A 57,671-nucleotide genomic window follows, 5' to 3' on the forward strand; every position below is an offset into this window, starting at 1 on the left:
GGTGGGCGATACTGCAACATTGGGTAAACGTCAGGGTGCGGACCAGCAGCTTGGCAAAAGTACCTACCCCGCCCTGCTGGGTCTTGAGCAAGCCCAACGTAAAGCCCGGGATCTGATTGACGATGCCCGCCAGTCGCTGAATCAGCTGGCCGCGCAATCGCTGGATACCTCGGCACTGGAAGCGCTAGCGGACTATATCATCCAGCGTAATAAATAAACTATATATCTCGATGAGCCTTTGATGAGTTTTGATATTGCCAAATACCCGACACTGGCGTTAGTTGACTCCACCCAGGAGTTACGTCTGTTGCCGAAAGAGAGCCTGCCGAAGCTGTGCGACGAGCTGCGTCGCTACCTGCTCGACAGCGTAAGCCGCTCCAGCGGCCATTTCGCCTCCGGGCTTGGCACGGTAGAGCTGACCGTGGCGCTGCACTACGTCTATAACACGCCGTTCGATCAGCTCATCTGGGACGTGGGCCACCAGGCTTATCCGCACAAAATTCTGACCGGACGTCGCGATAAAATTGGCACCATTCGTCAGAAAGGCGGCCTGCACCCGTTCCCGTGGCGCGGCGAGAGCGAGTACGACGTGCTGAGCGTCGGCCACTCCTCTACCTCCATTTCTGCGGGCATCGGTATCGCCGTTGCCGCCGAAAAAGAGAACAAGCAGCGCCGCACCGTCTGCGTGATTGGCGACGGTGCCATTACTGCCGGCATGGCCTTCGAAGCCATGAACCATGCGGGCGACATCAAGCCGGACATGCTGGTTATCCTTAACGATAACGAAATGTCGATCTCCGAGAACGTCGGCGCGCTGAACAACCATCTGGCGCAGCTGCTCTCCGGCAAGCTTTACTCCTCGCTGCGTGAAGGCGGCAAGAAAGTCTTCTCCGGCGTCCCGCCGATTAAAGAGCTGCTCAAGCGTACCGAAGAACACATCAAAGGCATGGTCGTGCCGGGTACCCTGTTCGAAGAGCTGGGCTTTAACTATATTGGCCCGGTTGACGGCCATGACGTGCTGGGCCTGGTGACCACGCTCAAGAACATGCGCGACCTGAAGGGCCCGCAGTTCCTGCACATCATGACCAAAAAAGGACGTGGCTACGAACCGGCGGAAAAAGATCCGATCACCTTCCACGCGGTGCCGAAATTTGACCCGTCCAGCGGCTGTCTGCCAAAAAGCAGCGGCGGCATGCCGAGCTATTCTAAAATCTTCGGCGACTGGCTGTGCGAAACCGCCGCCAAAGACAACAAGCTGATGGCGATCACCCCGGCCATGCGTGAAGGCTCCGGCATGGTGGAGTTCTCCAGAAAATATCCTGACCAGTATTTCGACGTGGCGATTGCCGAGCAGCACGCGGTAACGTTTGCAGCGGGCCTGGCCATTGGCGGCTACAAGCCGGTTGTCGCGATCTATTCCACCTTCCTGCAGCGCGCCTACGATCAGGTGATCCACGACGTGGCGATCCAGAAGCTGCCGGTACTGTTTGCTATCGATCGTGCGGGCATCGTCGGTGCCGACGGCCAGACGCACCAGGGCGCATTTGACCTGTCGTTCCTGCGCTGCATTCCGGATATGGTTGTCATGACGCCAAGCGACGAGAACGAATGTCGTCAGATGCTGTTTACCGGCTACCACTATCAGGACGGCCCAAGCGCGGTTCGCTACCCGCGCGGCAATGCGGTTGGCGTTGAGCTGAAGCCGCTGGAAAAGCTGGCGATCGGTAAAGGTCTGGTGAAGCGTCGCGGCGAAAAAGTGGCGATTCTGAACTTCGGCACCCTGATGCCAGAGGCGGCCAAAGTGGCTGAAACGCTGAACGCCACCCTGGTGGATATGCGCTTTGTGAAGCCGCTCGACGATGCTCTGATCCTGAGCATGGCTGAGACGCATGACGTGCTGGTCACGCTGGAAGAAAACGCCATCATGGGCGGCGCGGGCAGCGGCGTGAACGAAGTGCTGATGGCAAATCGTAAAGCCGTGCCGGTGCTAAACCTCGGCCTGCCGGACCATTTCATTCCGCAAGGTACTCAGGACGAAGCCCGCGCGGCGATTGGCCTGGACGCCGTCGGGATCGAAGCCAAAATTCGCAGCTGGCTGGACTGACCCCCTCCCCCTGTTCTGCTCCTGCTATGCTTAAACGTATTGTTTAAACTGCAGGAGCGGAACCGTGCAATACACAACATTAGGAAAAACGGACCTTAAGGTTTCCCGACTTTGTCTGGGATGCATGACCTTTGGCGAACCCGATCGCGGAAACCACGCCTGGACGCTGCCGGAAGAGAGCAGCCGTCCGATTATTAAACGCGCCATTGAGGGCGGCATTAACTTCTTTGACACCGCCAATAGCTACTCCGACGGCAGCAGCGAGGAGATTGTTGGCCGCGCCCTGCGCGATTTTGCCCGTCGCGATGACATCGTCGTCGCCACCAAGGTCTACTATCCGTCAGGTGACCTGGCTCAGGGCCTTTCTCGCGCGCAGATCCTGCGATCCATTGATGACAGCCTCAGACGCCTGAACATGGATTACGTCGATCTGCTGCAAATTCACCGCTGGGATTACAACACCCCGATCGAGGAGACGCTCGAAGCGCTGAACGACGTGGTCAAAGCCGGGAAAGCACGCTACATCGGCGCGTCGTCTATGCACGCGTCGCAGTTTGCCCAGGCGCTTGATCTCCAGGCGCAACACGGCTGGGCGCGCTTTGTCACCATGCAGGATCACTACAACTTGATCTACCGTGAAGAAGAACGCGAGATGTTGCCCCTGTGCCATCAGGAGGGCATCGCGGTCATCCCGTGGAGCCCGCTGGCGCGCGGTCGCCTGACCCGTCCGTGGGGAGAAACCACGGCTCGCCTGGTATCGGATGAAGTGGGGAAAAATCTCTACGAAGGAACCGAAGGCAGCGATGCACTGATTGCCGAACGCTTAGCCGGGATCGCCGACGATACCGGCGCAACCCGCGCCCAGGTGGCGCTGGCGTGGCTGCTGGGCAAGCGCGGCGTCGCGGCACCGATTATCGGCACATCCCGGGCGGAGCAGCTTGACGAACTGCTGAATGCGGTGGATATCACGCTGACGCCGGAGCAGGTTGCCGAGCTGGAAACACCATATCAGCCGCATCCGGTGGTAGGGTTTAAATAAGCCCATCTTTTGTAGGCCGGGTAAGGCGAAGCCGCCACCCGGCAGTACAGTGCGCACAAACTCACGCGAAGTGATCGTACCCTTTCCAGTCGAGCGTCACCGGCGCACCGTCCTTCACAAACTTCAGCCCTTCGCTCTCCGGCATGATCTGACCGATGCAGGTAAACTTCGCGCCAAGATGCGCTAATGCCACGTCCAGCGTTCCACGGTTGAGTTCAGGCACCGTGAAGCACAGTTCGTAGTCTTCACCACCGGAAAGCGCCCAGTGCAGCGCCTGGTCAGGTTCCACATGGCGAAGCAGCTGTTCTGACAGCGGGAACAGATCCAGGTCAACGCGCGCGCCCACGCCGCTGGCCTTCAGGATATGCCCGAGATCCGAGATCAGCCCGTCAGAGAGATCGATAGCCGAGCTTGCCCGTTCGCGCAGCGCCTGACCGTGCAGAATGCGCGGCGTCGGGCGCAGATGGCGTTTCACCAGATACGCCGCATCGTCAGCGTTTTCAACCGCTAAACGGTGCTGAAGGATAGCCAGCCCTGCCGCGCTGTCGCCCGGCGTACCGGTGACGTATATCCAGTCGCCCGGTTTTGCGCCCGATCGCTTCAGCGCGCGGCCAAGCGGCACGTAGCCGTGGATCGCCAGCGTCATCGACAGCGGCCCGGCAGTGGTATCACCGCCAATCAGCTGCATATCGTAATAATTCAGCTGTTCAAACAGCGCGTCGCTAAAGGCTTCCAGCCAGGCTTCATCCACCTCTGGCAGCGTCAGGGCCAGCGTCAGCCAGGCGGGATCGGCGCCCATTGCGGCCAGATCGCTGACGTTAACCGCGAGAGCTTTATACGCCAGATCGGCAGGATCGATATCCGGTAAGAAATGACGCCCGCACACTAAGGTGTCGGTGCTGATTGCCAGCGTCTGTTTTTCGGGAATATTGAGAAGTGCACAGTCATCGCCAATGCCGGTTTCAACATCAAGACGAGAGGTTCTGACACGGTCGAAATAACGGGCAATCAGGGAGAATTCGCCGCATGCCATACGTTATGCCTCAGCAAATAAAAGAAAAAACCGGAGCCGCACTGCCCGTCGGGCAATGCAGGACTCCGGTTTGCGGATCACTTTTTGTGGGGACGGATCGCAGGTGCTGCTTTATCAAGTACGCCGTTTACGAACTTGTGGCTGTCTTCAGCGCCGAAGGTTTTTGCCAGCTCGATCGCTTCGTTGATGGCCACTTTGTACGGCACATCATCACGTTTAGACAGCTCAAACAGCGCGATACGCAACACTGCTTTTTCCACCTGGCCCAGCTCTTCGAGCAGGCGGGACAGGTAAGGTTTCATCAGACCATCGAGATACGCGCTATTAGTCGCCACTCCCGACAGCAGTTCACGGAAGTACAGAACGTCAACGTCTTTCACGTCCTGTTCTGACAGGAACTGGTATTCAACATCAGCGATGTCGTTCTGGGACAACTGCCAGGAGTAAAGTGCCTGGACGGCACATTCACGGGCGCGGCGACGAGCAGCAGGTTTCACGGAATTCCCCTTACAAAAAAATCAGGCCTTGATGGCTTTCAATACATTGATCATTTCAAGCGCGGTCAGTGCAGCTTCTGCACCTTTGTTACCGGCTTTGGTGCCAGCACGTTCGATGGCTTGTTCAATACTTTCGGTAGTCAGCACGCCGAACGCGACAGGAATTTCAGCATCCTGCGCAACGTGTGCCAGACCGTTGCTTGCACCGCCCGCAACGTATTCGAAGTGCGCAGTGCCGCCACGAATAACGGTACCCAGTGCAATCACCGCGTCGTATTTACCGGTTTTCGCCAGCGCGCCCGCCGCCAGTGGCAGTTCGTAAGCGCCTGGAACCCAAACAACGGTAATGTTGTCATCTTTAACCTGGCCGATGCGTTTCAGGGCGTCAATCGCGCCTTCCAGCAGGCTGTCGTTGATGAAGTTGTTGAAACGCGCAATGGTGATGGCGACGCGAGCGTCCGGGGTAGCTACAGCAGCTTCAATAATGTTCATACTCTTCCTTTACGGGTTCATGTGGCCCCGCAGGGGGGCGGATTTTATCATAATACTTTGCGTACTGCTTCCCTATTTCGGGAGCAATTACGCTGTCGTTAAGTGGAGGCAGACATCCGGACCCACCGGACGAATCTCGCTGAATGTGAGTTGCGGTGCGTCGGCCAGCTTTTCAAGTCCGGGCAGCACAAACAGCCCGCGCGCGTCGTGACCTAACAGTTTAGGCGCAACGTATACCAGCAGTTCATCCACCAGCCCGGCCTGCAACAGCGCACCGGCGAGCGTTGGACCCGCTTCCACCCAGATACTGTTTACCTGCTGCTTTCCGAGCAGCATCATCAGCACCACGAGATCCAGATGCCCGTTATGCTCCGGCACCATGATGCTGCGCACGCCTTCCGGCCATTCGCGGGAATCTTCTCGGGTGCGGGCAATCCAGGTTTCCCCCGGCTGCTGGACGATGCGGTGCGCTGGCGTCACGCGGTTCTGGCTGTCAATGACAATACGCAGCGGCTGACGCAGGTTCTCCTGCGGGTAAAGCGCCTGGGTCTCGGCATTCAGCTCGTCCCAGCGCACGGTCATGGCCGGATCGTCAGCCAAAACAGTTTCACTGCTGGTGAGAATAGCATGGCTTTGCGCGCGCAGACGTTGCACATCGCGCCTTGCCTGCGGCGAAGTGATCCACTGGCTTTCGCCGTTTGCCATCGCCGTGCGGCCGTCCAGCGAGGCGCCCAGCTTGAGCTGGATATACGGGAACCCAGTGCGCATGCGCTTCAGGAAGCCTTTGTTGATTGCTTCGGCATCCTGCATCATCAGCCCGTGGCTGACGTCAATGCCTTCCTGCTGCAGGCGATACAGGCCGCGTCCGGCCACCTGCGGATTCGGATCCTGCATGGATGCGACCACGCGTGAAACTCCTGCCGCGATCAGCGCCTCACAGCACGGCGGCGTACGCCCGTGGTGGCTGCAGGGCTCCAGCGTGACGTAGGCGGTGGCGCCGCGCGCCTTCTCACCGGCCATGCGCAAGGCATGAACCTCAGCATGCGGCTCGCCAGCACGGTAGTGGAAACCCTCGCCCACGATCTCGCCATCTTTGACGATAACGCACCCCACGTTCGGGTTGGGATGGGTGGTAAAACGCCCGCGCTGCGCCAGCTTCATGGCTCGCGCCATGTAAATCTCATCCTGCATGAGCTTAATCCTGTAAGCGGGCGATCTCTTCGCCAAACTCTTTGATGTCTTCGAAGCTGCGGTAGACGGAGGCGAAGCGGATATAGGCAACCTTATCGAGCTTTTTCAGCTGCTCCATCACCAGGTTGCCGATCATTTTGCTTGGCACTTCACGTTCCCCCAAACCACGAAGGTAAGATTTTATGTGGTTTAACGCCATTTCAACGTCATCCGCGCTAACGGGACGTTTTTCGAGAGCCTTCAGCATCCCGCTGCGCAGTTTCTCTTCGTTAAACGGCTCGCGCACATCGTTACTTTTTACCACGCGCGGCATTACCAGCTCTGCAACCTCAAAGGTCGTGAAACGCTCGTTGCACACCAGACACTGTCGACGACGGCGTACGGAAGACCCTTCGCCCACGAGACGAGAGTCGATGACTTTGGTATCCACAGCGGAGCAGAATGGGCAATGCATACGGTATCCCTGTTATCCGGTTAACTGATTTTCATTTTACCCTGATCTGGCCTGACAACAAAGGAAGAGCTTTTTGAGACAAAGGATCTATGTCTGACGCGCTGATACTGGCTACCCTAAATGCGATCCGTTATTTCAAGGAATTAAACGCAATGACAAGACGTTACCTTAATATTTTGCTGGTGGGGAGCCTCTTCACCCTTAGCGCCTGTGCACAGCAAACCGAAGTCCGCCAGATGAAACAGAGCGTCAATACGCTCAATACGGCGCTGGACAAGCTGAACAAAGAAACGGTGAAGATCACCCAGCAAAACGCGCTAAACGCCAAATCCAGCAGCGGGGTTTACCTGCTGCCGGGCGCGAATACGCCTGCGCGCCTCAACAGCCAGATTGGCACGCTAAAAATGTCTCTGGTGAATGTGGCGGCGAATGCAGATGGTACTCGCGCAACATTACGCATTCAGGGTGAATCCAACGATCCGCTCCCGGCCTTTAGCGGCACCGTCGAATGGGGCCAGATCCAGGGCACCACGGAGAATTATCAGGAGGTGAATGTTAACAGCCAGCTGTTCACCGCACCGGCCAGCGTGCTGGCTCCAGGCGATGTCGACATTCCGCTGCAGCTTAACGGCCTCACTCCGGATCGGTTAGGTTTTATCCGCATTCACGATATCCAGCCCGCCGCGCAGTAACCCCTCTTTAAGCGGAGTGAAATGTCACTCCGCTAACATTTACATTTCGTATGGATTGGCAACATAAATGATTGCCGCTACAATCCCGGCCGTTTAAAGTACGCAAACGTGAACGCAATCGATTACGCGTATGAGAGATATGTGAAACAACACATATTTTTGTGAGCAGGGATTCCTATAATAGGCACCGCAGAAACACGAAATATTTAGAAACGCAATTTGCGCATTTTTCACTCCCGGAAGGGAATTTCAATCAGTGGCATGATTATGAAAAAAACATTACTCGCAGCTGGCGCCGTGCTGGCACTGTCTTCCTCATTCACTGTTAACGCAGCGGAAAACGACAAACCACAATACCTCTCCGACTGGTGGCACCAGAGCGTTAACGTGGTCGGCAGCTACCACACGCGCTTCGGACCGCAGATCCGCAACGATACCTACCTGGAATACGAAGCGTTCGCCAAGAAAGACTGGTTTGATTTCTACGGCTATATGGATGCGCCGGTCTTCTTCGGCGGTAACACCGATGCGAAAGGTATCTGGAACCACGGTTCCCCGCTGTTCATGGAAATTGAGCCGCGCTTCTCTATTGATAAACTGACCGGTACCAGCCTGGCGTTTGGTCCGTTCAAAGAGTGGTACTTCGCGAACAACTACATCTACGACATGGGCCGCAACAAGTCCGGTCGCCAGAGCACCTGGTATATGGGTCTGGGTACGGACATCGACACTGGCCTGCCAATGAGCCTGTCTATGAACGTCTACGCGAAATATCAGTGGCAGAACTACGGTGCCGCGAACGAAAACGAGTGGGATGGCTACCGTTTCAAGGTGAAATACTTTGTGCCAATTACCCAGCTGTGGGGCGGTAACCTGAGCTATATCGGCTTCACCAACTTTGACTGGGGTTCAGACCTGGGCGACAACGACTTCCGTGACCTGAACGGTAGAAAAGCGCGTACCAATAACTCCATCGCCTCCAGCCATATTCTGGCGCTGAACTACGATCACTGGCACTACTCTGTTGTGGCGCGTTACTGGCACAACGGCGGCCAGTGGAACGACGACGCCAGCCTGAACTTCGGCAACGGCGATTTTAGCGTTCGTTCTACCGGCTGGGGTGGTTACCTGGTCGTGGGTTATAACTTCTAACCTTGTGGTTGGTGCCGGGTGGCGGCTACGCCTTACCCGGCCTACAAAATACGATCCGAATGTAGGCCGGGTAAGGCGTAGCCGCCACCCGGCTTTTTACTGCCTCACCTTGCGCAAAAAATCGGCCAGTGACCTGTCCGCACTCTCGCTGAACCTTCTCTCCGTCTGCGCAATATTGAGGCACCGGTCGAGCCGGAAACAGCGATAGTCATCGCGCCGCTCACACCACGCCGCCAGCAGCCAGCGCTCTCCCCAGAAGAACAGCCCCAGCGGCTGAACCTCTCGTTTAGAAAGCTGTCCGGCTTCGTCACGGTAATGTAGCGCCAGCACGCGCTGGGCAGAGATCGCCTGATGGATCCTGTCAAAATCGCAGCGGGAGTGGCTTTGCATGCCAAAATCCGGGGCGTAGATCCGCGTCTGCTCCGCCTTTCGACGACTCTCGTCGGGGAGAATAGCCAGCACCTTCTCCTGGGCCGATTCAAGCTCGCGCGACAGCGATTCCCCACCCCAGGTTTTAAGCAGGCGGATCGCGACGATCAGCGCCTCTGACTCCTTATTTGTCAGCATCAGCGGCGGCAGGTCAAAGCCCGACATCAGCCGGTATCCGCTTCCCGCCTCACCTTCCACCGGCACGCCGGAAAGCGACAGGTCGCGGATATCGCGGTAGACCGTGCGCTCGGACACGCCAAGCCGCTCCGCCAGATGCGCTGCCGTTGTCAGACGCCTGCCCCGCAGGATCTGCACAATCTGAAACAAACGGTCAGCGCGTCGGGTCATCTCTTATTCCGCTCTCAGGCAGGTTGATGGAGGCCGACGCGGTTGCCCTCGCTGTCGGTAAACAATGCGATAGTGCCAATGCCATGCGGCAGTTCCAGCGGGCCAAACACGCACTCGCCGCCCGCAGAGGCAATGCGATCGAGCGTGGCCGCCAGATTGTCAGTATGCAGGTAAATAATAGCGCCCTGCAAAGACGGTGTAACGCCGTCAAATTTTGCCAGTGCGCCGCCGGTGGCGGGATCCTCATGCGGGAAAACCGCCAGCTCCGCGCAGTCCATTTTCTCGCGACGCAGCGCGAGCTGCATCACCGGTTCATAAAATTTAACGGCGCGATCCATATCCGATACCGGGATTTCAAACCAGTTAATGACGCTTTTCATACATCCTCCTGCCTGTTGTTTGGGTTCAGAAGGAGTCTACGCCAGGGCTCCTGACAGCATACTGTCAGGAGTGTTTGTCAGGAGCAGATAAAAAAAATCCCGGTCAACCGACCGGGATTTCGATAACGCTAAACATCGCCTTACGGCAGAATGGACGGCTGATCCGCCCCTTCTTTCTCGACTTTCTGCTGGAGCAGGTGCTCGCGCTTCATGCCGAGTTTCAGCGCCAGCGCGGACGCAACGTAGATAGACGACGCCGTACCGATGGTGACACCAATCAACATGGTCAGCGAGAAGCCTTCCAGTACCGGACCACCGAAGAGGAACAGCATCAGGATCACCATCAGGGTAGTCCCGGATGTGATCAAGGTACGGTGCAGCGTCTGGGTCAACGACACGTTAAAGATTTCGTACGGCGTACCGCGACGGATCTTACGGAAGTTTTCACGAATACGGTCAGATACCACGATGCTGTCGTTCAGTGAGTAACCGATAACGGACATCAGGGATGCCACAATCGTCAGGTCAATCTCAATGTGGAACAGCGACAGTATGCCCATGGTGATGACCACGTCGTGCGCCAGGGCGATAACCACACCGGCCGCCAGTCGCCACTCAAAGCGGAAACCGACGTACACCAGGATGGAGATCAGCGCCACCAGCAGCGCCATCGCGCCGGTCTGCGCCAGGTCAGCACCCACGCTCGGGCCGACGAACTCGATACGCTTAACCGCCGCGTTCTGGCTGGTTGTTTCGTTAATCACGCTCACAACCTTGCTGCCTAGCTCCTGGCTGCCGTTGGCATCGTGCACCGGCGGCATACGCACCATGATGTCGCGGCTGCTGCCGAAGTTCTGCAGCAGCGGCTCTTCAAAGCCCGCTTTCTGCAGAGACAGACGCATCTGGTCCATATCGACCGGTTTTTCCAGGGAGATCTCGATGACCGTACCACCGGTGAAATCGAGACCCCAGTTAAAGCCCTTCACGCCCATAATGACGATGGACAGAATCAGCAGAAAACCTGAAATGCCGAAGGCCCAGTAGTCCCAGCGCATAAAGTCCCAGACTTTACGGCCGTGGTTCAATTGTTCAACAGTATATTCCTGTGCCACAACGCACTCCTCAGATAGACAGCTTTTTGACGCGCTTGCCGCCGTACAGCAGGTTCACGATGGCACGGGTGCCGACAATAGCGGTAAACATTGACGTTGCGACACCGATACCGGTTGTAATCGCAAAGCCTTTGATCGCGCCAGTACCCACTGCATACAGGATAAGAACCTTAATCAGTGTTGTTACGTTCGCATCGAAGATAGAGCTGAACGCGCCTTTATAGCCTTCGTCAATCGCCTGCTGAACAGAGCGACCGTTGCTCAACTCTTCTTTAATACGTTCGTTAATCAGTACGTTGGCGTCGACCGCCACCGCAAGGGTCAGAACGATACCCGCAATACCCGGCATGGTCAGCGTCGCCCCCGGCAGCAGGGACATGATGCCGATAATCAGCACCAGGTTGGCGATCAGCGCGGAGGTCGCAATCAGACCAAACTTCTTATAGAAGAAGATCATGAAGAGGATAGAGACCACCAGACCGGCCAGACACGCTTCCAGACCCTGCTGGATGTTCTGCATACCCAGCGTTGGACCAATGGTGCGTTCTTCAACAATCTGAATCGGCGCAATCAGCGCACCGGCACGCAGCAGCAGAGAGAGCTGGCGCGCTTCGTTCGGGTTGCTAATACCGGTAATACGGAAGCTGTTACCCAGACGAGACTGGATGTTGGCGATGTTAATCACCTCTTCCTCTTTCACCAGCACCGCACGACCGTTTGCATCTTTCTTACCGCTGTCTTTGTACTCCACGAACAGGGTCGCCATCGGCTTGCCGATGTTGTCCTTGGTGAAGTTAGACATGATGTTACCACCCGCGCTATCGAGCGAGATGTTAACCTGCGGCTGGTTGTATTCGTCCTGGCTCGACGTGGAGTCGGTGATGTGGTCACCGGTCAGAATCACGCGTTTGTACAGCACCACTGGCTGACCTTCGCGGGTCTGTTTCACTTCGGAGTCACCCGGAATACGGCCTGCTGCGGCAGCGGACTGATCGACGTTGGAATTGACCAGACGGAATTCCAGCGTGGCGGTGGCGCCCAGAATCTCTTTCGCACGCGCGGTATCCTGGATACCCGGCAGTTCAACCACGATACGGTCAGCACCCTGACGCTGTACCAGCGGCTCAGCCACACCCAGCTGGTTTACACGGTTACGCAGAATGTTGATGTTCTGCTGAACGGCATATTCACGCGCTTCTTTCAGGCGCGCATCGGTCATCACCGCGCGCAGCTGGTTGCTGCCCTGCGAAGTGATCACCAGGTCACGGTGACGTTGGGTCAGGTAATCTACAGCCTGATCGCGCGCCGCGCTGTCGCGGAACGTGATGCTCATGCCGTAGTTATCTTCTTTACGCACGGTGGTGTAAGCGATGCCTTTTTCACGCAGATCGCTGCGCAGGCTGTCGATATTCTGTTCCTGCAGCTTGCCGAGCGCGGTATCCATATCCACTTCCATCAGGAAGTGAACGCCACCACGCAGGTCAAGACCGAGCTTCATTGGCTCTGCGTTCATCGCAGCCAGCCAGCGCGGGGTTGCAGGGGCAAGGTTAAGCGCCACGACGTATTTATCACCCAGCACGCCCATCAGCGCTTCACGTGCGCGAAGCTGCGTGTCGGTGGTGTCGAAGCGAGCAAGAATTGCACCCTCTTCCAGAGCCACAGACTTAGCGGTAATTTTTTCTTCTTGTAACGTTTTCTGGACCTGGATCAGCGTTTGCTCACTGGCGGCGACACCGCGCGCGCCAGTGATTTGAACGGCCGGATCCTCACCATACAGGTTGGGAAGTGCGTACAGCAGGCCGACGAGAATCACGACGACCAGCATGATGTACTTCCACAAAGGATAACGGTTTAACACGGCAGTTCCCTTTGGGAAAAGTTGGGATTACAGCGCCTTCATGGTGCCTTTCGGCAGAACGGCAGCTACGAAGTCACGTTTGATAACCACTTCAGTGGTGTCGTTCAGGGCGATCGCAATGTAGCCGTTTTCAGCCACTTTGGTTACGCGACCCACCAGACCACCGTTAGTCAGCACTTCATCGCCTTTCGCAATGGAGTTCATCAGGTTTTTGTGCTCTTTGGTGCGCTTCTGCTGTGGACGCAGGATCATGAAGTAGAAGATCAGACCGAACACAACCAGCATCAGAATCAGAGACATCGGGCTGCCCTGCGCTGGAGCACCTGTTGCCGCTACCGCATCAGAAATAAAAAAGCTCATTCAAATTCCCTCATTATTAAAATTAATCAACGTTCAACGGTGGGACTTCCCGCCCCTGACGTTGGTAGAAATCGGTCACGAAGCTCTCTAATTTACCCTCTTCGATAGCCTTACGTAAACCAGCCATTAAGCGCTGATAATAACGAAGATTATGAATGGTATTGAGACGCGCGCCCAAAATCTCGTTGCAACGATCGAGATGATGCAGATACGCGCGAGAATAATTGCGACAGGTATAGCAATCGCACTCGGAATCGAGCGGGCTGGTGTCACTCTTATGCTTCGCGTTACGGATTTTCACCACGCCATCGGTAACGAACAAATGGCCGTTACGCGCGTTGCGGGTTGGCATGACGCAGTCGAACATATCAATGCCGCGGCGTACGCCTTCAACCAGATCTTCTGGTTTACCCACGCCCATCAGGTATCGTGGTTTATCCGCCGGGATTTGCGGGCAGACGTGCTCCAGAATGCGGTGCATGTCTTCCTTCGGCTCACCCACAGCCAAACCGCCGACAGCGTAGCCATCAAAACCTATCTCTACCAGACCTTTAACGGAGATATCGCGTAAATCTTCGTAAACGCTGCCCTGGATAATGCCGAAGAGCGCATTTTTGTTCTGCAGAGAGTCAAAACGGTCGCGGCTACGCTTCGCCCAGCGCAGAGACATCTCCATGGAGCGTTTTGCGTAATCCCAGTCGGCCGGATACGGCGTACATTCGTCGAAGATCATCACGATGTCAGAGCCGAGATCGTACTGAATCTCCATCGATTTTTCAGGATCGAGGAAAATCGGATCGCCGTTGATCGGGTTACGGAAGTGTACGCCCTGCTCGGTGATCTTACGGATATCGCCCAGGCTGAAGACCTGGAAGCCGCCGGAGTCGGTCAGGATCGGGCCTTTCCATTGCATGAAGTCATGCAGGTCGCCGTGGAGCTTCATGATCTCCTGGCCCGGACGCAGCCACAGGTGGAAGGTGTTGCCGAGGATAATCTGTGCGCCCGTGGCTTCCACTTCTTCCGGCGTCATCCCTTTTACGGTGCCGTAGGTGCCCACAGGCATAAACGCGGGGGTTTCCACCACGCCGCGATCAAACACCAGGCGACCGCGACGCGCGCGACCGTCGGTGGTATCGAGTTCAAATTTCATTTTTTCTCCGACGTCAGAAAAACAGTCCAACGTTGTAACACGGTGCCGCGGACTTATTCCCCGACACGCTCATTCAAAGCCAGCGGATTGTACGTGATAAACATCGCGTCCCCGTAGCTAAAAAAGCGATATTTTTGTTCTACCGCAGACTTGTAGGCCGCCATGGTGTGCTGATAACCGGCAAATGCCGAGACCAGCATAATCAGCGTCGATTCAGGCAGATGGAAGTTGGTCACCAGCGCGTCAATGACTTTGTACTGATAGCCTGGGTAGATAAAGATCTGCGTATCGCCAAAGAACGGCTCGATAAGCCCGTTCTTCGCCGCCTGCGCGGCGCTCTCGAGTGAACGCACCGAGGTCGTACCGACCGCCACCACGCGGCTTCCGCGCGCTTTCGCCGCCAGCACCGCGTCCACGACGTCCTGAGGCACTTCGGCATACTCGGAGTGCATGATGTGATCTTCAATGCTGTCGACGCGCACAGGCTGGAAGGTGCCCGCGCCGACGTGCAGCGTCACGAACGCCATCTCCACGCCCTTCGCGCGCAGTTTTTCCAGCAGCGGCTCATCAAAGTGCAGGCCCGCCGTTGGGGCCGCGACCGCGCCAGGCTTCTGGCTGTAGACGGTCTGGTACAGCTCGCGGTCGGCCTCTTCGTCCGGACGCTCAATATACGGCGGCAGCGGCATGTGGCCGATGGCGTTCAGGATATCGAGCACCGTGCGTTCGTCGTTGAATTCCACCTCGAACAGCGCGTCGTGGCGCGCGGTCATGGTCGCCTTGATGCTCTCATCATCGCCCAGCAGCAGCTCCGCGCCCGGCTTCGGCGCCTTGGAGGCGCGAATATGTGCCAGAATACGTTTATCATCGAGCATACGTTCGACCAGCACTTCAATCTTGCCGCCGCTGGCCTTGCGGCCAAACAGGCGCGCCGGGATCACGCGGGTATTGTTAAAGACCAGCAGATCGCCGGGGTTGAGCTTGTCGAGCAAATCGGTGAAAGTACCGTGCGTCAGCTCGCCCGTCGGCCCATCCAGTGACAGTAAACGACAGCTGCTGCGCTCAGGCATGGGATAGTGAGCAATCAGGGATTCAGGTAGTTCAAAGGAGAAATCGGCGACGCGCATGACGTATACTCGTGACTTAAAAACAGGCGGCATAGTCTAGTGCTCACACCCTTTTGCTGCAACAACTAGCCACCCCCGGACAAATAAAACGCATGAATTTTCTCGCTCACCTGCATCTCGCGCACCTCGCTGACAGCTCCCTCTCGGGCAATTTGCTGGCCGATTTCGTACGTGGCAACCCCGCTGAAGAGTACGCCCCTGAGGTCGTTGAAGGCATTTTTATGCATCGCCGCATCGACGTGCTGACGGATAAGCTGCCGGAAGTGACGGAAGCCAAAGCGTGGTTCCGCCCTGAGACGCGCCGCGTTGCGCCGATCACGCTGGATGTGATGTGGGACCACTTTCTGTCGCGCCATTGGGAACAGCTCTCGCCGTCGCTACCGTTGCCAGAGTTTGTGCGCTACGCCCATGCGCAGGTGTCGATCATTCTGCCCGACTCGCCGCCGCGCTTTGTGAATCTGAACAACTATCTGTGGTCGGAACGCTGGCTGGAGCGCTATCGCGAGATGGACTTCATCCAGAACGTGCTGAACGGGATGGCAAGCCGTCGACCACGGCTTGAGGCGCTGCGCGACTCCTGGTATGACCTGGACGAACATTACGATGCGCTGGAAACCCGCTTCTGGCAGTTCTATCCCCGCATGATGGCGCAGGCGAAAAACAAACAGCTCTGACTGAATGCACCTTGATAGGCGAAAGCTTGTTGAACGATTGTCAGCGCCTCTTTGTCTTCTCAACGAACACTCTCTATACTGGGCGGCGTTGCGTTCCAAATAACCTTAGTATCTACAGGAGAATCATATGGTTCTGGTAACTCGTCCGGCTCCGGATTTTACGGCTGCAGCAGTTCTGGGCAACGGTGAAATCGTTGAAAACTTCAACTTCAAACAGCACACCAACGGTAAAGCGACCGTTCTGTTCTTCTGGCCAATGGACTTCACTTTCGTTTGCCCGTCTGAGCTGATCGCGTTCGACAAACGTTATGAAGAATTCCAGAAGCGTGGCGTGGAAGTGGTTGGCGTCTCCTTCGACTCTGAGTTTGTACACAACGCATGGCGTAACACCCCTGTCGACAAAGGCGGCATCGGTGCGGTGAAATACGCAATGGTTGCGGACATCAAACGCGAAATCCAGCAGGCTTACGGTATCGAACATCCGGACGCTGGCGTTGCGCTGCGCGGTTCCTTCCTGATCGACGCAAACGGCATCGTTCGTCACCAGGTTGTGAACGATCTGCCGCTGGGTCGTAACATCGACGAAATGCTGCGCATGGTTGACGCGCTGCAGTTCCACGAAGAGCACGGCGAAGTGTGCCCGGCTCAGTGGGAAAAAGGTAAAGAAGGTATGGCTGCTTCCCCAGACGGCGTGGCTAAATACCTGTCTGAGAACGTATCCAGCCTGTAATCGGCACGGTTTACGAAGAAGGCCCGCACGTGCGGGCCTTTTTTTATGCCTTACGCTGCGTCTCACGCCAGATGCGCCACGCCATGCCCGCCAGCAGAATTACGCCCGCAATCAGCACGCCCCACACCAGCAGGGTGTTCAACCTGCTCTCCCGATCGGCCGCAGAGGTGGCGGTCAGACGCGCCTCGCCGCCTAGCGCGACATCATCCACAACGTCGGCCTGCGGCAGATTCGCCATATCATAGGTTTTGCGCAGGTCGGCGGGGATCAGCATGTCAGGCTCCACCTTTGCAGGTTTTGCCGCCCCGTTTCCCCACGCCAGCACGTAGGGCGCTTTCCCCTGCGCGTTGAACACCAGGTCGTAGCGGTCGCGATGTCCCGTAACGCTCGGCAGGTATTCTGGCAGCCGCGCATTCAGCGTCGTGATTTTCACGGCCTGCACCAGGCCCCCGCTCAGCGAAACCGGTCCGGACGTTTTCCCCTCAAGACGGTAAATCACCTCTTTTTTCAGGGAGTGCCACGCGTCCTTTTCCGAGCTCCGCCACGCGATCTCAACCGGAAGAACGCCCTCGCCGTTCAGCGAGATACTGACCGCATGCAGCGGCTGCGGACGCGCCCAGCGCCACTGCGCTTCGCTTGCCGACAGCGGCTCCCCTTCCCCCTCGAGGCCGATCTCTTCCGGGTCCGCCTGCGCAGCTGCGCTGATGGCGTTCACGCCGGTCAGGGTTATCCCCTGGCTCTGCGCATTCAGCACCACCATGAGATAGCGATTCGCGTCGGGAGATAAAACCGTCTCGGTGTCGATTCGATCGAGCTTAAGGCGATCCTGACCGCTGGCGACGTCCAGCAGCGGCATCTCCTCGCCCAGGGTATACCAGCGCTTAAGATCTTCGCTGTAATAGACCGACGCCGTTCCCTGCCATGACGACTGAGGGGTATTCCAGAGAAGCTGCAGCTGGGATATGGCCAGCTCACCCGACGCCTGCTCCGGCAAGGTCAGCAGATAATGTTGCCCGGCTGCCGCGGCTTTTTGCCCCTGCAGCACGATCTCCACGCCGTCTCGGGAACGAAGCAGGATCTTATCGCTATCTCCGGCGTCGGAGGCAGGCGCAAGCGGCGAGGCGTCCAGCGGAAAGAGGCGCAGCGCCGTGGATTGCACTGACGCCTGCGGGCGCGTCGCGGCGATCAGGCTAAAGGGGACCGGCTCGCCCGACTGGTTAAAGACGCGAACGTCATGCAGATCCGGTGACGTGCTTTGCGCATAGACGGCGAGCGGCAGCATCACCCGATACCACTGGGAAGGAGCAGACGTATCCAGTGAACGCCCAAAGGCATAGTCCCGGGGCGATTCCGCGGGTACCTCGTCACAGAGCGCCGGGCCGGAAAGCGCCAGCAGCGCGGTACACGCTACCGCTTTCATCCATTTCATTTTTCATCTCCTGTTTTGGGCGGCAGCGGTGAGAAATAGCCCACGATCAGAACCAGTATCGCCACGCCGATAAACGCCACCGCGCGCGCCAGACCGCCTCCGCCCGCGCTGTCCACCAGCATCAGTTTAACCATCACCACGCCGAGCAGCGCGGCACCGCAGAGCCACTCCTGCCGGGAGGCCCGCCGGGTGGCATGGATCATCACCACCAGCGCGCTCAGCATCCAGAACAGGGCAAAGCTGGTCTGCACGAGACGCGAATCCCACAGCGATGCCATATTCCAGGCCACGTCGCCGTACCAGGCCAGGGCGCGCATCAGCGCACCGTTCAGCCACCAGAAGCCAAACGCCATAAGCGCGACGGCTGGCCACGGGCGCGCCTGCGCAAGCCACGTCGGGTAGTAGCGATCCACCGCCCGATAAAAGACCACCAGCCCCAGCAGCGCGAACGCGGCGCCTTCCTCCAGCGGGTTCACCAGCGGCAGCCAGGTCTGGCGATAGATCACGCCGTCCTGGAAATTGGTCACCACCAGCAATGCCAGCAGCGCCACGACCACGGGGATCGGTGCCAGGCAGGCGTAGAGCGCAGGCCACTCCCGGAACGGCCATCCGCGACGGCGTACCGCAGCAGAAAGCGCCATAATTATCCCGCCGCCTGCGGCCATTGCTAATCCGCTGCCCCACGCTGCCATGCCCCACGGCAGCGACCGGGCAAACCAGTAAAGCTCGGCGGCCAGCGCCAGTAAAATCATCCAGAACAGCGACAGATGCAGCCCCATCGCGATGCGCGGCAGGAGTCTTTCATCGTCGCGCCGCAGCAGCATCAGCGCGGCGGGAAGCGCAACGCACCAGGCCAGGTTTGACCAGCCGGCGGCAACGATCTGCTGATGCCAGATCTGATACCCCACCATCAGCAGCATAACCGGCCACAGCAGCCATTTGCTGGCATCCAGCTCTCGCCACGCCAGACGCGCGGCCACCTGCCGCCAGCCCCAAACCGACGCCGCCGTCAGCGCCAGCACGCCCGCCAGAATCGGTAATTGTTTCGTCAGTGCCAGCTGCGACGCGCCGAGCAGTGCCACGAGCCAGAACAGCAGACCGCCCGCCAGCAGCACCCGGCTGACCGGCAGGAAGAGAGCCCGCCACAGCCAGGCCGCGGCCAGCCAGCAAAGGCTGAGGATGGCGAAGATCAGCAGCAAGCTCAGCGACGTCACGCCGCTCGTTTGCGCCCACAGCGCGCTGCCGAGCGCCAGCACCAGCAGCGCCGTCCCGCTATAGCTCATGCGACGCTGGTGCTGCTGCACGCCGAGCCAGAGGATACCCAGCCCTTCCAGCGCCCACGCCATCGCCGTCCAGCGCGCCGACAGCGCCAGCGGAATGGCGAGGGTCGCGAACCCGCCGCCGATGGCCAGCGCCGCCAGGACCAGCGGTCGCCCGATGGAGGGGTAGCGCCGCAGCGCAAGGAATGCGAGGGTAAGATAAAATGCTCCATATCCCAGCGCGCTCAGCGCGGGGCCATATTCCCAGTGCCGGGTCATGCCGTACTGCATCCCGAAGCCGATCAGCGGCGGGGCAAACAGCAGCACGCCGTCAATAATCTGCTTCCCTTTCTCCTGCGCCCGCAGCGACAGCGCCACGCTCAGCACGCCGAATATCAGCGTATTGGCAATCAGGAACAGCTGGCAGACCCAATAGTCTTCCGGCTGGTAGTCATTCAGCCCCCACAGGCCGCCCACGCCGAACGTAAACAGCAGCCCGAGCAGGTTTAGCTCGCGCCAGTGCTGCCAGATGCTGATAGCGAGAATGCCGATGGACAGCAGGAGATAGAAAGAGAACAGCGCCACGAAGCTGCCGCCCCCGGTAGACAAGAGCAGCGGCGCAAGATACCCGCCGAGGCTCGCCAGCATGGCAAGGCTCAGCGCCTTCTGCAGCACCGCCAGCCCGACGCTCGCCGCGCAAATCACCACCAGCAGCGCAAAGGCCAGCGTCATCGGCAGCATCTGCCAGAGCCGGAAGGCGCCAAACACCGTCAGGTAGAGCACGCCGGTCGCCCCGCCCTGGAGGATCAGGGCATAGACGCGCTGCCTGTGCCGCAGCCGCCACCCGACAGCCAGCAGAACGATGGCAAACAGCGCCGCTGCCACGAGGCGCAGCTCAAGCGGGAACAGGGAATGTTCAACGGTATAGCGCAGCAGGAAAGAGAGGCCAAGGAAGAGCAGCAGGATCCCCAGCTTCGCCAGCGGGTTACCCTGCATAAACCAGCGCGCCAGCGACGTCAGGATGCCGCCAAAGGCAGAAGGCTGTTTTGCCGCAGGCACCGGGGCCGGGGCCGGTTCTGCCACGGCAGCGGGAGTATCGGGACGCCAGGGGTCGACAGGCGCGGGCGCATCCTCGACCACCGGCGCGGTCACGCTATCCGGCGCGGCGGTCTGCACCGGTTCCGGCGGATTATCAGCCACGCCGCGCTGCTCAAGCGCCTCAATGCGCTGGCGCAGCCGGGCAATCTCCTGCCGCGCTGCCGTGCTTCGGTTAAAGCCGATAACCGCCAGCACGGGCGCAACCCCCAGCGCAAAAACCAGGAATAAACAGCCAAGGATGTAAAGCTCGTCCATGTTTCCACCTTCACCGTAAACGATCCGTTAAGATTGACACAAATCGTTGCATTTGCGCCATCTTAAAAGGTGGAAACATTCGCGGGCGCGTTAGCTACCGAGCCAGATCGTCGCGGATATCGCCGGCAGCGCCAGCACGCCGTCCTGTATCGTCGCCTTGCCCTCTTTATTCTTCCACATGGCCACCTTCAGCAGCGGAGAATCATCCAGCACCACTTCGCAGGCTTCGCCCCGGTTGATCGCCACCAGCACGCGCTGCTGGTTATAGACGCGGGCAAACACCACCACGTTATCGTGGGCGTACACCACCTGACAGCCGCCATAGCGCAGGGCGAGACTCTGCTTACGCAGCTTCGCCAGCCGCTGATACAGGCTGAACAGCACCTTGTCCTGTTTCTCGGGCTCCCACGGGAAGGTTTTGCGGCAGAACGGATCGTTGTTGCCGTCCAGCCCCACTTCGTCGCCGTAATAGATGCACGGCACGCCCGGCCAGGTGAAAAGCCAGGTCACTGCGAGCGGCAGACGCGCCACGTCCTTGCCGAGCAGGGACTTAAAGCGCGCGGTATCGTGGCTATCGAGCTGGTTAAACATCCGCAGCTGCTGCTGATGCGACAGGCCGGCGCGGTAGTTCTCCATCCACGCCATGCAGGTTTCCGCGTCGATATGATTCGGATCGTAGGAGATATCGGTGTTGGCGAGGAACCCCCACAGCGGGAAGGTAAAGCCGCGATAGTTCATCGCCGCATCTTCCGCATCATTCTGCAGCCACTGCCGCGCGTCGCCAAAGTGCTCGCCAAAGACGAACGCCTCCGGCCGGGCCGCCTTCGCCGAGCGCGTAATCCCGGCGACGTGCTGAAGATTATTGCGCGCCCCGCCCGCCTCGCCGAGCATATGCACCACGTCCAGACGCCAGCCGTCCATATTCCACGGTGCCTTCAGCCAGTGGCGGACGATGCTGTCCTCGCCGCCGTAGATTTCATTCACAAGCGTTGATGACTGGAAATCCAGCTTCGGCAGGCTCGCGTAGCCCAGCCAGTCCAGCGCGCGCCCCTCCTCGTTAAAGCTGTACCAGTCGCGCTGCGGCGAGTCCGGGTTATGGCACGCCCCGCCCATCGACTGGTTATGCCGGTCAAACCAGGCGTGCGAATCGCCGCTGTGGTTGAATACACCGTCCAGAATGAGGCGCATGCCTTCTTTTTGGGTGTTCTTACGCAGGCGCAGCAGCGCCTCGTCGCCGCCAAACTGCGCGTCAACGTGGCGATAATCTTCGGTATCGTATTTGTGCACGCTCGGGGCTTTAAACACCGGGTTGAGATACAGGGCCGTCACGCCGAGTTTTTTCAGGTACGGCAGCTTTTCGCTGATGCCGTCGAGGTCGCCGCCGTAGAAGGTCGATCCCCCCGCCTGGGCGGTCAGCGGCTCATCCCACGCTTTCAGAATGATGTCATGACCGGCAGCGTGGTGGTGATAGACCTTATCCTGGTCGGCAGTACGCTTTTCGCTGCGCGCAAAACGGTCCGGGAAAATCTGGTAAAAGACCTGATCGTTAACCCAGTGCGGGCCGTTATCCGGGTAATCTACCGCGAACTGCTCCAGCCGGGCGGGCGGGAAACGGCTAAACCCCTGGGGGGTAAACCACAGCTGGCGGTTATTCCACAGCAGCTTAAAGCTATAGCGGCGGCGAGGCTGTCCGCTGTTCAGGTCGATATTCGCCCGCCACGCCGTAATCCCCGGCTGCGGCTGGCTGCGCTGCTTGTGCATTTTCAGCGACGTTTCTTCGTTATCCACTTCGGCGCGGAGCGTCACGCGTTCAGGCTGATTTTCTCCCGCCAGCCAGAGCGTAATCACAAGGTTGTCTTTGTTTTGCTTAACAAATGGGGCAACCGGAAGGTGCCAGGCGTTTAACATCACGAATCCCCTTTGATGAAATTGACGTCACCTTGCCACAGGGTGGTTAAGGATAGCTCATCGTGTTCGGGATTATTGGGGGAGGAGAACGGAGGAGGAGATTTTTTTCGGGGCAAAAGGGAGTGTAGGCCGGGTAAGCGCAGCGCCACCCGGCATTTTTACCTTACTGCACTTCCGCCAGCTGGCGGTCGCGGCGGCATTTAAACACCCATCCCACCAGCAGCAGCACGATCCACGCGCAGCCCACGTACAGCGAAATGCGGGTGTCCGGATGGTAGCCAATCAGGCCAATGATAAACACCAGGAAGATCAGCCCGAGGACGGTGGTTGCGACCCCGCCCGGGACTTTGAACTTCAGCGCTTTCGCCTCATCCGGCGACAGGCGACGGCGGAAGGCAATCTGCGACAGCAGGATCATGATCCACACCCACACCGTCGCGAAGGTCGCCAGCGACGCAATCACCAGGAAGACGTTCTCCGGCATGATGTAGTTCAGGTAAACCGAGAACAGCAGCGCCACGGTCATCACCACGACGGTCACCCACGGCGTGCCGCGGCGCGAGGTTTTGGCGAACACCTTCGGCGCGCTGCCCTGCTCCGCCATGCCGTGCAGCATACGGCCCACGCCGAATACGTCGCTGTTGATCGCGGAGAGCGACGCGGTCAGCACCACAAAGTTCAGAATGCTGGCCGCAAAAGCGATGCCCATATGCTGGAAGGTCAGAACAAACGGGCTACCGTTGGTGCCGACCTGATTCCACGGATAGATGGACATGATCACGAACAGCGTACCCACGTAGAACACCAGAATACGCATCGGCACCGAGTTGATGGCGCGCGGAATGGATTTCTCCGGGTCTTTCGCTTCCCCGGCGGTGATGCCGATAATCTCAATACCGCCGTAGGCGAACATCACCATCTGCAGCGACATCACCATCCCGAGCCAGCCGTTGCTGAAGAAGCCCCCGTTGCTCCAGAGGTTGTGAATACCGGTCGGCTGACCGCCGTTGCCGATCCCCCAGATGATGATGCCAAAACCGGCCACAATCATGATGATGATGGTGGCGACCTTGAAGAAGGAGAACCAGAACTCCAGCTCGCCGAACACCTTCACGCTCATCAGGTTGACGGCGCAGATAATCAGCACCACGCTCAGCACCCATATCCAGTGCGGCACCGCCGGGAACCAGACGCCCATATAGATGCCGAACGCCGTCACGTCGGCAATGGCGACAATCAGGATTTCGAAGCAGTAGGTCCAGCCGGTAATAAATCCGGCCAGCGGGCCGAGGTTTTCCTGCGCATAGCGGGAGAATGAGCTGGCGGACGGGTTGTGAACCGACATTTCGCCGAGCGCGCGCATGATGATATACGCCGCCACGCCGCCGATAATGTACGCCAGCAGCACGCTGGGACCGGCCATTTTGATGGCATCTGCCGAGCCATAAAAAAGACCGGTGCCGATAGCAGAGCCCAGCGCCATAAAGCGGATGTGGCGGGTGCTCAATCCACGTTTAAGTTTGTTAGTGCTTTCCATTTAAATCTTGCCATTCAACACGAAAAAAACAAAAAACCACGGGGCCTTAAGCCCCGTGGTTAAACAGTTTGTTGCCGTTGATTAATGCGCGTTCGATGCAACCTGACGCCCTGCAGCACGGTCCCAGATAATCGCCAGAACCAGCGCAACAACGGTAGGCATCAGCCAGGCCAGGCCCTGCTCGGACAGCGGCAGACGCTGTGTCCAGGCTGGCAGAATGTCAGCGAAAGCTGATGCTTTAATCCCGTCAAGGATACCAAAAATCAGGCTGATAAACATGGCTGGCGCAATAATTCGTGAGGAGTTGTTCCACCACGGGCGGGTGAAGCTCAGCACCACCAGCACGATGCACGGCGGATAAATCGCCGTCAGTACCGGAATAGAGACCTGAATCAGGTGGCTCAGACCGAGGTTGGACACCGCCATAGAGAAGATGCCGAGGATAAACACCAGGGTGCGGTAGGAGAGCGGCAGATACTGTGCAAAGAACTCTGCACAGGCGCAGGTCAGGCCAACCGCGGTCACCAGACAGGCCAGGAAGATGAGTGCCGCCAGCAGCATACTGCCCGCACCGCCGAAGGTGTGCTGGACGTAGGCGTGCAGGATAGCCGCACCGTTGGCGTTCTGATCGACCAGCATGGCGCTATCGGAACCCAGACGGAACAGCGCCAGATACAGCAGCGTCAGGCCCACACCGGCCATCAGGCCAGCCCAAATGGTATAGCGGGTCAGCAGGCGCGCTTCGGTCACACCGCGGGAACGCGCGGCGTTAACAATAACGATACCAAACACCATGGCGCCCAGCGTATCCATCGTCAGATAGCCGTTCACAAAACCGTTAGAGAACGCGGCGTTTTTGTAGGCGTCCATCGCGTCGCTGATCGGGCCTGCTGGCCAGACGATGGCCGCTACCGCCAGAACAATCAGCGCGACAATTTTCAGCGGAGCCAGGAAGTTACCGACGGTATCCAGCAGTTTGCCCGGATAGAGGGAAACCAGAATCACGATCGCGAAGTAGATCAGGCTGTAGATAAACAGCGGCATCGCGCCGTCACCGGTCAGGGGAGCAATACCCACTTCGAAGGAGACGGTCGCCGTGCGCGGGGTGGCAAACAGCGGGCCAACGGCCAGATAGCAGACGGTAGCCAGCAGTACGCCAGCCACTTTGCCAATCGGGGTGCTGAGGCTATCCACGCCGCCGCCGACCTTCGCCAGCGCGATGACGGTCAGTACCGGCAGACCCACGGCAGTAATCAGGAAGCCAAACGCGGCGGTCCAGACGTGTTCACCCGCCTGTAAGCCAACCATTGGAGGGAAAATGATGTTGCCTGCGCCAACGAACAGCGCAAATGTCATAAAGCCCAGCGCGATGATGTCACGCGATTTTAAGTGATGGGTCATAAAACCTTACTGCCTGTGGATGTGGTGTTGAAAACATTGAGATTTTCGCTATCCCTGACGGGACGATACAGCCGAAAATATGCTCAATTTCAGCGGGATATGCTCCCGTCCAGGCGTGGAGAAGAATAGTTTTTCGATTTACCACGCAAATACAGTCGGTCTGACAGTATCTGGGGCGCAATTTAAACGCTTATAACGTTTAAAGGCAAGGTGGGATCGTAAAACCAGAACAATATGCCAGCATGAAAATACACACCAGAACAATACGCTATTTATAAGAAAAACCCATGGCTAATCATGCGAACAAAAAACAGTCAGCCGTATAAAATTCATCCGCGTTTCGTTTGACTGCAAAGCAAACGGGCCAGCGATGGCTGACCCGTGGAAAGGTAAAATGACACGCCTGCCGTCAGGCGCTCTTTTTGGCAATTAAACGTTCCGGGATAACGAAGCTGAAGCGGGTTCCTTTCCCCAGCGTACTCTGAATATCGAGACGGCTTTCGTGGTGATTCACCGCGTGTTTCACAATAGCCAGCCCCAGGCCGCTTCCGCCCGTCTGCCGCGATCGCGCTTTATCCACACGGTAGAAGCGCTCGGTCAGACGCGGAATATGCTCAGGGGCAATCCCCGGCCCGTTGTCCTCCACGCTAAACTCGGCTCCCGTTGAGGTATGGCGCCAGCGCACCACGATCTCCGTCCCCTCCGGCGTATGATTCACGGCGTTATACACCAGGTTGGAAATGGCGCTGCGCAGTTCATCTTCGCTGCCCAGCACCTTTAGCGTGCTGTCGACCTCAAAGGTCAGGTGATGCTTTTTGTGGCTCAACGTCTGCGCTTCGCGCTCCACGACCCGCAGCATCATCGGCACATCAATGGTGTCATTCAGCGCGAGCGTGGGCGCCGCTTCAATCTTCGAGAGCGTCAGCAGCTGCTTCACCAGCCCTTCCATGCGGTGCGTTTGCTCACGCATGGTGTGCAGCGCTTTTTCCCGCGGCGCGCCTTCCAGCGTTTGCTCCTGCATCATCTCCAGGTAGCCCTGAAGCACGGTCAGCGGGGTACGCAGCTCGTGGCTGACGTTGGCGAAGAAGTTGCGACGCGCCCCTTCCAGCTGGTGCATCTGGGTGACATCGCGCGCCACCATCAGCCACTGCTTATCGCTGTAGGGCATCACGCGGATTTCCAGATGACGGCCGTTATTGAGCTTGAGGTTATGCGGGCGGCTAAAATCACGCTTTTTCAGATACAGCGTGAACTCGGGATAGCGCAGAAGGTTGAGGATGTTCTGACCATTGTCGTCCGGCCAGCGCAGGCCCAGCAGCTGCTGCGCCAGGCCGTTACACCAGAAGATCGTCCCCTCTTCGGTGGTCAGGATCACCGCATCCGGCAGCGACTCCGCGCCGCTGCGAAAGCGTTTAATAAGGCTTCCCAGCTCGCGGCGGCGCTTTTTATTACGCATCTGCATCTGGTGCAGACCGTACAGCAGCGGCTCCCAGCTGCCGCTTCCCGGCGGCGGCGTCATGCTTCGGTCAACCCACAGCCACCACGAGAGACGCAGCAGGTTCCAGAAATGCCAGATCAGCAGCCCGGTGACCGACGCCAGCAGAAACCACGGCAGGTGTCCAAGAAAGGCCCCCAGAATGAGGGCGGGAATACAGCATAAGATCAGTTCAAAGACGAGCCTTTTCCATGACAGACGTTCCAGCACGCGTCACACTCCTGTCATTGTTCAGAAACGGGTCGAAAAACGATAACCCGTGCCGCGGACCGTCTGCACCATGCGATCGTGGCCGCTCAGTTCCAGCGCTTTTCGCAGGCGGCGGATATGGACGTCAACCGTCCGGTCTTCGACATACACGTTAGTTCCCCAGACGTTATTCAGCAACTGCTCGCGGCTGTAAACGCGCTCCGGGTGGGTCATAAAGAAGTGCAGGAGCTTAAATTCGGTAGGCCCCATGTCGAGGGGATTTTCGCCGGTCATCACCCGGTGTGACGTGGGGTCAAGGCTCAGTCCCTGCATCTCAATCACCTCTTCCACCGCCATCGGTGAAATACGGCGCATTACGGCTTTAATGCGGGCCACCAGCTCTTTTGGGGAGAACGGTTTGGTAATGTAATCGTCAGCGCCGGTCTCCAGACCGCGCACGCGATCCTCTTCTTCTCCGCGCGCCGTAAGCATCACAACCGGAATGTCGCGGGTCAGCGCTTCACGCTTGAGGTGTTTGATAAACTGCAGTCCGGAGCCGCCGGGCAGCATCCAGTCCAGCAGAATCAGATCGGGCCAGGGTTCATTCAGCTGGTTCACAGCGCTGTCATAATCTTCCGCTTCAACCGGCTGGAAGCCGTTTTGCTCGAGCACGAAGCACACCATTTCACGAATTGGAGCTTCATCTTCTACGACCAGAATACGTCTCGCCATACTTTGCCCTGTCTTATCTTATTTACGTTACAAGTTTGTAATTCGGCGCCATTATGCGTCAGATTTATGACAGATTTATGAAAAACAGTACCACGTTAGCGGGCAAACCGTTGTTTTATTACAGCGGTTATTTTCCCCTCTCTGAACGTTTATAATCCTGCTTTCTCTTTTTTGCCACGGAACCGCTATGCGCATACTTCACACCTCGGACTGGCATCTGGGTCAAAATTTTTACAGCAAAAGCCGTGCGGCTGAACATGAAGCGTTCCTGAACTGGCTGCTGGAAACGGCCCGGACGCACGAGGTGGACGCGATTATCGTGGCGGGTGACATCTTTGATACCGGTTCGCCGCCGAGCTATGCACGCGAGCTGTACAACCGCTTCGTGGTGAATCTGCAGCAAACCGGCTGTCATCTGGTGATTGTCGCGGGCAACCACGATTCCGTCGCCACGCTTAACGAATCCCGCGACATCCTGGCGTTTCTCAATACCACCGTGGTCGCCAGCGCCGGACACGCCCCGCAGATCCTGAAAAAACGCGACGGGTCGCCGGGGGCGGTGCTGTGCCCTATTCCGTTTTTACGTCCGCGCGACATCGTGCAAAGCCAGGCGGGGCTATCGGGCGCGGAAAAGCAGCAGCATTTATTAGAGGCCATCACCGACTATTATCGCCAGCAGCACGCCGATGCCTGCGACCTGCGGGGCGACCAGCCGATTCCGGTGATTGCGACCGGGCATCTCACCACCGTCGGGGCCAGTAAAAGTGACGCCGTGCGTGACATCTATATCGGCACGCTGGATGCTTTCCCGGCGCAAAACTTCCCGCCAGCCGACTACATTGCGCTCGGGCACATTCACAGGGCGCAGATGGTCGGCGGCAGCGAACACATTCGCTACTGCGGCTCGCCTCTTTCGCTCAGCTTTGACGAGACGGGCAAAGCCAAATCCGTCCATCTGGTGAGCTTCAGCGAGGATAAACTCGCCGCCGTCGAGACGCTGGAAGTGCCGGTCACCCAGCCGCTGGCGGTGCTGAAAGGCGATCTCGATGCCATTACCGCCCAGCTTAAGCAGTGGCGCGGCGTCGAACAGGATCCCCCCATCTGGCTGGATATCGAAATCACCACCGACGACTACCTGCATGACATGCAGCGTAAAATTCAGGCCCTGACCGAAGACCTGCCGGTAGAGGTGTTACTGGTGCGCCGCAGCCGCGAGCAGCGCGAGAAAATTCTGTTAAGCGCCCAGCGGGAAACGCTCAGCGAGCTGCGGGTGGAAGAGGTGTTTGAACGCAGGCTCTCGCAGGAAGAAATCGACGACGCGAAGCGCGCAAGGCTTAGCGACCTGTTCAGCCATACCCTGCATGCGCTCAATGACGAGGAAGAAAACGCATGAAAATTCTGAGCCTGCGCCTGAAAAATCTTAACTCTCTCAAGGGCGAGTGGAAAATTGACTTCACCGCCGAGCCCTTTGCCAGCAACGGTCTGTTTGCCATCACCGGCGCGACCGGGGCAGGCAAAACCACCCTGCTCGACGCCATCTGCCTGGCGCTTTATCACGAAACGCCGCGCCTGCAGAAGGTCTCTCAGGCGCAAAACGACCTGATGACGCGCGACACCGCCGAGTGCCTGGCGGAGGTGGAGTTCGAGGTAAAAGGCACCGCCTACCGCGCCTTCTGGAGCCAGAACCGGGCGCGCAACCAGCCGGACGGGAACCTGCAGGCGCCGCGCGTGGAGCTGGCGCGCTGCGAAGATGGCAAAATTCTGGCCGATAAGGTGACGGACAAACTGGAGCAAACCGCCGCGCTCACCGGGCTGGACTACGGCCGCTTTACCCGCTCGATGCTGCTCTCCCAGGGGCAGTTTGCCGCCTTCCTCAATGCCAAGCCGAGCGATCGTGCCGAGCTGCTGGAAGAGCTGACCGGCACCGAAATCTACGGCCAGATTTCCGCCATGGTGTTTGAGAAACATAAGGCCGCCCGCAGCGTGCTGGAAAAATGCGAGGCGCAGGCGGCGGGCGTTGTGCTGCTGAGCGAAGACCAGCAGCAGCAGTTACAGCAAAGTTTGCAGGCACTTACTGACGAAGAGAAAAGTCTGTTGGTTCAGCAGCAAAGCCAGCAGACACATTTTCAGTGGCTTACGCGTTATGATGAGCTCGTACTGGAGCAGCAGCGCGTCACCGCAATGCAGCAGCAGGCGCAGCAGGCGCTGACGAACGCGGCGCCAGAGCTGGCAACGCTCCAGCTTGCCCTGCCCGCCGCCCAGCTTCGCCCCCTTTGGGAGCACCAGCAGGAGCAAACCGCGCGCCTGGCGCAAACCCAGCAGCGAATTGTTGAAGTAAATACTCGCTTACAGGCCATAACCGCACTGCGTTCGCGCATCCGCAATACCGCCGTGCGTGACCACGAGCAGCTTCAGGCCGAACTGACGGCGATCGTGCAGTGGCTGGCGGATCACGAGCGCTATCGCCTGCTGGGACAGGAGATCGCCGGCTGGCGCGCCCAGTTCTCGCAGCTTAACCGCGATAACGCGCAGCTGGCCTCGCTTGCTGGGCGGATAGGTGAATTACGCAAAAGGCTGGCTGAGATGCCGGAAAATGCGCTGACGCTGACGGCGGATGAGGTCAGCGCGGCCATGGAGCAGCAGTCCCGGTTACGCACGCTGCGCCAGCAGCTGACGTCGCTGCATGCCCGCTATCAGCCGCTGCAAAAGCGCCTGCGCCAGAGCGGTGAAAGCGTGCAGAAAGCTCAGGCGGAGCAAAGCAAGCTTAATGAAACGCTGGCGCTGCGCCGCCAGCAGTACAAAGAGAAACACCAGCATTATCTGGACCTGAAGGCCCTGTGCGAACGCGAAGCGACGATTAAAGATCTGGAAAGCTATCGTTCCCAACTTGAGGCAGGCAAACCCTGTCCGCTGTGCGGCTCCAGCGAGCATCCTGCCGTTGAACGGTACCAGTCGCTTGAGCTGACGGATAACCAGCGTCGGCGTGATGCCCTGGAAAAAGAGGTGGCCGCGCTAAAAGAGGAAGGCCTGCTGGTGCTGGGACAGGTTAATGCCCTGACCCAGCAAATTCAGCGCGAGACAGACGACGCACAGGCGCTCTCTCAGGAAGAGCAAGCGCTCACTAAAGAATGGCTGGAAATCTGCGCTTCCCTGAATATCACCCTGAATATTCAGGACGATATCGCGCCATGGATGAACGAGCAGGAAAACTACGAGCGCCAGCTTTATCAGCTCAGCCAGCGTCTGACCCTGCAAAACCAGCTGCACGAGCAGGAAGTGCAGGCGCGGCAGTATCAGCAGCAGGTGACGGCCACGCGCCAGGCGCTGGAACACACCCTGCTCTCGCTGTCGCTTAGCGTGCCCGAAGCGGGGAGCGAAGCCGCCTGGCTGCACGCCCGCGAAGCGGAATTCGCGCAGTGGCAGGAGAAGCAAACCCAGCACGGCGTGCTGCAGGAACGTATAGGCGCCCTAAAGCCGCTGCTCGACACGCTTCCGGCAACAAACGGCGAAGAAGCCGAGCCGGCCATTCCTGACGGCTGGCGCGACGTCCACGACGAGTGCGTGTCGCTGCAAAGCCAGCTCGCCGCGCAGCAGCAGCAGGAAAAGCTGGAGCAAGAGCGCCTGCAGCAGTCACAGACGCAGTTCACCGCGGCGCTCGCGGCGAGCTGTTTTGCCGATCGGGACGCGTTTCTTGCCGCCCTGCTGGATGACGGCGCTATTCGCCACCTTGAACAGCTAAAGCAGTCGCTGGAAAACCAGATCCAGCAGGCCGCGGCGCTGTGCGGCCAGGCTAACCAGCTGCTGCAGGCGCATCTGGCCCTGCGGCCGGAGGGGCTCGACGCCGATGCCCCGACGCTGCAAAGCCAGCTGCAGCAGCTGGCGCAGCGGCTACGCGAGAACACCACGCATCAGGGTGAGATCCGCCAGCAGCTTAAGCAGGACAACGATAACCGGCAGCACCAGCTGGCGCTGCTGCAGCAAATTGAAGAGGCCTCGCGCCAGGCCGACGACTGGGGATACCTGAATGCGCTTATCGGCTCCAGCACCGGCGACAAGTTCCGTAAGTTCGCCCAGGGGCTGACGCTGGACAATCTTGTCTGGCTTGCTAACCAGCAGCTTAACCGTCTTCACGGGCGTTATTTGTTGCAGCGTAAGGCCAGCGACGCGCTGGAGCTGGAAGTGGTGGATACGTGGCAGGCGGATGCGGTTCGCGATACCCGCACGCTCTCGGGCGGCGAGAGCTTCCTCGTCAGCCTGGCGCTGGCGCTGGCCCTTTCCGACCTGGTGAGCCATAAGACGCGGATCGATTCCCTGTTCCTGGACGAAGGGTTCGGCACGCTCGACAGTGAAACGCTGGATACCGCGCTGGATGCGCTCGATGCGCTAAACGCCACCGGAAAAACCATCGGCGTGATCAGCCACGTAGAGGCGATGAAAGAGCGCATTCCGGTGCAGATCAAAGTGAAGAAGATTAACGGGCTGGGGTATAGCAGGCTGGATAAAGAGTTTGCCGTGCAGTAAAGGCCCACTCCATCATGTAGGCCGGGTAAGGCGTAGCCGTCACCCGGCTTTTTTATTGTGGCCGCCTGAATTCGCCCGGTGGCGCTTCGCTTACCGGCCTACAGAACCGTTTATTCCGGCCATAACCATGCCGCGCCGCGCACGCCGCTGGAGTCACCGTGGACGGCTTTGCGGATCGGCGTTTCACATTCGCCGCCGAAGACCCACTGCTTCACCAGGTTCGGTACCGTGGCGTACAGCCGGTCGACGTTGCTCATGCCGCCGCCGAGCACAATCACGTCCGGATCGAGAATATTCACCACGTGCGCCAGCGATTTCGCCAGCCGCATTTCGTAGCGGCTAAGCGCCAGTTCGGCGACCGGATCCTGCTCTTCGACCAGACGCATGATTTCGTTGCCCTTAAGCGGCTGGCCGCTCAGACGGTGGTAGTCGGTCGCAAAACCGGTGCCGGAGATAAACGTCTCAATACAGCCTTGTTTACCGCAGTAGCACGGCACTTCAGCCCGGTATTTAAGCTCATCTTCATCCATCCACGGCAGCGGGTTGTGCCCCCACTCGCCCGCGGTACCGTTACCGCCGATATGGGCGCGCCCGCCGAACGCCACGCCCGCGCCGCAGCCGGTACCGATGATGACGGCAAACACGGTCTGGGCACCGGCCGCCGCGCCGTCGATGGCCTCAGAGACCGCCAGACAGTTGGCGTCGTTGGCCAGACGCACTTCCCGCTTCAGGCGCGCGCTTAAATCTTTATCAAACGGCTGACCGTTGAGCCAGGTGGAGTTGGCGTTTTTAACCACCCCGGTATACGGCGAGATCGACCCCGGGATCCCCATCCCGACGCTGCCGGTTTGCCCCGTCGCCTGCTCGGCCATGTCGACCAGTTGCGCAATCGTCTCGATAGTCTGGTGATAATCATCGCGCGGCGTCGGCAGACGATGGCGGAACAGCTGCTCCCCCTGCTCGCTCAGCGCGATGACTTCTGTTTTGGTGCCGCCCAAATCGATCCCAATACGCACAGGACTCTCCTCATTATTTTGATTATCAACAGAGTAGAAGCACGCTTCCCGATTAGCAATGCAAGCGATGCGACAATTCGTTATCATGCCCGCTGATTTAACGACAAGGCCGTGGAAATTATCATGCTGTGGTTCAAAAATTTGATGGTTTACCGTCTCAGCCGCGACGTTTCGCTGCGTGCAGAAGAGATGGAAAAACAGTTAGCCGCTTATACCTTTTCCCCTTGCGGTAGCCAGGACATGGCGAAGACCGGTTGGGTTCCGCCAATGGGATCACAAAGCGATGCATTGACCCACGCCAGCAGCACGGGTCAAATCATCGTCTGCGCCCGCAAAGAAGAGAAAATCCTGCCGACGCCAGTGGTGAAGCAGGCGCTCGAGGCGAAAATTTTCAAGCTGGAAGCCGAACAGGGCCGCAAGCTGAAAAAGACCGAAAAAGACTCGCTGAAAGATGAAGTTCTGCATTCACTGCTGCCGCGCGCCTTTAGCCGCTTCAGCCAGACCATGATGTGGATCGACACCGTTAACGGGCTGATCATGGTCGACTGCGCCAGCGCCAAGAAAGCAGAAGATACGCTAGCCCTGCTGCGCAAGAGCCTCGGATCTTTACCGGTCGTTCCGCTGGCGCTGGAAACGCCGATCGAGCTGACGCTGACCGAATGGGTACGCAGCGGTACGGCGGCACAGGGTTTCCAGATCCTTGATGAAGCCGAGCTGAAGGCCCTGCTGGAAGATGGCGGCGTGATCCGCGCGAAGAAGCAGGATCTGGTGAGCGACGAGATCGCCGTCCACATCGAAGCGGGCAAAGTGGTCACCAAGCTGGCGCTCGACTGGCAGCAGCGTATTCAGTTCGTGATGTGCGACGACGGCTCCGTGAAGCGCCTGAAGTTCTGCGACGAGCTGCGCGATCAGAACGAAGATATCGACAGGGAAGATTACGCCCAGCGTTTTGACGCGGACTTCATCCTGATGACCGGCGAGCTGGCCGCGTTGATTCAGAGCCTGGTGGAAGGTCTCGGCGGCGAAGCGCAGAGATAACGAGCAAAACATAGGCCGGGTATGCGTTAGCGCCACCCGGCTAATTTTTTATTTCAGGTAGCGGCACAGATAAGAGGTCGGTTCAGCCACCTGCAAATGAAATTCGCTGTGACCAGGCACGTTGAAAACCTCTCCGGCAGCATACACTTTCCATTCGGTTTCACCCGGCAGTAAGACGTTCAGCGCACCGCTGACGACCGTCATCTCTTCCGCTTCCGCTGTGCCAAAGGTATATTCCCCTTCCGCCATGACGCCGACACTGGCGCGGCCAGTGCTGCTGCTGGTAAAACCAATGGATTTCACTTTACCGGAAAAGTATTCGTTACTTTGAAGCATGAACTGGCCCTTATATTTTTAGATAAAAATTCACTATAGGGGCCATGCTCATCGCCTGTCACGCAAAATCATTACGTGAGAAGCTCCGAGGCCAGGCGGGCCATCAGAACGTTGGATAACAGCACGGGCACATCGAGCGCTTTTTGCAGCAGATCGCGGTGATGCTGATGGAAACCCAGGCAGTCCAGGATCAGAACATCGGCGCCTCTCTCCAGCAGCTCCTTCCCGGCAGCAATCAGCTTTGCCTCACTGTCCCAGAACGGATTTGCCAGCGCATACAGGGGCACTTTTTCCAGCACGTGCCATTTTGCCTCCTGGTTATCCATGAGCTCCTCGATGGGAACAATCACCCCCACCTGATGACCATCAACGATAGAGGCCACCAGCGGCGGAATGATGCGCATCGGCTCCAGCAAAATCGCATTGCGCGCCGTGAGGCCCTTAATGGGGGCGGTGCTCATCAGCAAAATAACGTCATAACCTTGATTATCGAGCACTTCTATCACGCCCTGCAGCGCGCGCTCGATCTTCTGGCGGGAAACGTGCGCCAGTTTACCGTCACTTAATAACGTCGCCAGGGGATCCTCCCCCGCCTCGACAGCGTAGTCTTCCATGACCTCTTCCCGACTCATCTTCCCCAGCAGGCTCAGATGCGTTATCTGTTGTTCAGATACATGCTCGGTTAAGAGCGGTAACACTTCGCTTACAGGGACCACACCAATGGTGAGGATCGCCAACGTTGCCTTCATCTTTATCGCCTTCCATTACTCCAACATCGTGCACACAGGTACAGGCTCACTACGCTGCACAGTTCATTTTTTCAACAAAACAGCACCAAGCGTAGCAGGCGATCGCGACATCGAAATGTAAAGATCGCCTGCCGATACCGGAGTGACTTGTAATAACTAAATATTAACTCCTGCTTAACTTTCCCGATGAGTTAAAAGTGTGATTCAGGCACGATATTGGAACGTTTAGGAAAACATTCAGGTTTTATCAGGATCTTCGTAGCGCCGCTTCGCATCCAGCGCTTCCTGTTCGCTCTCATGTTCGCTGATCAGCGAGTCCGGCTTAGGGTGGTCGGCACGCAGTTGATACCAGGTCACGGTATGACCCGTCTGGCCTTTTTCAACGGTAACAATGCGCGCTTCACGCGGATAGGGAGGTCTGGTTGGCATAGCTCATCCTTTTTTTTATGTCTGAGCTATCAGTATAGACGCCGGTTAGCTGGCACAAGCCAAACGCAGGGCGGTAATAATCTGAATCACAACGTCTTCGGGAGAGGCGGACGCATCCACCACGTGGTGAGCCGCCTCGCGGTATAACGCATCGCGTTCCGCCAGCACTTCGCTCACCTCTTCGCTGAGCGGTCTGGAGGTTAGCGCAGGGCGTTGCCCCTCTTCCGGAAAGGCTTCCAGACGCCCCACCAGAGCCGACACCGGCGCGCTGAGATAAATCACAATCCCCTTTTCGCGCATAAAACGACGGTTACACTCGGCGAGAACAATGCCCCCGCCGGTCGCAATCACGGCAGCAGGCGTGGTGACCGCTTTCAGCGCGGCGGTTTCGCGTGCGCGAAAGCTTTCCCATCCCTCTTGCTCAACAATCTCAGCGATGGTTTTTCCGGCCTCGGTTTGCAGCCAGTGGTCGGTGTCCACAAACTGGCGATGACACACGCGTGCCAGCTCCAGACCAACGGTGGTTTTCCCACAGCCGCGGGGGCCAACTAAAAAGATGGGTTGGGTCATAGCCAGGTGTTCCCCTTGATGCCGGATGGCGAAGAGTGTAAAGAAATCATTGCAGAAGATGTGTCGATTACTTTACTGCAAAGCGGTACGGGATGACAACCCTGTGGAGGCCACACTGTACCACAAATTGACAATAATTATCATTACGCTGTGCGGCGCTTCACTTCCAGCAGCCATTTATCCAGCTCGGCCGCAAACTGCTGGCGATCGCGCTGGGACAGGCTGTCCGGCCCGCCGGTCTGCACGCCGCTGGCCCGCATCGTATCCATAAAGTCGCGCATAGTGAGTTTTCCGCGAATGGTAGAAGGCGAATATCGCTCACCGCGCGGATTGAGTGCCGCCGCTCCTTTTTCCAGCACCTCTGCCGCCAGCGGAATATCCGCCGTGATCACCAGATCCTCCGCGCTGCACAGGCGAACAATTTCGTTATCCGCCACGTCGAACCCGGCCGGGACGCGTAAAGAACGAATGAAGCGCGAAGGCGGTACGCGTATATTCTGGTTCGCCACCAGCGTCAGCGGCATCTGAACGCGCTCGGCGGCGCGAAATAAAATCTCTTTAATCACATTCGGACACGCGTCCGCATCAACCCAAATCGCCATGTTGTCTCCCCATAATGACGCTGCCGACTATTGTCGCCTGCATTTCGTTGTTAAGCTATCCATCAGAGAAAACAACGCATAATGACGGAGAATCGTGATGGACAAGAAAATCGGGTTTATCGGCTGCGGTAACATGGGCAAAGCCATCCTGGGCGGCCTGATCGCCAGCGGGCAGGTGCTGCCGGGTCAGATTTGGGTCTATACCCCGTCACCGGACAAGGTCGCCGCGCTGCGCGATGAATACGGGATCAACGCCGCCGAAAGCGCGCAGGAAGTGGCCCAGGTTGCCGATATCGTCTTTGGCGCCGTCAAGCCGAACATCATGATCAAAGTGCTGAGCGATATCACCTCCAGCCTGAATAAAGAGACGCTGGTGGTGTCGATTGCCGCCGGCGTCACGCTCGATCAGCTGGCGCGCGCGCTGGGTCACGACCGTAAAATCGTCCGCGCGATGCCCAACACCCCTTCACTGGTCAACGCCGGTATGACCTCCGTCACGCCTAACGCGCTGGTGACGACTGAAGAAGTGGCTGATGTACTGAACATTTTCCGCTGCTTCGGTGAAGCTGAAGTGATTGCCGAAGCGATGATCCATCCGGTGGTCGGCGTCAGCGGTTCTGCCCCTGCGTATGTCTTCATGTTTTTAGAAGCGATGGCCGATGCCGCCGTGCTTGGCGGAATGCCGCGTGCGCAGGCGTACAAGTTCGCCGCGCAGGCCGTGATGGGCTCCGCCAAAATGGTGCTGGAAACCGGCAAACATCCGGGTGAACTGAAAGATATGGTCTGCTCCCCGGGCGGTACCACCATTGAAGCGGTGCGGGTGCTGGAGGAACGCGGGTTCCGCTCGGCCGTCATTGAAGCGATGGCAAAATGCATGGAAAAATCAGAGAAGCTGAGTAAATCCTGATGGTGAGCCGGGCGTCAGGCGGCCACCTCGGTGCGGCTGCGCCCGGCATTTTTCGCCCTGTACAAGGCCACGTCAGCCGCCTTTAGCCATTCACGATAATGTCCAAACTGCGGTCCCCACGGGGCAACGCCCACGCTGATGCGCAGCGCCTCTTTTGGCGCGCCGGGTAACGAGAGGTTTTCCAGCCGCTCATGCACCCGGGACATCACGGCGATGGCGCTTTCCGCCGCGGTCTGCGACATAATCACCGCAAACTCGTCCCCACCGAACCGGCCAATCGCATCGCCTGAGCGCACCGAAAGCTGGAGCTGGCGCGTAATGGCGACGATCGCCTCGTCGCCCACATCATGCCCCCAGGTATCGTTGATATTTTTAAAGTGGTCGATATCAATCAGCAAAATCGTGGCGGTGCAGCCGTCGCGACGGCAATGCTCAAATTCATTGCGCAGCAGCATTTCCCAGTGGCGGCGATTAAAGACCCCGGTCATGCCGTCGCGGGTGCTCATCATTTCCAGCCGCTGCTTATGCTCGGCAAGCCTGACGGCGGTACGGTGGCTGAGCCAGGCAAACAGCATAGGATAGAGCACGAGCACGGGAAGGGTTAAGCCCCACTCCAGGAGGTCGGGGTTGAAGACAGCCATGCGGCCAAAAAAAGGCAGCACCGCCAGCGCGGACAGCAGGGTCAGCGCGATCCCGGGGATAAACAGTCGGCAGCCGCCGGAACCCATCATATTCATCCCTACCATCATCACCAGCGCTGCCGTGGGTAACGCGCTCATCCCCATCACGCCGATCCAGAGCCCGGCGATAATGGCATCGATTTTAAGATTGAAAATTTCCTGCTGATGCGGTGACGCGGCCCGACAGGATAGCTGCCAGGCAAAATGGGGCCAGACGAACGCCCACCCCACCAGTAAAAGCCACCAGCCTCCGGCTACAAAATGGGTCACCAGCATCCCTGCGACGGGGAAAAACATCGCTGCCAGCCCCACGGCGCGCGCCAGCCGAACCCGTCGGGCAAACTGAATGCCGGCGCGGTGAGGGTCATCCTGAGAAAGGGTTAAATTCCACTCTTCACGAATGCGCTTTTTGTTGTAATACGTTTCATCATTCATCATTTTTGGGAATATTCTGAAACATTTTCCCAAATTATAGAGAGGGGATCTGCGGGGAAAGTATGAAATTTCGGGTGAGCTGCCGAAGCCGCTCACCCGTTAGAACTACACTTTTTTCTTCAGGCAGGCACTCATGAACTTGCTGCGGTCGTCCCCTTTCAGGGACTGCTCGGTCGCCTTGGCATTACACTCACGCATCTTTTGCTGCTGAGGCGTCAGGCTTTTTTCAGCTGGCTTTGCGGCGCCGTTTTTGAGGCAGTCGCTCATGTAGGTCTTGCGGGCATCGCCCTTCAGGCTCTGAGACGTCGCCTGTTGATTACAGGTGGTCATACGCTGCTGTTGCGGCGTTAACGTTTTCTCTGCCGCGTTTGCCGATGCGGCCAGGAACAGGCCGGAGAGTAGGGTAACCAGTAATGTTGTTTTCATTGCACCATCCTTTTGTGAACATTCCCTGTAAGTCTGGCTCGTGACAGGAAAAAAACCACCCGGCAGATGTGATTTCCGCTGGGGTTTTTATCATTTAAGACCCAGCGCCGCCTTCATGGTGTAGAACAGATCCGTTTGATCGGTCAGGCCCACCACGTTTGCCGCATGCGGCCCGTAGGCGGCGATGCGCAGCTGGGTGCCGGTGTGCTCCATGGACTCTTCTTCAGAGTTGCCGTAGCTCAGCACCATGACGGCTCCATCTTTGGTGTTCAGCGCCTGCGTCAGGCCCGGCGCTTTGGTATCTGGCGGAACGATCTGGCTGGCGTGCGCATGGTCGGCGGTGACGATCACCAGGGTATTACCGTCTTTTTTCGCGAATTCCAGCGCCTTCTGCACCGCTTCGTCCAGATCGACGGTTTCACCAATCTGGCCGCACGGATTAGCCGCATGATCCTGTTTGTCGATCGACGCGCCTTCCACCTGCAGGAAGAACCCTTTTTCGTTCTTGCTGAGCAGAGAGATGGCTTTATCGGTCATCGCCGCCAGCGTCGGCACGCTGTCCGTGCGTTTCGGGTTTGGCGTACAGGTCACGGCAGGCTTATCAATATTGCCGTGATACGAGGCTTTTGGACCTTCCCAGCGCACGGGCATGTTGCCGTCAGAGAAGAGCCCCAGCAGCGGCTTGTCCTGGTTCGCGTCGGTGATGGCGGCAAGAGAACTGGCATCACTCACCAGCTGGTAGCCGCGCGCCTGCGCCTGCTCGCGCAGCGTTTTGCCCTGCCACTCGCCCGCCGTTGCGGTTTCCGCGAAGGTTTTCGCCCCGCCGCCCAGGGTCACGTCAGGGCGCGCGTTGAGCAGCTGTTCCGTAATCGACCCTTTGCCGCCTTTTTCCAGCGCGTTGGCTGGACATTTTTCGCTGGTCACTGACGGACCGTAGCATTTACGCGAGGTGACGTGCGCCACCAGCGCAGCGGGCGTCGCATCCTGAAGCTCAGCGGTGGAGACGTTGCCGGTCGCCAGGCCCGCCGCTTTTGCCATCTCAAGAAGAGTTTGACGATCTTTTTCGTGAATATCCACGCCCAGCGCGCCATTATAGGTTTTCACGCCGGTGGACCACGCCGTGGCAGAGGCCGCGGAGTCCGTTACGTAATCCGGTTTACCGGTTTTTTTATCCAGCGCGTAATGGGTATATTGTCCGGTCAGCGGTAACGCGTCGATACCTTTAAAAAAGCCGCCTGCTCCCTCAGCATAATTTCGCGCCGCCGTGATTTCGGAATCGCCCATTCCATCGCCAATCAGCAGAATAATATTTTTCGCGGGCTTATCATTAAGCGAAGCGCGAATAGCGGCAGTTTGATCTTCTGATAAACGGCGCGCGCCGCCGGGCTGGGTGATATCCCCTTTTGCCGCGCGATTATCCAGCACGCTGGTTTGCGTGGTATCGGCATAAATGGCGGGGGTAATTAACAGGGGAAGTAATGCGATGAAAAGTGCGCTCTGTTTCAATTTATTTTCTCCATGTACAAATACATAAAAATAAAAACAGAGCGACTATAGGCATCCTGCATGACAATTCTATGACACGTCGTTACGACCTGTGACGGTTTAGCTGCGCGGATGCCTTAACAGCTTCTTTACGTATTGCTGAAGCAGTTCGGCATCCTCGGGTGGCACCTGGGTATCGGGCCGCGCTTTATCGAGGGCGCCTTCGATGCTGTCAATTAACGCCTGCTGATCGGAGGTTTCCATCCGACGCAACAGCGCGGTGACAACAATTTCCAGCGCTTCGACCTGGGCGACCAGCTCTTTTGACTCTTCTTCCTTTTGTGCAAGCTTAACCAGCAACTCAGCAATGAGATTCTTCATCGTGCTATTTCCTTATGGGGTTTTCCCTGAAATTAACACCAGGAATGCAATATGCAAAGCGGAGAAAATTATTATCTTATGCAAAAGTGACGTCGTCGCCAAATTAGTGCGCTGGCATTTTCAGCGAAACGTTTTTCTATATAAAAACGCCGCATTTTGTTATATAAAAATGCGGCTATCATAAGAATATATAATACATCAAAGGAACAATTATCTTGCCGATCTGGCCTCCGCCATTTGTCTGCGGCGACGCAGCGCAATCGCCAGCTGGATAATATTGATTAACACCACGATGGCCGTGGCCGCAAATACCCAGCGAAAACCGGCCATTGCGGAAACGGATGCGCCAATAAGCGGACCGGCAACATTCCCCAGATACATAAAGGACTGGTTATATCCAAAAATACGCCCCGTCACCTGGTCGCTGGAATATTTAACCAGCAGGGTCTGAACCGCAGGCAACATGGCGCCGTCAGCAAAGCCGAGCAGGAATCGCAGCACGCCAAGCTGAAGCGGAGAGGTGACGAACGACATGGCGAAGAAGAGGACGACCGCAAAGATCAGCGTCGCCATCAGGATGCGCGCCGTGCCGATCCTGTCCCCCAGTTTCCCCAGACGCGGCGCGGAAATCAGGGCGGATACGCCCGGCACCGCGGCAATCATGCCGCTCAGAAAAGCGATATTCGTGCTCTCCGGCTCCATCGACTTAATGAACAGCGCCAGAATCGGACCGACCGACCCGTTACAGAGCTGGATCACCATGGTGGTCACAAACAGGCTAATCATCAGCCCCGGATAAGGCAGCGAGGCGAAGACGGCCCTGCCGCTCAGGCGTTCAGCTTTACTGATAACCGGGCGGCCTCCCTCTTTGATCAGAAAGAGCGTCACCAGAAAGCTGACCACCAGCAGGATCGCGGTGATGATAAATACCGCGCGCAGCCCGACGTGGTCCGCCAGAAAGCCCCCCAACAGCGGACCGCCGATGACGCCGCTGATCTGCGCCGTAGAGAGCGTACTCAGCGCCCAGCCGCTGCGCTCGCGCGGCACCTGAGAGGCAACCAGCGCCATGGCATTCGGAATGTACCCGGACGTCAGCCCCATCACCGCACGCAGGAAAAACAGCTGCCAGACGTTGGTGGCGAAGGCCTGCAGCAGAATGGCGATCGCCATCCCGAGCGAGGCGCGCAGCAGCATCAGCTTACGGCCCTTCCGATCCGCCAGGCTGCCCCACATCGGTGAAACAATCGCAGAAACCAGAAACGTGACGCTAAACGTCAGACCGGACCACATGGAGAGCGCTTCATGCGAGGTGACCCCCAGCTGCGAGACGTACAGCGGCAGGAACGGCAGGATCTGGCTAATGGCCAGCCCGGTAAAGAAGCAGCCGAACCAGACCGAGATGAGATTAACTTTCCAGGATTCCATAAAGAAATAGTCTTCATTTTTAGGCGAATTCGCCGTCAGATTAGCAAGTTACGCGTTTTGACGTCGCACCAGAGATGCGGCCTGACTGACTTTGGTGTTTTATCTTCCCAGTCATCATATTTGTGAAACAAGTCACAATTTATCCATTTTCTGGCGGAATATTATGCTTCAGCGGCAAAGCCCAAAGCCGCGCATGCCGAGATGAAAATGGTTGGCATGCGCCGCGTTATATTCCGGCCCCAGGCCGTTCCCGTAGTAGCCACAGCTTGCCGCCAGCATGGCCTTCAGCCAGGGCTGGGTGTTTGCCGCCTTCCAGCCGTTCAGCACCGTGACGCGTTCGCCGTTCGCAAGACGAAAAGCGGCGATATCCAGCGCCTCGGCCGTGGCATGTTCGCTGCGGCGCGCGTCAGGGCGGTGGTAAATATTGCGGCAGGCAAAGCTGCCGAGGTGGTCGATACGCACGAGGTCGCTGCCGGTATAGCGTTTTGTCAGCGGTCGGGCCTGCTGGCTGATAAAGAGGGCTGAGCTGAGCGCCAGCGGACAGCTGGCAAGAAAACTGCCGTTCAGGCCAACCGGGCCGAAGTCGCGCACGCGCACCACGTTGATCAGCGGGCATTCACCGGCGCTGTCAGCGACCAGCTGGGTGCGGATAAGATCGCGTTGATTAGCCTGCGCAAGCAGGTTTGCGCACGCCTCGGGCGTTAAGCGCCGAAGCTTATACTGGGTGATGCGGCCTGGCGGATCGTCCAGGGTCAGCGGTTTGAACGGGTTGTAGTAGGACGGCAACCAGCGGTAGCCCGCCGCTGCAGCGGCCACAATGATAAATACGGTCAGCAGCGTTTTTCCTTTCACTCTCCCCCCTCAGCATTCCCCAAAATAGTATGGCAGAAGGCCGCGAAACCCGCCGGGCATCGTGGTATGTTATTGGCTTTTCGTCAGACTGGAAGAGAGTGAGATGGCTAAGCAGCGCGTAGGTATTGTCTTTGGGGGAAAATCAGCGGAGCACGAAGTGTCATTGCAATCGGCCAAAAATATCGTTGATGCGATCGATAAAAGCCGTTTCGACGTGGTGCTGTTGGGCATTGATAAACAGGGCCAGTGGCACGTCAACGATGCCAGCCAGTATCTGCTTAACGCGCACGACCCGGCACACATCGCCCTGAATCCTTCAGAAGTGAGCGTCGCCACCGTTCCCGGCGTCGTGAAGGGGCAACTCATCGACGCCGGCAACGCGCAGGCTCTCGCTCAGATCGACGTCGTCTTCCCCATCGTTCACGGCACGCTGGGGGAAGATGGTTCCCTGCAGGGGATGCTGCGCATGGCCAACCTGCCGTTCGTCGGCTCGGACGTCCTCGGCTCCGCCGCGTGCATGGACAAAGACGTCACCAAACGCCTGCTGCGCGATGCCGGGCTGAATATTGCCCCGTTCGTGACGCTCACCCGCGCCAACCGCGATAAGCACAGCTTCGCGCACATTAGCGAACAGCTGGGTCTGCCGCTGTTTGTGAAGCCTGCAAACCAGGGCTCCTCCGTGGGCGTCAGCAAAGTGACCAGCGAAGCCGAGTTCACCCAGGCCGTCCGCCTGGCGTTCGAATTCGACCATAAGGTGGTGGTTGAGCAGGGGATCAAGGGCCGTGAAATTGAGTGCGCCGTGCTGGGCAACGATTTCCCACAGGCGAGCACCTGCGGCGAAGTGGTGTTAAACAGCGACTTCTACTCCTACGACACCAAATACATTGATGACCAAGGCGCGCAGGTTGTAGTTCCTGCGGATCTCGATCCGGCGGTTAACGATAAGATCCGCGCGATCGCCATTCAGGCCTATCAGACGCTCGGCTGCTGCGGCATGGCGCGCGTGGACGTGTTCCTGACGCCGGAAAACGAGGTGGTGATCAACGAAATCAACACGCTGCCGGGCTTCACCAACATCAGCATGTATCCGAAACTGTGGCAGGCAAGCGGCCTGAGCTATCCGGAGCTGATCACCCGCCTGATCGAACTGGCGCTGGAGCGTCACGCCGCCGACGGCGCGCTTAAAAGTTCCGTAAACGGTTAATCGGCGCGATTCGCCGACCCCGCCTCATCCGCTGTCGTCTCTTCAGGACGACGGCGGATAATCAACCCCGCCAGCCAGAAGCTAATTACCCAGGTCACCAGCCCGACGGCATACGTTTGCCACCCTTTTGCTTCGAACCCCAGCAGCCCGACGACACCGTTAAGAATAAAGATCAGCCCGATTGCAAAGGCATAGTAGTGCCAGTCACGGCGTAGTTTGGACGTGAGCTTCATAACAACTCCGGCAGGAAAAAAAGACATCCTCTCACAGTTTTACGGCCAGGTCTGTGGCAGATACGGAAATTCTGAAACGCGACGCAATTTCACTTAAGTGACGAAATTGTGATGTGCTGCAGAAATCGACAATCCAGGAGGATTCCGGCGGGTAAATTACCACGATTCTGATATTGACAAATGCGATGACCTGTCAAACTCACCCCGTAAGACGCGTATTGAAACAGAGTGATATTTCGGGAGGTCATATGGCTGACTTTACATTGTCGAAACCGATTTTTGGCGGCAAACCAAAAACCTCCACGGCGGGTAATATCGCTTATGCCCTGTTTGTCCTGTTCTGCTTCTGGGCCGGCTCACAGCTGCTGAATATGCTGGTCCACGCCCCGGGCGTTTATGAACACCTGATGCAGGTGCAGGATAACGGACGCCCGCGAGTGGAGATTGGATTTGGCGTCAGTACCCTCTTCGGCCTGATTCCCTTTCTCGCGGGATGCATGGTTCTGGGCGTGGTGGCCTTAGTGCTGCGCTTACGCCGTCGCCGCTAAAGCCCCATACAGCGCGCCCGGCGATCGTCCACGCGCTTTGCGAACCATGCGGTGGTCAGGTTACGCGTGATCTTCGGGCTTTCCAGCTGTATGCCCGGCAGGATAGCCCTTGGTAACGCTTTTCCGCTTTTTTGTTCCGCCAGTGCAAACACCTTCTTGTACAGTTCCGTTTTCTCAAAGGCCAGGCTGTCGCCCTTCTCAAGCTGGCGGCGAATGTCGCTGTTGCTCATATCAAGCGTGGTCGATAATTTCCGTACGGCCAGCTCGGTGCTTCCCGCCTCGCTGCTGCCGTAAGCGATAAGATCGCCGTCGAGCGCGAGCTTAACGCCGCTTGCGCGGCTAACCGCACTCTGAAATGCCGCATTACGGCTGGCATACCAGCCGGCGTTAAAGTCGGCAAAGCGGTACAGCGGTTCACTGTAGTTCACCGGATAGTTCAGCAGGTGATACGTGCCGAACCACAGGCCGCCGCGCAGGGAGAAGACCTCCTGACGCACCGTACCGTCGATTTTCCACGGATAGCCGTCGGTGTGCTTCTCGGCGAACGCAATGCTCACCTGCATCGGGCCACCGGTGTGGACCGGGTTCAGGGAGCCAAACAGCTTCTGCCCCATAGGAACCATGCTGATGAAATCATCAAAAATGGCGCTGAGCTGTTTTTCGGTTTTCACCGTATCCAGCCGGTCGCTGTAGCTTTTGCCGTTCGGCGAGGTGATTTTAAGCGCGGTGTGTACCAGGAACACCGGGATATGCATGGATTCCGCGCGGCGGTCGATCTCTTTCCACGCGATTTTGTTCAGACCCGGCACGACTGGGTCCGACTGGTACATCGACTCCTGCTGCGCCACCGCCAGCACCGAGCAGATATTCTCCTCGGTCGGGGCAATCTTCTGGCTTTCAAAGGTTTTTGCCAGCGCATCTGCCCACGCGTTGCGATCCTTCACGCTGGCGGGCATTTTCTGCCGCACAACGCTCGCCACATCGACGGGCTTCTCCCCCTTTTTGAGCGGAGCAGCCCCTTTTTCGGCACAGCCTGCCAGCACAAAAGCGGCCAGAATGGTCAACGGTAACGCACGCGGTACGGCAAAAGGCATAGCAACTTCCTGTATTAGCTGAATGTGTTGGTGACTTCCTGCAGGTCACGATCGTCCAGCTCGCGTTCAAAGCTGCGCAGACGTTTGTAAATGGACATCAGCTCCACCAGCGTGGTCCAGGAGCTGATCAGATACTGGAACGACCCGCGAACCTGACCGAAAACGTTGGTGATCTGCGTCATCAGACCGAGCGTAATCGTACCTGCAACAATCGACGGGAACAGCAGGAACAAACCGAAAACGTTATCCACCTGCAGATACAAAATACGCGCAATGTTGAAATACATATAGTGGAAGTAGAGTCGGAAGTAGTTACGACGCACGGCGCCAAACAGCTCGCGGACGGTCGGCGGCGAGGCGCGGCTAGCATCATCCTCACCGTAAACCAGCTCCTTACGGTAGGCGGCTTCGACGCGCTGGTTTTTAAACTCCAGACCCGGCAGTTTGATCCCCACCACCGCCAGCAGGCCCGTCCCCATCAGCGACCAGACGATCGCGGCAATGACTAGTCCATACGGAATGTGGCCGACAATCGGCAGATCCGGCACGTGCGCCGAGAGCGTGACCAGAACGGGCAGGAACGCAATCAATGTCATGATGGCGTTAATAAAGCTGACGCCCATGTCTTCAAGGGTGGAGGCAAAACGCATGGTGTCTTCCTGCACACGCTGTGCGGCGCCTTCGATATGGCGCAGGTGCTGCCAGTGCGCCATATAATGTTCGTTCATCGCGGTACGCCAGCGGAAAACGTAGTGGCTGACGAAGAAGTTGTTCATCACGCCGATGACTACAGCAATCAGGGCGATACCGAGAAAAATCCCGACTTCATGGTAAAACTGGTTGATGGTCACCTTATGCGGCGAGCTTAGCGCGGTCTGGATCAGATCGTAGAACGGCGCATACCAGGCGTTAACCGCCACGCCCACCTCCACGAGGAACCAGGTGACAAAGACGATCAGCGACGTGCCGAGGATCGACCAGTACTGCCAGCGGTGCGGAGAATAGGCAAACCAGAACAGCGCAAACAGCCCCACGCACACCGTGTAGTAGGCGTAAAACAGCAGGTAGCTCAGCGACCAGAAGCGCGCTGCGCTAATCGGCACCTGCCCTGTCGCCCCCGTGATGCGCGTCAGCCAGGCCCCGCCGCCCGCCTGCCAGAAAATGACGGCGATCAGTGCCCAAATAAATGCCGACAGGAAAAAAGGCCCCGGCTTTGGGAAAAAAGACTTAAACATAATGCTTCCTTCTTGTTGTTATGGCTGTTGCTGTGTACAACACGTCACCACACGAAAAACCTGCCCGAGCCAGCCTCCCGGCTCAGGCAAAAAAGTCAGACCCGATCGTTAATTATTAGTTCGCTTTCCAGTTTTCAAGAATTGTTTCGGTGCGTTTCACCGCAGGCCTCTCAGACATACCGTTCTCCGTAAGATTGAGTGACACTGGTGTCTATCATAAGCCCGATGTCACAAAATGGGAGATGGCTCGCAGGTAAATTGTTTATATTTACCCATGGTTACGTTTTTCTCGCTATCGTTATGCAATTCGGGGCATTGCACCGTACCGATTAGTAGTATAAATACCCATTAATTTCTTCATTCACTTCATGGATGCTTTTCGTTGAAACGTTGTCTGCTCTCTTTTGCCGCGCTGTGTGCGGTGAGCTTTTCTACCGCCCAGGCAGCCCAACCGCTGACGGCGCCCGTTTTAGCTTCAGACATTGCCGATCGTTACGCGAACCTTATCTATTACGGCAGCGGCGCGACCGGGATGGCGATGGTCGTCATCGACGGCAACCAGCGCGTGTTCCGCAGCTTTGGCGAAACGCGCCCGGGAAATAACATTCACCCGCAGCTGGATTCCGTTATCCGCATCGCGTCCTTAACCAAGCTGATGACCAGCGAAATGCTGGTGAAACTGCTCGACCAGGGCGTAGTAAAGCTCGACGACCCGCTCAGTAAATACGCGCCCCCGGGCGCCCGGGTGCCAACCTATCAGGGAACGCCGATCCGGCTTGTGAACCTTGCCACCCACACCAGCGCCCTGCCGCGTGAGCAGCCAGGCGGGGCGGCGCATCGTGACGTGTTTGTCTGGCCAACGCGCGACCAGCGCTGGAACTACCTGAGTACCGCCACGCTGAAGGCGGCTCCGGGTTCGCAGGCCTCTTATTCAAACCTGGCGTTTGACCTGCTGGCGGACGCCCTTTCAACGGCGGCTGGCAAACCCTATACGCAACTGTTTGAAGAGCAGATCACCCGTCCGCTGGGCATGAAAGACACCACCTTCACCCCGTCCCCGGACCAGTGCCGTCGCCTGATGGTGGCGGAGAAAGGCGCCAGCCCCTGTAATAACACGCTGGCGGCCGTGGGCAGCGGCGGGGTCTATTCCACCCCCGGCGACATGATGCGCTGGATGCAGCAGTTCCTGTCCTCAGATTTCTACGCTCGCAGCAGCCAGGCAGATCGTATGCAGACCCTGATTTATCAGCGTACTCAGCTGCACAGGGTCATTGGGATGGACGTGCCGGGTAAAGCCGACGCGCTCGGCATGGGCTGGGTCTATATGGCACCGAAGAATGGCCGGCCGGGTATTATTCAGAAAACCGGCGGCGGGGGCGGTTTCATCACCTATATGGCCATGATCCCGCAGTCAAACGTGGGCGCATTCGTGGTGGTCACCCGCTCCCCGCATACGCGTTTTGTTAATATGAGTGACGGCATTAATAACCTGGTGGCTGAACTGAGCGCCAATAAAGCCCAGGTTCTCACCGCCTCAAACTGATCTCAGTATTCCGTGGGCAAGCGGTTGACGCTGACCAGCTTGCCCCGGCTCATATTAATGTAGTTACCTTGCCGCAAAGCCGCGAGAACCTCAGCCACAACTGAGCGTGAAATACGCGTACTTTGTTGAATATGATTCATCACACCAATTTTTGAGCGCAGCGTTTCATCCCACTCCGCCATATTCATCAGCATGGCGCGGATCTGGTGATAGGAATTATTTCCCACGAGCTGCATATCACGTTTCTCGAGAATGTAATTTATCCAGGATAACCAGCAGAAGGCCTCTTTCCACAGTGAAAACTGCTGGATTTGCTGACGGGTGGTTTCCGTGGGTAAATAAAAACCGGTACAGGCCGTTTTAGCCACCACTCTGTATTCCTGAGAGTGATTAATCACCACCGTAGACAGACCGAAAATAAAAGGTGCCGTCGCTATCCCTACCAGCAGCTCATCAGAGGGGCGATAAACATCAACAATGCCGGTTTGTAATACGATCGTACGAGGCTCATCCCAATCGTCTGAGGTAATCAACTGCTGGGGCGTACAGGTAAAAGGGGTACTGGCCGAGATTAAACACTGTTCGAGCCGGCGTAATTCAGAAAGCGGTTTCGCATTAACGTTCATGCAGACCTCAAGGCATCCGTATTTGTCGGTTCAATATTATTTTTACTGCTTTTGTAAAAGCGGGGGAAATAACTCCCCCGCTTTTATTTATTACCAGGTATATTTCACACCCAGGTTTGCGCCCCAGTTCTGGTCAACGTCGCCGCCGCCCAGATAAGTGGCATCAGTGTAAGCACTGAAGTTCTTCGTGAAGCTGAACTGGGTGCCCAGCCCTACCCGCACAGCGGAGCCTTTCACGCCGTTATCAATGCTGTCACCGTTAATATCGGCATTGTTATCAGCGTCGTCATAGACGTAGGCGAGTTTGAAGTAAGGCGTCAGAGCCTGATCGTCGCCGTAGTTGAAGGTATAACCCGCATCCACACCGAGTTCATAACGCAGGCTATCGTAAGACTGCCCATCCATGCGCATGTCGTTGCTGAGGCGATAATCATCGCCAGACTGGAACAGACCTGACACGGCAGCATAAGGCGTGACATAGCCAGAGAGGTTTGGTTTCCAGTCATAGCCCAGCTTCAGGCCAAAACCAACGGCGTCGGTGGTCGTGTTGCCGTCAACATATTGACCATTGCTCATGTTAGCAGAGAGATCGTTGTTGAAGCGGGTGTAGCTCAGGGAGCTGTCGAGGAACATGTCGTTCATGAACTTCGCTGACGCGTAGATCATCGCCGTCTGGCTATCCTGATCGACCTGACCGGTACGATCGCTGATATCGCCCTTCGCGAAACCTGCCGCACCACCAACGATCCACTTCGCGTTATTACCGTCAATCTGGGTATCCAGACCCACCATAATGCCGCTCACGTCCTGATCGTAGCTGATAACACCATTGTCGCCGTCGAAGTTGCCACCGAAGTAGCTCACCCACGCCCCGCCGTTATCCGCAAGGCCATGGCGGCTGTTGGTCAGACGCGCGCCGACGGTATCCTGCTGCAGATTCCAGATATTGGTGTTGGCAGAAGGAATGCTCAGCGCCATATTGGCGTAATCGGTCAGCGCTTTCTGCTGGAGGACTACGGTGTCACCCTGCTGCTGCGCCTGGTAGGTGTAAGCACCTAAATCGGCTCTGTTTGCGGCAGTAAAGCTGGCTGAGGTATCCGCGTTATTGTCATAAATGCGGACGATCTCTTTATTTTTGTAATCAGCAACGGAACCGGCACCGGTCGCATCATCGATACGCACCTTATAGTTGCCTGTCACATCACCGTTTACCGCCAGATGGCCGTCAGAGTTAATGGCCACAACGCCGTAGTCGTAGTCGGCATTGTACTTATCGTTGGTGATATAGCGTGCGTTGTTCAGATCGCTGTTCAGCATGTAATCACGGCTGGCAACGTTCAGCACGCCGCCATCGGTCAGCACCATATTGTGCGTATCAACCTGACCCAGGCCCAGCGCCAGCTCCGCACCGTTATCCACGGTAATGGTGTTGGCATAAAGCTCTGCCGTTTCTTCCGTCAGCGCCGCACGGCTATAGCTGTCCAGATACAGATGGTCGGTCGCCACGCCGCCGCTGTCACCGATATTCATTGATGAAGCATTGGTCAGAGTGATGCTATCCGCCAGCAGGCCGGAGTTTTCAACATTGACCTGAGACTGGTTGTTTACCGTCAGGGTATCGATGTTAGACACCTTGCGGGTATCCCACTCGGAACCGTTGTCCAGGGCGATGTTAAACAGGCCGCTCTGATAGACGGCTTCACCCGCAACGTGTCCGTTGCTGTCATAGGTGGAGTCCGGCCAAATGCTGTTAGGGGACAAGCTGCTCCAGTCGACATTGCTGTAGCCCTGGCCATACATCTGCGCCGTGCCGATCGCATCGACGCTGGACTGCGCTGCACCGACCCATTTGCTACCGTTGGTAAGTGTGACGTCCAGCTTATCGGTGCCGTCCCAGCCGTTGGTGGTTGGGTTATAGACGCCGTCGTCGGTGGTATCGGTTGCCGGATCGCCGTTCGGGTAGAAGTTGTTGTCGAAGGTGCTGGAGAACAGAATATCGCCAGTAACGGTGGAGTGATCGAACGTAGCCGTCGTCTGCATCGCGTTGTCAGATGCACCGGCCACAACAATCAGGGCCGCATCATCCGCTGCTGTCGCGTTGGTTTCACCATAGTCGCTCGGCTTCGCGGTTTGACCGTAGAAACCGTTGGTGCCTAAATCGCTGTACGCACCGGAAGTCAGTACAGAATCTTTTACCAGAAGCGTGTCGGTAAAGACTTTGCTGCTGTTAGCTACGCCTTCAACGCCGTCGTACGGGGTATTGTCCAGTTCCTGATACCCCTGAGTCAGGGTAATACCCGCAACGTGGGAGTTATTCTGGATAACAATATCCGATTCAACATCAAGGGTAATCGCATTACCCAGATCATAGGTGTCGAGATAATGCGTGGCTGTGTTTTGACCATTCACAACATCATAAGCGTAATGCTCATAGGTATCGTTGATCGTAGAGTTATCCACGGTCAGGCTAAAACGATCGTACTGAGAGTGGATTGTGCCGTCGGTATCAATACCATCAGCACAGGAGGTGGTCATACATTCAGAGGTGATCATGCCATTAATGGTGCTGTTGGAGATGCTCAACGCATTCGCCCGACCATTTATACCATCATCAAGATAGTATGTTGAAATAACACCATTCACGGTGCTTTTATTAATCACCGGGTAAATATCACCATCATGGATGGCATCCGAGTAATCCCAGTCGGCATAACCATAATACCAGGGCGTGGACGCGGTATTATCGTATCCGAAGGTATTATATGTCGTACCGGAAATATCCTTCGCATTAGCCTGAGAAGCGATAGCCAGGGTGCAGGCTAATGCAAGTTGAGATACAACCAGTTTCTTTTTCCATGTTTGCATTGGGTCATCCCTCCTCAGGGACGTAAGCAAGTTTGTCCATCAATCAATTTGCAACGTTTAATTGCGGAGGGAATTATGCAGTTTCATTTCGAAAAGGTTCAATGAATGTTTCCATTAAGTCCGTATCCAGACTAATAAAACCCAAAAACAACGAACACAGGGGTCACTCAAGATAAATATTATAAAAACAAAACGTTGAAATACAGGCGAGACAATTAAAAATACATAACAACAAATAATAGATCATTCTTAATTATACATTCCTCTCAATATAGAAATAACACGAATACCTCATTCGCCTCTCAGTCATGCACTGGCGAACATTATATATAGCTGACAGGAAAACCAATCTGTTGCATTTCGCAAAAAACAAAATGCCCACTTTAGTAAAACACCTGCCTTCACTTTGAGGTACACTAGCCCTCTTTGTTCCACAAACATCAGGCATACCATGACCGATTTAATTGCACGTCCCCGCCGCCTGCGCAAGTCACCTGCACTGCGCGCTATGTTTGAAGAGACAACCCTGACCTTAAACGATCTGGTGTTGCCGATTTTTGTTGAAGAAGAGATCGATGACTACAAAGCCATCGAAGCCATGCCGGGCGTCATGCGCATCCCGGAGAAATATCTGGCGCGTGAGATTGAACGCATCGCCAACGCGGGGATCCGCTCGGTGATGACCTTCGGCATCTCTCACCATACCGACGCCACCGGCAGCGACGCGTGGAAAGAAGATGGCCTCGTCGCCCGCATGTCCCGCATCTGCAAAGAGACCGTGCCGGAAATGGTCGTCATGTCAGACACCTGCTTCTGCGAGTATACCTCTCACGGCCACTGCGGCGTGCTGTGCGATCACGGAGTGGATAACGATGCCACTCTGCTGAACCTTGGCAAGCAGGCCGTTGTCGCGGCCGCTGCGGGCGCAGATTTCATTGCTCCTTCTGCGGCGATGGATGGACAGGTTCAGGCGATTCGCCAGGCGCTGGATGCGGCAGGCTTTACCGACACCGCCATCATGTCCTACTCCACCAAATTTGCCTCCTCCTTCTACGGCCCGTTCCGTGAGGCGGCCGGTACGGCGCTGAAAGGCGACCGCAAAACCTATCAGATGAACCCGCTGAACCGCCGCGAAGCGATTCGTGAATCCCTGCTTGATGAAGCTCAGGGCGCGGACTGCCTGATGGTGAAGCCGGCTGGGGCATATCTCGATATCCTGCGCGACATCCGCGAGCGCACCGAGCTGCCGCTGGGCGCCTACCAGGTGAGCGGCGAGTACGCGATGATCAAATTCGCCGCGCTGGCGGGTGCCATTGACGAAGAGAAAGTGATCCTGGAAAGCCTGGGGGCGATCAAACGCGCGGGCGCGGATCTGATCTTCAGCTACTTCGCACTGGATCTGGCCGAGAAGAAAATTCTGCGTTAATCCACTTTAGCGCCGGGCGGCGGCTTCGCCTTACCCGGCCTGCTCTCTGCGCTAATCTTCACCAAACTGCAATACAACCGACATCTGCTCCTTCTACTGTCTTCGCAAGACGGCAGGAGGAGTAACCATGTTTAGCCTCGATAGCGTTCTCGACGATCTTTGGCCTCAGGCGAGGCCTGCCCCCTGGCAAAAAAGTCTGTTAAAAAGACTGTTCTACGAAGACGAGTTTCAGCAATTTGCCGCAGCACACCGCCACCTGAAAGGCCTGGATATGGTGGAGCAAGTTCTGGAACACCTTGATATTCTCTGCACCGTTTCCGCCCGCGATCTCGAACAAATCCCCGAACATGGCCCGCTGGTCATTATTGCCAACCATCCGACAGGTACCCTGGACGGGCTGGCGCTGATGTACGCCGTCTCCCGCGTGCGTCGTGACGTGAAGGTCGTGACCAACCGGATGCTGACCCACCTTGAGCCCCTCAGTTCGCTGTTTATTCCGGTGGACAATATGGGCGGCAGGACCGCGAAGTCCTCCCTGGTACAGATGGAACAGCACCTGCAAAACGCGGGGGTGCTGATCTTCTTCCCGGCAGGAGAAGTGTCTCGCCCCACGCGCAAAGGCATTCGCGATAAAAAATGGCACTCCGGCTTTATCAAGATCGCCGGCAAGCTGCGCGTTCCGCTGCTGCCGGTGCATATTCAGGCGCACAACAGCCTGCTCTTTTATGCCAGCACGCTGGTGTCGCCGACGCTGTCGATGCTGCTGCTCATGCAGCAGATGTTCCGCCGCCGCCACAGCCAGCTGCCGATAAAAATCGGCCAGCAGATCGCCTGGCATCACTGGCACAGCGCCACCCTTTCGTCGCGCGAGATGGCCGAGCAGTGCCGTCAGCACGTGATGCGTCTTGGCAAGGGAATGCCCGGCGTCTTTAAAACCCAGTGCGCCATCGCGCGCCCGGAAGACCGGGCCACCCTGAAACGCGCGCTGGCGCAGGCCGAATGCCTGGGCAAAACCAGCGACGGTAAAACTATCTATCTGTGGCAGCGCAACGGTCAGGAAGAGGCTCCGCTGCTGCGAGAGCTGGGCCGCCTGCGCGAAGTTGCGTTTCGTGCGGTGGAGGAAGGGAGCGGCAAGCGCCGGGACACCGACCGTTACGATGACGATTATCTGCACCTGATCCTGTGGGATGATGAGGATCTGGAGATCGTCGGGGCGTATCGCTTTATGCCCACCGCAAAGCAGATTGAGCGTCGCGGGCTGGACGGGTTGTACAGCTACAGCCTGTTCCACTACGACGACAAAATGCAGGACGTGCTGGAGCACGGGATTGAGCTGGGGCGCAGCTTTATTCAGCCGCGCTACTGGGGGCGTCGGGGTCTGGATTATCTCTGGTCAGGCATTGGGGCCTATCTGGCGCGTTATCCGCACTATCGCTACCTGTTTGGCCCGGTCTCCATTTCCGGCGGCCTGCCGCCTGCGGCGCGGGATCTGCTGGTCGCCTTTTACCGCCTGTGGTTCCCGGCGACCCACCCGCTCGCCGCGTCACGTCAGCCCTATCCCGCCTCGCTGCCGGACGTGCTCGCGCAGTTTGGCGGCGTGGATTACGTGGACGATCTGACGAAGCTCAAATCCCTGCTCGGCAATCTGGGCTGCGGCATTCCGCCGCTCTACAAGCAGTATTCCGAGCTGTGCGAACCCGGCGGCGTGCAGTTTATTGATTTTGGCAGCGACCCGGCGTTCAACAACTGCGTTGACGGGCTGGTGCTGGTGGATTTGTGTTACCTGAAGGCGAACCGCTATCAGCGGTACATAGGGGTACACTCTTTGTAGGCCGGGTAAGCGCAGCGCCACTCGGCAAGAACGGTGCACAATTGCCGGGTGGCGGCTACGCCTTACCCGGCCTACGGGAGCAATGGGTCATGGACGGTAAAACGGTTTATCCCCCAAAATCGTCGCCCGCTGCATAATCCGGCGCTGCGGCAGATAGTCCGCGTTGGCATAATGCTGCGTCACGCGGTTATCCCAGATCGCGAGGTCGTTCTCCTGCCAGCGCCAGCGCACCTGGAACTCAGGTTTGGTGATGTGTGCGAACAGGAATCCCAGCAGCGCCTCACTCTCTTTCTCGGACACGTCCACGATGCGCGTGGTGAACCCTTCGTTGACAAACAGCGCCTGCTTGCCCGTCACCGGATGGGTCCTCACGACCGGGTGCAGCAGCGGAGGATGTTTCGCAACCGCCTCCTGCCAGCGCTGATGTTCCTCTTCACTCTTACGGTACTTGTATTCCGGGAACGATTTTTTGAAGTCATGCTCCGCCCGCAGCCCGCTCAGCAGCGTCCGGAACGGCGCGGAAAGCGCCTCGTATGCCGCAATCCCGCTGGCCCACAGCGTATCGCCGCCGGTCTCCGGCAGCCGTTTTGCCGCGAGGATCGCCCCGGCGGGCGGCGTCTCGATAAAGGTCACGTCGGTATGCCAGTTATCGTTATCCGGCGGGTTATCGTTGTGGGTGTCGAGGACGATAATCTCCTCCACCCCTTCCGCATGCGGATAGACCGGGTGGATATGCAGATCGCCAAAGCGCAGGGCCAGCGCGCGCTGCTGCTGCGGGGTGATCGCCTGCTCGCGCAGGAACACCACCTGATGGCGCAGCACCGCGTGGTACAGCTGCTCGAACTGGTTATCGCTCAGCGGACGGGTCACATCCAGGCCCGACACCTGCGCGCCAATGTACGGCCCCAGCGGGGTAATGGTCAGACGTTCACTCATTGTATTTCTCCATGCCAGGGCGTCAGGCGGCGCTGTAACGCGCGCAGCCCCAGTTCTAATCCAAAGGCGATCGCGGCGATCACCGCGATCCCTGCCAGCACCACGTCAGTCGCCAGGAACTCTCCGGCCGACTGCACCATAAACCCAAGGCCGCGC

The 57,671-nt window shown here is 57.6% G+C and carries 54 protein-coding genes (2 of these 54 cut by a window edge); 16 read left to right on the top strand and 38 right to left on the bottom strand.

The window, feature by feature from the left end; all coding sequences use genetic code 11:
- The 3 genes from ispA to ACMWKK_RS10185 form a co-directional block, all read left to right on the top strand.
- Window positions 1–217: the 3' portion of a (2E,6E)-farnesyl diphosphate synthase gene (gene ispA, locus ACMWKK_RS10175; protein ID WP_112781105.1), read on the top strand. Its footprint begins 683 nt before the window's first position; the window shows 217 of its 900 coding nt (coding positions 684–900); its start codon lies beyond the left edge, outside the window; it ends in the stop codon at window positions 215–217.
- Window positions 218–241: 24 nt separating this feature from the next.
- Window positions 242–2,104 carry a 1-deoxy-D-xylulose-5-phosphate synthase gene (gene dxs, locus ACMWKK_RS10180; protein WP_112781104.1) on the top strand — a complete coding sequence of 621 codons (1,863 nt, stop codon included), beginning with the start codon at window positions 242–244 and terminating at the stop codon, window positions 2,102–2,104.
- A gap of 64 nt (window positions 2,105–2,168) precedes the next feature.
- On the top strand, window positions 2,169–3,143 hold the full coding sequence (locus tag ACMWKK_RS10185) for an aldo/keto reductase (protein ID WP_112781103.1): 975 nt from the start codon (window positions 2,169–2,171) through the stop codon (window positions 3,141–3,143).
- Between the two features lie 61 nt (window positions 3,144–3,204).
- On the opposite strand, the gene thiL is transcribed toward ACMWKK_RS10185, so the two are convergent.
- The 5 genes from thiL to nrdR form a co-directional block, all read right to left on the bottom strand.
- Window positions 3,205–4,176 carry a thiamine-phosphate kinase gene (thiL, locus tag ACMWKK_RS10190; RefSeq protein ID WP_112781102.1) on the bottom strand — a complete coding sequence of 324 codons (972 nt, stop codon included), beginning with the start codon at window positions 4,174–4,176 and terminating at the stop codon, window positions 3,205–3,207.
- A 77-nt stretch (window positions 4,177–4,253) separates the two neighbouring features.
- Window positions 4,254–4,673 (bottom strand): transcription antitermination factor NusB, encoded by a 420-nt coding sequence (gene nusB / locus ACMWKK_RS10195; RefSeq protein ID WP_006809908.1) that lies wholly within the window; start codon window positions 4,671–4,673, stop codon window positions 4,254–4,256.
- Between the two features lie 21 nt (window positions 4,674–4,694).
- Window positions 4,695–5,165: a 6,7-dimethyl-8-ribityllumazine synthase gene (ribE, locus tag ACMWKK_RS10200; RefSeq protein ID WP_006176874.1), complete on the bottom strand. Its 471-nt coding sequence runs from the start codon at window positions 5,163–5,165 to the stop codon at window positions 4,695–4,697.
- An 87-nt stretch (window positions 5,166–5,252) separates the two neighbouring features.
- On the bottom strand, window positions 5,253–6,356 hold the full coding sequence (gene ribD, locus ACMWKK_RS10205; protein ID WP_112781101.1) for a bifunctional diaminohydroxyphosphoribosylaminopyrimidine deaminase/5-amino-6-(5-phosphoribosylamino)uracil reductase RibD: 1,104 nt from the start codon (window positions 6,354–6,356) through the stop codon (window positions 5,253–5,255).
- 4 nt (window positions 6,357–6,360) lie between these two features.
- Window positions 6,361–6,810, bottom strand: coding sequence for a transcriptional regulator NrdR (gene nrdR, locus ACMWKK_RS10210; RefSeq protein WP_008503337.1), 450 nt, complete (start codon window positions 6,808–6,810; stop codon window positions 6,361–6,363).
- A gap of 152 nt (window positions 6,811–6,962) precedes the next feature.
- Here nrdR and ACMWKK_RS10215 point away from each other — a divergent pair, with 152 nt between their 5' ends.
- Both ACMWKK_RS10215 and ACMWKK_RS10220 read left to right on the top strand, forming a co-directional pair.
- On the top strand, window positions 6,963–7,502 hold the full coding sequence (locus ACMWKK_RS10215; RefSeq protein ID WP_112781152.1) for a DUF3251 domain-containing protein: 540 nt from the start codon (window positions 6,963–6,965) through the stop codon (window positions 7,500–7,502).
- 267 nt (window positions 7,503–7,769) lie between these two features.
- Entirely contained in the window at window positions 7,770–8,654 is an 885-nt protein-coding gene (locus tag ACMWKK_RS10220) for a nucleoside-specific channel-forming protein Tsx (protein WP_045328464.1), read from the top strand.
- A 96-nt stretch (window positions 8,655–8,750) separates the two neighbouring features.
- Here the strand turns inward: ACMWKK_RS10220 and ACMWKK_RS10225 are convergent, their stop codons facing one another.
- The 7 genes from ACMWKK_RS10225 to queA form a co-directional block, all read right to left on the bottom strand.
- A complete protein-coding gene (locus tag ACMWKK_RS10225) occupies window positions 8,751–9,431 on the bottom strand; it encodes a helix-turn-helix transcriptional regulator (RefSeq protein WP_112781100.1) in 681 nt (226 codons plus the stop codon).
- A 14-nt stretch (window positions 9,432–9,445) separates the two neighbouring features.
- Window positions 9,446–9,811, bottom strand: a complete 366-nt coding sequence (locus ACMWKK_RS10230; RefSeq protein WP_045328325.1) for a VOC family protein — start codon at window positions 9,809–9,811, stop codon at window positions 9,446–9,448.
- Between the two features lie 140 nt (window positions 9,812–9,951).
- Window positions 9,952–10,923 carry a protein translocase subunit SecF gene (secF, locus tag ACMWKK_RS10235; RefSeq protein ID WP_024906803.1) on the bottom strand — a complete coding sequence of 324 codons (972 nt, stop codon included), beginning with the start codon at window positions 10,921–10,923 and terminating at the stop codon, window positions 9,952–9,954.
- A 10-nt stretch (window positions 10,924–10,933) separates the two neighbouring features.
- Complete coding sequence (gene secD / locus ACMWKK_RS10240; protein ID WP_072001190.1) at window positions 10,934–12,781, bottom strand: protein translocase subunit SecD; 1,848 nt, start codon at window positions 12,779–12,781, stop codon at window positions 10,934–10,936.
- A gap of 27 nt (window positions 12,782–12,808) precedes the next feature.
- Window positions 12,809–13,141 carry a preprotein translocase subunit YajC gene (yajC, locus tag ACMWKK_RS10245; RefSeq protein WP_003859109.1) on the bottom strand — a complete coding sequence of 111 codons (333 nt, stop codon included), beginning with the start codon at window positions 13,139–13,141 and terminating at the stop codon, window positions 12,809–12,811.
- Window positions 13,142–13,163: 22 nt separating this feature from the next.
- On the bottom strand, window positions 13,164–14,291 hold the full coding sequence (tgt, locus tag ACMWKK_RS10250) for a tRNA guanosine(34) transglycosylase Tgt (RefSeq protein WP_045328323.1): 1,128 nt from the start codon (window positions 14,289–14,291) through the stop codon (window positions 13,164–13,166).
- A gap of 53 nt (window positions 14,292–14,344) precedes the next feature.
- Window positions 14,345–15,415 (bottom strand): tRNA preQ1(34) S-adenosylmethionine ribosyltransferase-isomerase QueA, encoded by a 1,071-nt coding sequence (gene queA / locus ACMWKK_RS10255; RefSeq protein ID WP_045328322.1) that lies wholly within the window; start codon window positions 15,413–15,415, stop codon window positions 14,345–14,347.
- 92 nt (window positions 15,416–15,507) lie between these two features.
- Between queA and acpH the strand changes: the two genes are divergently transcribed.
- Complete coding sequence (acpH, locus tag ACMWKK_RS10260) at window positions 15,508–16,089, top strand: ACP phosphodiesterase (RefSeq protein WP_112781099.1); 582 nt, start codon at window positions 15,508–15,510, stop codon at window positions 16,087–16,089.
- A gap of 127 nt (window positions 16,090–16,216) precedes the next feature.
- Window positions 16,217–16,819 (top strand): peroxiredoxin, encoded by a 603-nt coding sequence (locus tag ACMWKK_RS10265; RefSeq protein WP_008503347.1) that lies wholly within the window; start codon window positions 16,217–16,219, stop codon window positions 16,817–16,819.
- 43 nt (window positions 16,820–16,862) lie between these two features.
- On the opposite strand, the gene ACMWKK_RS10270 is transcribed toward ACMWKK_RS10265, so the two are convergent.
- From ACMWKK_RS10270 to phoB, 7 genes are all read right to left on the bottom strand, one after another.
- Window positions 16,863–18,248, bottom strand: a complete 1,386-nt coding sequence (locus ACMWKK_RS10270; protein ID WP_112781098.1) for a DUF3999 family protein — start codon at window positions 18,246–18,248, stop codon at window positions 16,863–16,865.
- Complete coding sequence (locus ACMWKK_RS10275; protein WP_112781097.1) at window positions 18,245–20,860, bottom strand: DUF2339 domain-containing protein; 2,616 nt, start codon at window positions 20,858–20,860, stop codon at window positions 18,245–18,247. The genes ACMWKK_RS10270 and ACMWKK_RS10275 overlap by 4 nt, the downstream gene beginning before the upstream one ends.
- A gap of 90 nt (window positions 20,861–20,950) precedes the next feature.
- Window positions 20,951–22,768 carry a maltodextrin glucosidase gene (malZ, locus tag ACMWKK_RS10280; protein WP_112781096.1) on the bottom strand — a complete coding sequence of 606 codons (1,818 nt, stop codon included), beginning with the start codon at window positions 22,766–22,768 and terminating at the stop codon, window positions 20,951–20,953.
- Window positions 22,769–22,931: 163 nt separating this feature from the next.
- Window positions 22,932–24,305: a proline-specific permease ProY gene (gene proY / locus ACMWKK_RS10285; RefSeq protein WP_112781095.1), complete on the bottom strand. Its 1,374-nt coding sequence runs from the start codon at window positions 24,303–24,305 to the stop codon at window positions 22,932–22,934.
- Between the two features lie 81 nt (window positions 24,306–24,386).
- A complete protein-coding gene (gene brnQ, locus ACMWKK_RS10290; protein ID WP_047716261.1) occupies window positions 24,387–25,706 on the bottom strand; it encodes a branched-chain amino acid transporter carrier protein BrnQ in 1,320 nt (439 codons plus the stop codon).
- 409 nt (window positions 25,707–26,115) lie between these two features.
- Window positions 26,116–27,411 (bottom strand): phosphate regulon sensor histidine kinase PhoR, encoded by a 1,296-nt coding sequence (phoR, locus tag ACMWKK_RS10295; protein WP_112781094.1) that lies wholly within the window; start codon window positions 27,409–27,411, stop codon window positions 26,116–26,118.
- A 21-nt stretch (window positions 27,412–27,432) separates the two neighbouring features.
- Window positions 27,433–28,122, bottom strand: a complete 690-nt coding sequence (phoB, locus tag ACMWKK_RS10300; RefSeq protein ID WP_008503265.1) for a phosphate response regulator transcription factor PhoB — start codon at window positions 28,120–28,122, stop codon at window positions 27,433–27,435.
- A gap of 187 nt (window positions 28,123–28,309) precedes the next feature.
- Between phoB and sbcD the strand changes: the two genes are divergently transcribed.
- Together sbcD and sbcC are read left to right on the top strand one after the other, a co-directional pair.
- Window positions 28,310–29,515, top strand: a complete 1,206-nt coding sequence (sbcD, locus tag ACMWKK_RS10305; RefSeq protein ID WP_112781093.1) for an exonuclease subunit SbcD — start codon at window positions 28,310–28,312, stop codon at window positions 29,513–29,515.
- Entirely contained in the window at window positions 29,512–32,643 is a 3,132-nt protein-coding gene (gene sbcC / locus ACMWKK_RS10310; protein ID WP_112781092.1) for an exonuclease subunit SbcC, read from the top strand. The genes sbcD and sbcC overlap by 4 nt, the downstream gene beginning before the upstream one ends.
- A gap of 110 nt (window positions 32,644–32,753) precedes the next feature.
- Here sbcC and mak read toward each other — a convergent pair whose 3' ends face one another.
- Window positions 32,754–33,659, bottom strand: coding sequence for a fructokinase (mak, locus tag ACMWKK_RS10315; RefSeq protein WP_112781091.1), 906 nt, complete (start codon window positions 33,657–33,659; stop codon window positions 32,754–32,756).
- A 123-nt stretch (window positions 33,660–33,782) separates the two neighbouring features.
- Between mak and rdgC the strand changes: the two genes are divergently transcribed.
- Entirely contained in the window at window positions 33,783–34,697 is a 915-nt protein-coding gene (gene rdgC / locus ACMWKK_RS10320) for a recombination-associated protein RdgC (RefSeq protein WP_112011219.1), read from the top strand.
- Window positions 34,698–34,745: 48 nt separating this feature from the next.
- Here the strand turns inward: rdgC and ppnP are convergent, their stop codons facing one another.
- The 5 genes from ppnP to ACMWKK_RS10345 form a co-directional block, all read right to left on the bottom strand.
- A complete protein-coding gene (gene ppnP, locus ACMWKK_RS10325) occupies window positions 34,746–35,033 on the bottom strand; it encodes a pyrimidine/purine nucleoside phosphorylase (RefSeq protein ID WP_045328300.1) in 288 nt (95 codons plus the stop codon).
- Between the two features lie 71 nt (window positions 35,034–35,104).
- Window positions 35,105–35,782 (bottom strand): AroM family protein, encoded by a 678-nt coding sequence (locus ACMWKK_RS10330; RefSeq protein WP_032638427.1) that lies wholly within the window; start codon window positions 35,780–35,782, stop codon window positions 35,105–35,107.
- Window positions 35,783–36,019: 237 nt separating this feature from the next.
- Window positions 36,020–36,211: a protein YaiA gene (yaiA, locus tag ACMWKK_RS10335; protein ID WP_045328298.1), complete on the bottom strand. Its 192-nt coding sequence runs from the start codon at window positions 36,209–36,211 to the stop codon at window positions 36,020–36,022.
- A gap of 45 nt (window positions 36,212–36,256) precedes the next feature.
- Window positions 36,257–36,781, bottom strand: coding sequence for a shikimate kinase AroL (aroL, locus tag ACMWKK_RS10340; protein ID WP_112781090.1), 525 nt, complete (start codon window positions 36,779–36,781; stop codon window positions 36,257–36,259).
- Between the two features lie 143 nt (window positions 36,782–36,924).
- The gene (locus tag ACMWKK_RS10345; RefSeq protein ID WP_112781089.1) at window positions 36,925–37,383 is read right to left on the bottom strand and encodes a YaiI/YqxD family protein; all 459 of its coding nucleotides are present in this window, start codon (window positions 37,381–37,383) and stop codon (window positions 36,925–36,927) included.
- Between the two features lie 97 nt (window positions 37,384–37,480).
- Here ACMWKK_RS10345 and proC point away from each other — a divergent pair, with 97 nt between their 5' ends.
- Entirely contained in the window at window positions 37,481–38,290 is an 810-nt protein-coding gene (gene proC / locus ACMWKK_RS10350; RefSeq protein ID WP_032638420.1) for a pyrroline-5-carboxylate reductase, read from the top strand.
- Window positions 38,291–38,304: 14 nt separating this feature from the next.
- Here proC and adrA read toward each other — a convergent pair whose 3' ends face one another.
- The 6 genes from adrA to ACMWKK_RS10380 form a co-directional block, all read right to left on the bottom strand.
- Complete coding sequence (gene adrA, locus ACMWKK_RS10355; protein ID WP_112781088.1) at window positions 38,305–39,408, bottom strand: diguanylate cyclase AdrA; 1,104 nt, start codon at window positions 39,406–39,408, stop codon at window positions 38,305–38,307.
- A 102-nt stretch (window positions 39,409–39,510) separates the two neighbouring features.
- Complete coding sequence (gene psiF / locus ACMWKK_RS10360) at window positions 39,511–39,831, bottom strand: phosphate starvation-inducible protein PsiF (RefSeq protein WP_045328295.1); 321 nt, start codon at window positions 39,829–39,831, stop codon at window positions 39,511–39,513.
- Window positions 39,832–39,921: 90 nt separating this feature from the next.
- Entirely contained in the window at window positions 39,922–41,337 is a 1,416-nt protein-coding gene (gene phoA, locus ACMWKK_RS10365) for an alkaline phosphatase (RefSeq protein ID WP_112781087.1), read from the bottom strand.
- Between the two features lie 99 nt (window positions 41,338–41,436).
- Window positions 41,437–41,697, bottom strand: a complete 261-nt coding sequence (iraP, locus tag ACMWKK_RS10370; protein WP_045328293.1) for an anti-adapter protein IraP — start codon at window positions 41,695–41,697, stop codon at window positions 41,437–41,439.
- Window positions 41,698–41,907: 210 nt separating this feature from the next.
- Entirely contained in the window at window positions 41,908–43,122 is a 1,215-nt protein-coding gene (locus tag ACMWKK_RS10375) for a multidrug efflux MFS transporter (protein WP_045328292.1), read from the bottom strand.
- A 168-nt stretch (window positions 43,123–43,290) separates the two neighbouring features.
- Window positions 43,291–43,974: an extensin family protein gene (locus ACMWKK_RS10380; protein WP_112781086.1), complete on the bottom strand. Its 684-nt coding sequence runs from the start codon at window positions 43,972–43,974 to the stop codon at window positions 43,291–43,293.
- A 103-nt stretch (window positions 43,975–44,077) separates the two neighbouring features.
- Here ACMWKK_RS10380 and ddlA point away from each other — a divergent pair, with 103 nt between their 5' ends.
- Complete coding sequence (ddlA, locus tag ACMWKK_RS10385; protein ID WP_112781085.1) at window positions 44,078–45,178, top strand: D-alanine--D-alanine ligase; 1,101 nt, start codon at window positions 44,078–44,080, stop codon at window positions 45,176–45,178.
- Here the strand turns inward: ddlA and ACMWKK_RS10390 are convergent.
- Entirely contained in the window at window positions 45,175–45,411 is a 237-nt protein-coding gene (locus ACMWKK_RS10390) for a DUF2754 domain-containing protein (RefSeq protein WP_112781084.1), read from the bottom strand. The two genes, ddlA and ACMWKK_RS10390, sit on opposite strands and share 4 nt — an antisense overlap.
- A 248-nt stretch (window positions 45,412–45,659) precedes the next feature.
- On the opposite strand from ACMWKK_RS10390, the gene ACMWKK_RS10395 reads away from it, so the two are divergent.
- Complete coding sequence (locus ACMWKK_RS10395) at window positions 45,660–45,959, top strand: DUF2755 family protein (RefSeq protein WP_032638402.1); 300 nt, start codon at window positions 45,660–45,662, stop codon at window positions 45,957–45,959.
- Here the strand turns inward: ACMWKK_RS10395 and ACMWKK_RS10400 are convergent.
- Together ACMWKK_RS10400 and sbmA are read right to left on the bottom strand one after the other, a co-directional pair.
- Entirely contained in the window at window positions 45,956–47,053 is a 1,098-nt protein-coding gene (locus tag ACMWKK_RS10400) for a DUF1615 domain-containing protein (protein ID WP_112781083.1), read from the bottom strand. The two genes, ACMWKK_RS10395 and ACMWKK_RS10400, sit on opposite strands and share 4 nt — an antisense overlap.
- Window positions 47,054–47,067: 14 nt before the next feature.
- The gene (gene sbmA / locus ACMWKK_RS10405) at window positions 47,068–48,288 is read right to left on the bottom strand and encodes a peptide antibiotic transporter SbmA (protein ID WP_112781082.1); all 1,221 of its coding nucleotides are present in this window, start codon (window positions 48,286–48,288) and stop codon (window positions 47,068–47,070) included.
- Window positions 48,289–48,670: 382 nt separating this feature from the next.
- Between sbmA and ampH the strand changes: the two genes are divergently transcribed.
- Window positions 48,671–49,831 (top strand): D-alanyl-D-alanine-carboxypeptidase/endopeptidase AmpH, encoded by a 1,161-nt coding sequence (ampH, locus tag ACMWKK_RS10410; RefSeq protein ID WP_045328279.1) that lies wholly within the window; start codon window positions 48,671–48,673, stop codon window positions 49,829–49,831.
- A gap of 2 nt (window positions 49,832–49,833) precedes the next feature.
- On the opposite strand, the gene ACMWKK_RS10415 is transcribed toward ampH, so the two are convergent.
- Window positions 49,834–50,457 carry a helix-turn-helix domain-containing protein gene (locus ACMWKK_RS10415; RefSeq protein WP_112781081.1) on the bottom strand — a complete coding sequence of 208 codons (624 nt, stop codon included), beginning with the start codon at window positions 50,455–50,457 and terminating at the stop codon, window positions 49,834–49,836.
- Between the two features lie 90 nt (window positions 50,458–50,547).
- On the bottom strand, window positions 50,548–53,322 hold the full coding sequence (locus ACMWKK_RS10420) for an autotransporter outer membrane beta-barrel domain-containing protein (protein ID WP_112781080.1): 2,775 nt from the start codon (window positions 53,320–53,322) through the stop codon (window positions 50,548–50,550).
- Window positions 53,323–53,773: 451 nt separating this feature from the next.
- Between ACMWKK_RS10420 and hemB the strand changes: the two genes are divergently transcribed.
- Entirely contained in the window at window positions 53,774–54,748 is a 975-nt protein-coding gene (gene hemB / locus ACMWKK_RS10425) for a porphobilinogen synthase (RefSeq protein ID WP_021241687.1), read from the top strand.
- 127 nt (window positions 54,749–54,875) lie between these two features.
- Entirely contained in the window at window positions 54,876–56,579 is a 1,704-nt protein-coding gene (locus ACMWKK_RS10430) for a lysophospholipid acyltransferase family protein (RefSeq protein ID WP_112781079.1), read from the top strand.
- Window positions 56,580–56,666: 87 nt separating this feature from the next.
- On the opposite strand, the gene tauD is transcribed toward ACMWKK_RS10430, so the two are convergent.
- Together tauD and tauC are read right to left on the bottom strand one after the other, a co-directional pair.
- The gene (tauD, locus tag ACMWKK_RS10435; protein ID WP_112781078.1) at window positions 56,667–57,515 is read right to left on the bottom strand and encodes a taurine dioxygenase; all 849 of its coding nucleotides are present in this window, start codon (window positions 57,513–57,515) and stop codon (window positions 56,667–56,669) included.
- Window positions 57,512–57,671: the final stretch of a taurine ABC transporter permease TauC gene (tauC, locus tag ACMWKK_RS10440; RefSeq protein WP_048225831.1), read on the bottom strand. Its footprint extends 668 nt past the window's final position; only the last 160 of its 828 coding nucleotides appear in the window; the start codon falls outside the window, past its right edge — the gene reads right to left on this strand; it ends in the stop codon at window positions 57,512–57,514. Before tauC ends, tauD begins: the two co-directional genes overlap by 4 nt.

The sequence above is a fragment of the Enterobacter sp. 01-M-03-SI-ECC genome (assembly GCF_047530215.1).
Taxonomy (GTDB): domain Bacteria; phylum Pseudomonadota; class Gammaproteobacteria; order Enterobacterales; family Enterobacteriaceae; genus Enterobacter; species Enterobacter chengduensis.

Bases quoted from the DNA above. Each gene is read 5' to 3' on its own strand.
- dxs (WP_112781104.1), top strand. From the start codon at position 242: ATGAGTTTTGATATTGCCAAATACCCGACACTGGCGTTAGTTGACTCC.
- thiL (WP_112781102.1), bottom strand. From the start codon at position 4,176: ATGGCATGCGGCGAATTCTCCCTGATTGCCCGTTATTTCGACCGTGTC.
- ribE (WP_006176874.1), bottom strand. From the start codon at position 5,165: ATGAACATTATTGAAGCTGCTGTAGCTACCCCGGACGCTCGCGTCGCC.
- ribD (WP_112781101.1), bottom strand. From the start codon at position 6,356: ATGCAGGATGAGATTTACATGGCGCGAGCCATGAAGCTGGCGCAGCGC.
- nrdR (WP_008503337.1), bottom strand. From the start codon at position 6,810: ATGCATTGCCCATTCTGCTCCGCTGTGGATACCAAAGTCATCGACTCT.
- ACMWKK_RS10215 (WP_112781152.1), top strand. From the start codon at position 6,963: ATGACAAGACGTTACCTTAATATTTTGCTGGTGGGGAGCCTCTTCACC.
- ACMWKK_RS10220 (WP_045328464.1), top strand. From the start codon at position 7,770: ATGAAAAAAACATTACTCGCAGCTGGCGCCGTGCTGGCACTGTCTTCC.
- ACMWKK_RS10225 (WP_112781100.1), bottom strand. From the start codon at position 9,431: ATGACCCGACGCGCTGACCGTTTGTTTCAGATTGTGCAGATCCTGCGG.
- ACMWKK_RS10230 (WP_045328325.1), bottom strand. From the start codon at position 9,811: ATGAAAAGCGTCATTAACTGGTTTGAAATCCCGGTATCGGATATGGAT.
- yajC (WP_003859109.1), bottom strand. From the start codon at position 13,141: ATGAGCTTTTTTATTTCTGATGCGGTAGCGGCAACAGGTGCTCCAGCG.
- tgt (WP_045328323.1), bottom strand. From the start codon at position 14,291: ATGAAATTTGAACTCGATACCACCGACGGTCGCGCGCGTCGCGGTCGC.
- queA (WP_045328322.1), bottom strand. From the start codon at position 15,415: ATGCGCGTCGCCGATTTCTCCTTTGAACTACCTGAATCCCTGATTGCT.
- acpH (WP_112781099.1), top strand. From the start codon at position 15,508: ATGAATTTTCTCGCTCACCTGCATCTCGCGCACCTCGCTGACAGCTCC.
- ACMWKK_RS10265 (WP_008503347.1), top strand. From the start codon at position 16,217: ATGGTTCTGGTAACTCGTCCGGCTCCGGATTTTACGGCTGCAGCAGTT.
- ACMWKK_RS10270 (WP_112781098.1), bottom strand. From the start codon at position 18,248: ATGAAATGGATGAAAGCGGTAGCGTGTACCGCGCTGCTGGCGCTTTCC.
- ACMWKK_RS10275 (WP_112781097.1), bottom strand. From the start codon at position 20,860: ATGGACGAGCTTTACATCCTTGGCTGTTTATTCCTGGTTTTTGCGCTG.
- malZ (WP_112781096.1), bottom strand. From the start codon at position 22,768: ATGTTAAACGCCTGGCACCTTCCGGTTGCCCCATTTGTTAAGCAAAAC.
- proY (WP_112781095.1), bottom strand. From the start codon at position 24,305: ATGGAAAGCACTAACAAACTTAAACGTGGATTGAGCACCCGCCACATC.
- brnQ (WP_047716261.1), bottom strand. From the start codon at position 25,706: ATGACCCATCACTTAAAATCGCGTGACATCATCGCGCTGGGCTTTATG.
- phoB (WP_008503265.1), bottom strand. From the start codon at position 28,122: ATGGCGAGACGTATTCTGGTCGTAGAAGATGAAGCTCCAATTCGTGAA.
- sbcD (WP_112781093.1), top strand. From the start codon at position 28,310: ATGCGCATACTTCACACCTCGGACTGGCATCTGGGTCAAAATTTTTAC.
- sbcC (WP_112781092.1), top strand. From the start codon at position 29,512: ATGAAAATTCTGAGCCTGCGCCTGAAAAATCTTAACTCTCTCAAGGGC.
- rdgC (WP_112011219.1), top strand. From the start codon at position 33,783: ATGCTGTGGTTCAAAAATTTGATGGTTTACCGTCTCAGCCGCGACGTT.
- ppnP (WP_045328300.1), bottom strand. From the start codon at position 35,033: ATGCTTCAAAGTAACGAATACTTTTCCGGTAAAGTGAAATCCATTGGT.
- ACMWKK_RS10330 (WP_032638427.1), bottom strand. From the start codon at position 35,782: ATGAAGGCAACGTTGGCGATCCTCACCATTGGTGTGGTCCCTGTAAGC.
- yaiA (WP_045328298.1), bottom strand. From the start codon at position 36,211: ATGCCAACCAGACCTCCCTATCCGCGTGAAGCGCGCATTGTTACCGTT.
- aroL (WP_112781090.1), bottom strand. From the start codon at position 36,781: ATGACCCAACCCATCTTTTTAGTTGGCCCCCGCGGCTGTGGGAAAACC.
- ACMWKK_RS10345 (WP_112781089.1), bottom strand. From the start codon at position 37,383: ATGGCGATTTGGGTTGATGCGGACGCGTGTCCGAATGTGATTAAAGAG.
- proC (WP_032638420.1), top strand. From the start codon at position 37,481: ATGGACAAGAAAATCGGGTTTATCGGCTGCGGTAACATGGGCAAAGCC.
- adrA (WP_112781088.1), bottom strand. From the start codon at position 39,408: ATGATGAATGATGAAACGTATTACAACAAAAAGCGCATTCGTGAAGAG.
- psiF (WP_045328295.1), bottom strand. From the start codon at position 39,831: ATGAAAACAACATTACTGGTTACCCTACTCTCCGGCCTGTTCCTGGCC.
- iraP (WP_045328293.1), bottom strand. From the start codon at position 41,697: ATGAAGAATCTCATTGCTGAGTTGCTGGTTAAGCTTGCACAAAAGGAA.
- ACMWKK_RS10375 (WP_045328292.1), bottom strand. From the start codon at position 43,122: ATGGAATCCTGGAAAGTTAATCTCATCTCGGTCTGGTTCGGCTGCTTC.
- ddlA (WP_112781085.1), top strand. From the start codon at position 44,078: ATGGCTAAGCAGCGCGTAGGTATTGTCTTTGGGGGAAAATCAGCGGAG.
- ACMWKK_RS10390 (WP_112781084.1), bottom strand. From the start codon at position 45,411: ATGAAGCTCACGTCCAAACTACGCCGTGACTGGCACTACTATGCCTTT.
- ACMWKK_RS10395 (WP_032638402.1), top strand. From the start codon at position 45,660: ATGGCTGACTTTACATTGTCGAAACCGATTTTTGGCGGCAAACCAAAA.
- ACMWKK_RS10400 (WP_112781083.1), bottom strand. From the start codon at position 47,053: ATGCCTTTTGCCGTACCGCGTGCGTTACCGTTGACCATTCTGGCCGCT.
- sbmA (WP_112781082.1), bottom strand. From the start codon at position 48,288: ATGTTTAAGTCTTTTTTCCCAAAGCCGGGGCCTTTTTTCCTGTCGGCA.
- ACMWKK_RS10415 (WP_112781081.1), bottom strand. From the start codon at position 50,457: ATGAACGTTAATGCGAAACCGCTTTCTGAATTACGCCGGCTCGAACAG.
- ACMWKK_RS10420 (WP_112781080.1), bottom strand. From the start codon at position 53,322: ATGCAAACATGGAAAAAGAAACTGGTTGTATCTCAACTTGCATTAGCC.
- hemB (WP_021241687.1), top strand. From the start codon at position 53,774: ATGACCGATTTAATTGCACGTCCCCGCCGCCTGCGCAAGTCACCTGCA.
- ACMWKK_RS10430 (WP_112781079.1), top strand. From the start codon at position 54,876: ATGTTTAGCCTCGATAGCGTTCTCGACGATCTTTGGCCTCAGGCGAGG.
- tauD (WP_112781078.1), bottom strand. From the start codon at position 57,515: ATGAGTGAACGTCTGACCATTACCCCGCTGGGGCCGTACATTGGCGCG.